Origin of the sequence: Enterobacter sp. BWH52, from assembly GCF_001037565.1 — a bacterium.
GTDB lineage: Bacteria > Pseudomonadota > Gammaproteobacteria > Enterobacterales > Enterobacteriaceae > Enterobacter > Enterobacter hormaechei_C.
This window is the reverse complement of the sequence record NZ_KQ089854.1, coordinates 3,139,756-3,196,392: the sequence shown is the minus strand read 5'-3', so window position 1 is coordinate 3,196,392 and position 56,637 is coordinate 3,139,756. Positions and strand designations below refer to the sequence as shown.

58 protein-coding genes and 1 tRNA gene (2 of these 59 cut by a window edge) are annotated in these 56,637 nt (G+C 55.7%); 42 read left to right on the top strand and 17 right to left on the bottom strand.

What is annotated here, in order from left to right; genetic code table 11:
- Positions 1 to 565 carry the end of an alanine transaminase gene (gene alaC / locus SK47_RS15085; RefSeq protein WP_023314600.1) on the top strand. 671 nt of this gene lie to the left of the window's left edge, so only the last 565 of its 1,236 coding nucleotides appear in the window; its start codon lies off the left edge, out of view; the stop codon is at positions 563 to 565.
- Between the two features lie 58 nt (positions 566 to 623).
- Here the strand turns inward: alaC and ypdK are convergent, their stop codons facing one another.
- Entirely contained in the window at positions 624 to 695 is a 72-nt protein-coding gene (gene ypdK, locus SK47_RS23990; protein ID WP_099458937.1) for a membrane protein YpdK, read from the bottom strand.
- A 359-nt stretch (positions 696 to 1,054) separates the two neighbouring features.
- A complete protein-coding gene (gene lpxP / locus SK47_RS15075; protein ID WP_086527955.1) occupies positions 1,055 to 1,975 on the bottom strand; it encodes a kdo(2)-lipid IV(A) palmitoleoyltransferase in 921 nt (306 codons plus the stop codon).
- Between the two features lie 268 nt (positions 1,976 to 2,243).
- Here lpxP and SK47_RS15070 point away from each other — a divergent pair, with 268 nt between their 5' ends.
- Positions 2,244 to 3,623 (top strand): diguanylate cyclase, encoded by a 1,380-nt coding sequence (locus SK47_RS15070; protein ID WP_003861362.1) that lies wholly within the window; start codon positions 2,244 to 2,246, stop codon positions 3,621 to 3,623.
- Positions 3,624 to 3,636: 13 nt separating this feature from the next.
- Here SK47_RS15070 and SK47_RS15065 read toward each other — a convergent pair.
- Positions 3,637 to 3,708: transfer RNA gene (locus tag SK47_RS15065), tRNA-Arg, on the bottom strand.
- A gap of 75 nt (positions 3,709 to 3,783) precedes the next feature.
- Positions 3,784 to 4,713 carry a formate/nitrite transporter family protein gene (locus SK47_RS15060; RefSeq protein WP_003861364.1) on the bottom strand — a complete coding sequence of 310 codons (930 nt, stop codon included), beginning with the start codon at positions 4,711 to 4,713 and terminating at the stop codon, positions 3,784 to 3,786.
- 314 nt (positions 4,714 to 5,027) lie between these two features.
- On the opposite strand from SK47_RS15060, the gene mlaA reads away from it, so the two are divergent.
- On the top strand, positions 5,028 to 5,780 hold the full coding sequence (mlaA, locus tag SK47_RS15055; protein WP_003861365.1) for a phospholipid-binding lipoprotein MlaA: 753 nt from the start codon (positions 5,028 to 5,030) through the stop codon (positions 5,778 to 5,780).
- 44 nt (positions 5,781 to 5,824) lie between these two features.
- On the opposite strand, the gene fadL is transcribed toward mlaA, so the two are convergent.
- Positions 5,825 to 7,108, bottom strand: a complete 1,284-nt coding sequence (gene fadL / locus SK47_RS15050; RefSeq protein ID WP_003861367.1) for a long-chain fatty acid transporter FadL — start codon at positions 7,106 to 7,108, stop codon at positions 5,825 to 5,827.
- A 372-nt stretch (positions 7,109 to 7,480) separates the two neighbouring features.
- On the opposite strand from fadL, the gene SK47_RS15045 reads away from it, so the two are divergent.
- The 4 genes from SK47_RS15045 (at position 7,481) to sixA (ending at position 12,146) form a co-directional block, all read left to right on the top strand.
- Complete coding sequence (locus SK47_RS15045; protein ID WP_003861368.1) at positions 7,481 to 7,765, top strand: YfcZ/YiiS family protein; 285 nt, start codon at positions 7,481 to 7,483, stop codon at positions 7,763 to 7,765.
- A gap of 228 nt (positions 7,766 to 7,993) precedes the next feature.
- Entirely contained in the window at positions 7,994 to 9,304 is a 1,311-nt protein-coding gene (gene fadI / locus SK47_RS15040; protein WP_032609764.1) for an acetyl-CoA C-acyltransferase FadI, read from the top strand.
- The gene (gene fadJ, locus SK47_RS15035) at positions 9,304 to 11,451 is read left to right on the top strand and encodes a fatty acid oxidation complex subunit alpha FadJ (protein ID WP_048244593.1); all 2,148 of its coding nucleotides are present in this window, start codon (positions 9,304 to 9,306) and stop codon (positions 11,449 to 11,451) included. Before fadI ends, fadJ begins: the two co-directional genes overlap by 1 nt.
- A gap of 209 nt (positions 11,452 to 11,660) precedes the next feature.
- Positions 11,661 to 12,146, top strand: coding sequence for a phosphohistidine phosphatase SixA (gene sixA, locus SK47_RS15030; protein ID WP_003861375.1), 486 nt, complete (start codon positions 11,661 to 11,663; stop codon positions 12,144 to 12,146).
- Positions 12,147 to 12,192: 46 nt separating this feature from the next.
- Here sixA and smrB read toward each other — a convergent pair whose 3' ends face one another.
- Positions 12,193 to 12,744: an endonuclease SmrB gene (smrB, locus tag SK47_RS15025; RefSeq protein WP_023314596.1), complete on the bottom strand. Its 552-nt coding sequence runs from the start codon at positions 12,742 to 12,744 to the stop codon at positions 12,193 to 12,195.
- 145 nt (positions 12,745 to 12,889) lie between these two features.
- Here smrB and prmB point away from each other — a divergent pair, with 145 nt between their 5' ends.
- From prmB to SK47_RS14995, 6 genes are read left to right on the top strand one after another with little or no spacing between them, the layout of a single operon-like run.
- On the top strand, positions 12,890 to 13,822 hold the full coding sequence (gene prmB / locus SK47_RS15020; protein ID WP_003861381.1) for a 50S ribosomal protein L3 N(5)-glutamine methyltransferase: 933 nt from the start codon (positions 12,890 to 12,892) through the stop codon (positions 13,820 to 13,822).
- 60 nt (positions 13,823 to 13,882) lie between these two features.
- On the top strand, positions 13,883 to 14,968 hold the full coding sequence (aroC, locus tag SK47_RS15015; protein WP_003861383.1) for a chorismate synthase: 1,086 nt from the start codon (positions 13,883 to 13,885) through the stop codon (positions 14,966 to 14,968).
- A gap of 2 nt (positions 14,969 to 14,970) precedes the next feature.
- Positions 14,971 to 15,795, top strand: coding sequence for a penicillin-insensitive murein endopeptidase (mepA, locus tag SK47_RS15010; protein ID WP_023325006.1), 825 nt, complete (start codon positions 14,971 to 14,973; stop codon positions 15,793 to 15,795).
- A complete protein-coding gene (locus SK47_RS15005) occupies positions 15,795 to 16,604 on the top strand; it encodes a sulfite exporter TauE/SafE family protein (protein ID WP_003861386.1) in 810 nt (269 codons plus the stop codon). Before mepA ends, SK47_RS15005 begins: the two co-directional genes overlap by 1 nt.
- Entirely contained in the window at positions 16,604 to 17,149 is a 546-nt protein-coding gene (locus SK47_RS15000) for an elongation factor P hydroxylase (protein WP_023314593.1), read from the top strand. Before SK47_RS15005 ends, SK47_RS15000 begins: the two co-directional genes overlap by 1 nt.
- Before the next feature lie 13 nt (positions 17,150 to 17,162).
- Positions 17,163 to 17,441, top strand: coding sequence for a YfcL family protein (locus SK47_RS14995; protein ID WP_003861391.1), 279 nt, complete (start codon positions 17,163 to 17,165; stop codon positions 17,439 to 17,441).
- 58 nt (positions 17,442 to 17,499) lie between these two features.
- On the opposite strand, the gene mnmC is transcribed toward SK47_RS14995, so the two are convergent.
- The gene (gene mnmC, locus SK47_RS14990; RefSeq protein ID WP_048244591.1) at positions 17,500 to 19,497 is read right to left on the bottom strand and encodes a bifunctional tRNA (5-methylaminomethyl-2-thiouridine)(34)-methyltransferase MnmC2/FAD-dependent 5-carboxymethylaminomethyl-2-thiouridine(34) oxidoreductase MnmC1; all 1,998 of its coding nucleotides are present in this window, start codon (positions 19,495 to 19,497) and stop codon (positions 17,500 to 17,502) included.
- 158 nt (positions 19,498 to 19,655) lie between these two features.
- On the opposite strand from mnmC, the gene fabB reads away from it, so the two are divergent.
- Positions 19,656 to 20,873, top strand: coding sequence for a beta-ketoacyl-ACP synthase I (gene fabB / locus SK47_RS14985; protein WP_003861395.1), 1,218 nt, complete (start codon positions 19,656 to 19,658; stop codon positions 20,871 to 20,873).
- Between the two features lie 68 nt (positions 20,874 to 20,941).
- Positions 20,942 to 22,120 carry an MFS transporter gene (locus SK47_RS14980; protein ID WP_048244589.1) on the top strand — a complete coding sequence of 393 codons (1,179 nt, stop codon included), beginning with the start codon at positions 20,942 to 20,944 and terminating at the stop codon, positions 22,118 to 22,120.
- Between the two features lie 87 nt (positions 22,121 to 22,207).
- Here SK47_RS14980 and flk read toward each other — a convergent pair whose 3' ends face one another.
- Positions 22,208 to 23,212, bottom strand: coding sequence for a flagella biosynthesis regulator Flk (gene flk / locus SK47_RS14975; RefSeq protein WP_003861399.1), 1,005 nt, complete (start codon positions 23,210 to 23,212; stop codon positions 22,208 to 22,210).
- 111 nt (positions 23,213 to 23,323) lie between these two features.
- Here flk and pdxB point away from each other — a divergent pair, with 111 nt between their 5' ends.
- From pdxB to hisP, 15 genes are all read left to right on the top strand, one after another.
- Entirely contained in the window at positions 23,324 to 24,460 is a 1,137-nt protein-coding gene (gene pdxB / locus SK47_RS14970) for a 4-phosphoerythronate dehydrogenase PdxB (protein ID WP_023314591.1), read from the top strand.
- 66 nt (positions 24,461 to 24,526) lie between these two features.
- The gene (locus SK47_RS14965; protein ID WP_003861403.1) at positions 24,527 to 25,540 is read left to right on the top strand and encodes an aspartate-semialdehyde dehydrogenase; all 1,014 of its coding nucleotides are present in this window, start codon (positions 24,527 to 24,529) and stop codon (positions 25,538 to 25,540) included.
- Entirely contained in the window at positions 25,540 to 26,352 is an 813-nt protein-coding gene (gene truA / locus SK47_RS14960; RefSeq protein ID WP_001286071.1) for a tRNA pseudouridine(38-40) synthase TruA, read from the top strand. The genes SK47_RS14965 and truA overlap by 1 nt, the downstream gene beginning before the upstream one ends.
- Before the next feature lie 28 nt (positions 26,353 to 26,380).
- A complete protein-coding gene (locus SK47_RS14955; protein WP_003861406.1) occupies positions 26,381 to 27,040 on the top strand; it encodes a DedA family protein in 660 nt (219 codons plus the stop codon).
- Between the two features lie 154 nt (positions 27,041 to 27,194).
- The gene (accD, locus tag SK47_RS14950; protein WP_003861408.1) at positions 27,195 to 28,100 is read left to right on the top strand and encodes an acetyl-CoA carboxylase, carboxyltransferase subunit beta; all 906 of its coding nucleotides are present in this window, start codon (positions 27,195 to 27,197) and stop codon (positions 28,098 to 28,100) included.
- A gap of 70 nt (positions 28,101 to 28,170) precedes the next feature.
- Entirely contained in the window at positions 28,171 to 29,439 is a 1,269-nt protein-coding gene (gene folC, locus SK47_RS14945) for a bifunctional tetrahydrofolate synthase/dihydrofolate synthase (RefSeq protein ID WP_017692992.1), read from the top strand.
- A complete protein-coding gene (gene dedD, locus SK47_RS14940; protein WP_003861412.1) occupies positions 29,429 to 30,115 on the top strand; it encodes a cell division protein DedD in 687 nt (228 codons plus the stop codon). The genes folC and dedD overlap by 11 nt, the downstream gene beginning before the upstream one ends.
- A gap of 253 nt (positions 30,116 to 30,368) precedes the next feature.
- Positions 30,369 to 30,857 carry a colicin V production protein gene (gene cvpA, locus SK47_RS14935; RefSeq protein ID WP_000262116.1) on the top strand — a complete coding sequence of 163 codons (489 nt, stop codon included), beginning with the start codon at positions 30,369 to 30,371 and terminating at the stop codon, positions 30,855 to 30,857.
- A 33-nt stretch (positions 30,858 to 30,890) separates the two neighbouring features.
- A complete protein-coding gene (gene purF, locus SK47_RS14930; protein ID WP_008502595.1) occupies positions 30,891 to 32,408 on the top strand; it encodes an amidophosphoribosyltransferase in 1,518 nt (505 codons plus the stop codon).
- An 89-nt stretch (positions 32,409 to 32,497) separates the two neighbouring features.
- Positions 32,498 to 33,067, top strand: coding sequence for a UbiX family flavin prenyltransferase (locus tag SK47_RS14925; RefSeq protein WP_023314587.1), 570 nt, complete (start codon positions 32,498 to 32,500; stop codon positions 33,065 to 33,067).
- A gap of 290 nt (positions 33,068 to 33,357) precedes the next feature.
- Positions 33,358 to 34,140, top strand: a complete 783-nt coding sequence (gene argT, locus SK47_RS14920) for a lysine/arginine/ornithine ABC transporter substrate-binding protein ArgT (protein WP_048244586.1) — start codon at positions 33,358 to 33,360, stop codon at positions 34,138 to 34,140.
- A gap of 226 nt (positions 34,141 to 34,366) precedes the next feature.
- Positions 34,367 to 35,149 carry a histidine ABC transporter substrate-binding protein HisJ gene (hisJ, locus tag SK47_RS14915; protein WP_003861421.1) on the top strand — a complete coding sequence of 261 codons (783 nt, stop codon included), beginning with the start codon at positions 34,367 to 34,369 and terminating at the stop codon, positions 35,147 to 35,149.
- Between the two features lie 88 nt (positions 35,150 to 35,237).
- On the top strand, positions 35,238 to 35,924 hold the full coding sequence (locus tag SK47_RS14910; RefSeq protein ID WP_003861422.1) for a histidine ABC transporter permease HisQ: 687 nt from the start codon (positions 35,238 to 35,240) through the stop codon (positions 35,922 to 35,924).
- Entirely contained in the window at positions 35,921 to 36,634 is a 714-nt protein-coding gene (locus tag SK47_RS14905; RefSeq protein WP_003861424.1) for an ABC transporter permease, read from the top strand. Before SK47_RS14910 ends, SK47_RS14905 begins: the two co-directional genes overlap by 4 nt.
- 9 nt (positions 36,635 to 36,643) lie before the next feature.
- A complete protein-coding gene (gene hisP, locus SK47_RS14900; RefSeq protein WP_003861426.1) occupies positions 36,644 to 37,417 on the top strand; it encodes a histidine ABC transporter ATP-binding protein HisP in 774 nt (257 codons plus the stop codon).
- 140 nt (positions 37,418 to 37,557) lie between these two features.
- On the opposite strand, the gene SK47_RS14895 is transcribed toward hisP, so the two are convergent.
- The 4 genes from SK47_RS14895 to yfcG form a co-directional block, all read right to left on the bottom strand.
- Positions 37,558 to 38,058, bottom strand: coding sequence for a GNAT family N-acetyltransferase (locus SK47_RS14895; protein ID WP_023325002.1), 501 nt, complete (start codon positions 38,056 to 38,058; stop codon positions 37,558 to 37,560).
- Between the two features lie 44 nt (positions 38,059 to 38,102).
- Entirely contained in the window at positions 38,103 to 38,996 is an 894-nt protein-coding gene (locus tag SK47_RS14890; protein ID WP_003861430.1) for a TIGR01777 family oxidoreductase, read from the bottom strand.
- A 13-nt stretch (positions 38,997 to 39,009) separates the two neighbouring features.
- Entirely contained in the window at positions 39,010 to 39,378 is a 369-nt protein-coding gene (gene folX / locus SK47_RS14885) for a dihydroneopterin triphosphate 2'-epimerase (RefSeq protein ID WP_003861432.1), read from the bottom strand.
- A 75-nt stretch (positions 39,379 to 39,453) separates the two neighbouring features.
- Positions 39,454 to 40,083 (bottom strand): GSH-dependent disulfide bond oxidoreductase, encoded by a 630-nt coding sequence (gene yfcG, locus SK47_RS14880; protein WP_003861434.1) that lies wholly within the window; start codon positions 40,081 to 40,083, stop codon positions 39,454 to 39,456.
- A gap of 140 nt (positions 40,084 to 40,223) precedes the next feature.
- On the opposite strand from yfcG, the gene yfcF reads away from it, so the two are divergent.
- Genes yfcF through yfcD form a run of 3 tightly spaced genes read left to right on the top strand, consistent with a single transcriptional unit; the run spans position 40,224 to position 42,098 of the window.
- On the top strand, positions 40,224 to 40,868 hold the full coding sequence (yfcF, locus tag SK47_RS14875; protein ID WP_003861435.1) for a glutathione transferase: 645 nt from the start codon (positions 40,224 to 40,226) through the stop codon (positions 40,866 to 40,868).
- Positions 40,869 to 40,924: 56 nt separating this feature from the next.
- On the top strand, positions 40,925 to 41,476 hold the full coding sequence (yfcE, locus tag SK47_RS14870) for a phosphodiesterase (RefSeq protein ID WP_048244584.1): 552 nt from the start codon (positions 40,925 to 40,927) through the stop codon (positions 41,474 to 41,476).
- A 55-nt stretch (positions 41,477 to 41,531) separates the two neighbouring features.
- Positions 41,532 to 42,098 carry an NUDIX hydrolase YfcD gene (gene yfcD / locus SK47_RS14865; RefSeq protein WP_003861439.1) on the top strand — a complete coding sequence of 189 codons (567 nt, stop codon included), beginning with the start codon at positions 41,532 to 41,534 and terminating at the stop codon, positions 42,096 to 42,098.
- A 3-nt stretch (positions 42,099 to 42,101) separates the two neighbouring features.
- Here the strand turns inward: yfcD and SK47_RS14860 are convergent, their stop codons facing one another.
- Positions 42,102 to 43,121, bottom strand: coding sequence for a LacI family DNA-binding transcriptional regulator (locus tag SK47_RS14860; RefSeq protein ID WP_003861441.1), 1,020 nt, complete (start codon positions 43,119 to 43,121; stop codon positions 42,102 to 42,104).
- Positions 43,122 to 43,357: 236 nt separating this feature from the next.
- On the opposite strand from SK47_RS14860, the gene SK47_RS14855 reads away from it, so the two are divergent.
- The 5 genes from SK47_RS14855 to SK47_RS14835 all read left to right on the top strand — a co-directional run bounded on the left by SK47_RS14855 (position 43,358) and on the right by SK47_RS14835 (position 47,339).
- Positions 43,358 to 43,801, top strand: coding sequence for a PTS sugar transporter subunit IIA (locus tag SK47_RS14855; protein WP_022651541.1), 444 nt, complete (start codon positions 43,358 to 43,360; stop codon positions 43,799 to 43,801).
- A gap of 79 nt (positions 43,802 to 43,880) precedes the next feature.
- Entirely contained in the window at positions 43,881 to 44,153 is a 273-nt protein-coding gene (locus SK47_RS14850) for a PTS sugar transporter subunit IIB (protein WP_003861447.1), read from the top strand.
- A 21-nt stretch (positions 44,154 to 44,174) separates the two neighbouring features.
- On the top strand, positions 44,175 to 45,566 hold the full coding sequence (locus tag SK47_RS14845) for a PTS ascorbate transporter subunit IIC (RefSeq protein ID WP_022651540.1): 1,392 nt from the start codon (positions 44,175 to 44,177) through the stop codon (positions 45,564 to 45,566).
- A complete protein-coding gene (locus SK47_RS14840; protein ID WP_048244582.1) occupies positions 45,563 to 46,393 on the top strand; it encodes a transketolase in 831 nt (276 codons plus the stop codon). Before SK47_RS14845 ends, SK47_RS14840 begins: the two co-directional genes overlap by 4 nt.
- Positions 46,386 to 47,339 carry a transketolase family protein gene (locus SK47_RS14835; RefSeq protein ID WP_003861452.1) on the top strand — a complete coding sequence of 318 codons (954 nt, stop codon included), beginning with the start codon at positions 46,386 to 46,388 and terminating at the stop codon, positions 47,337 to 47,339. The genes SK47_RS14840 and SK47_RS14835 overlap by 8 nt, the downstream gene beginning before the upstream one ends.
- A gap of 107 nt (positions 47,340 to 47,446) precedes the next feature.
- Here SK47_RS14835 and pta read toward each other — a convergent pair whose 3' ends face one another.
- On the bottom strand, positions 47,447 to 49,588 hold the full coding sequence (gene pta / locus SK47_RS14830; protein ID WP_022651538.1) for a phosphate acetyltransferase: 2,142 nt from the start codon (positions 49,586 to 49,588) through the stop codon (positions 47,447 to 47,449).
- A gap of 75 nt (positions 49,589 to 49,663) precedes the next feature.
- Positions 49,664 to 50,866: an acetate kinase gene (ackA, locus tag SK47_RS14825; protein ID WP_015572267.1), complete on the bottom strand. Its 1,203-nt coding sequence runs from the start codon at positions 50,864 to 50,866 to the stop codon at positions 49,664 to 49,666.
- A gap of 337 nt (positions 50,867 to 51,203) precedes the next feature.
- Here ackA and yfbV point away from each other — a divergent pair, with 337 nt between their 5' ends.
- The 4 genes from yfbV to SK47_RS14805 all read left to right on the top strand — a co-directional run bounded on the left by yfbV (position 51,204) and on the right by SK47_RS14805 (position 54,825).
- A complete protein-coding gene (gene yfbV, locus SK47_RS14820) occupies positions 51,204 to 51,659 on the top strand; it encodes a terminus macrodomain insulation protein YfbV (protein WP_003861459.1) in 456 nt (151 codons plus the stop codon).
- 92 nt (positions 51,660 to 51,751) lie between these two features.
- A complete protein-coding gene (locus SK47_RS14815) occupies positions 51,752 to 52,246 on the top strand; it encodes a YfbU family protein (RefSeq protein ID WP_003861461.1) in 495 nt (164 codons plus the stop codon).
- 11 nt (positions 52,247 to 52,257) lie between these two features.
- Complete coding sequence (locus SK47_RS14810; RefSeq protein ID WP_003861463.1) at positions 52,258 to 52,917, top strand: sugar phosphatase; 660 nt, start codon at positions 52,258 to 52,260, stop codon at positions 52,915 to 52,917.
- A gap of 75 nt (positions 52,918 to 52,992) precedes the next feature.
- Positions 52,993 to 54,825 (top strand): SLC13 family permease, encoded by a 1,833-nt coding sequence (locus SK47_RS14805; RefSeq protein ID WP_023314585.1) that lies wholly within the window; start codon positions 52,993 to 52,995, stop codon positions 54,823 to 54,825.
- Between the two features lie 53 nt (positions 54,826 to 54,878).
- On the opposite strand, the gene yfbR is transcribed toward SK47_RS14805, so the two are convergent.
- Both yfbR and alaA read right to left on the bottom strand, forming a co-directional pair.
- On the bottom strand, positions 54,879 to 55,478 hold the full coding sequence (gene yfbR, locus SK47_RS14800) for a 5'-deoxynucleotidase (protein ID WP_003861468.1): 600 nt from the start codon (positions 55,476 to 55,478) through the stop codon (positions 54,879 to 54,881).
- A 117-nt stretch (positions 55,479 to 55,595) separates the two neighbouring features.
- A protein-coding gene (gene alaA, locus SK47_RS14795; RefSeq protein WP_003861471.1) for an alanine transaminase AlaA crosses the window boundary here: on the bottom strand, positions 55,596 to 56,637 show its 3' portion. The gene runs 173 nt beyond the window's last position; only the last 1,042 of its 1,215 coding nucleotides appear in the window; the start codon falls outside the window, past its right edge — the gene reads right to left on this strand; its stop codon occupies positions 55,596 to 55,598.

Here is a 56,637-nt window from a genome sequence, read left to right as displayed (position 1 = left end):
GTCAATTATGCAGGTACCGGGTGCCCGTGATGTGGCGGTTGAGTTTTTCACCCTGTCGAAAAGCTACAACATGGCGGGCTGGCGAATTGGTTTTATGGTGGGAAACAAAACGCTGGTGAGTGCCCTGGCGCGTATTAAAAGCTACCATGACTATGGCACCTTTACGCCGTTACAGGTCGCGGCCATCGCGGCGCTGGAAGGGGATCAGCAGTGCGTGCTCGATATTGCCGCTCAGTATAAACGCCGCCGAGATGTGCTGGTAAAAGGGCTTCATGAAGCAGGCTGGATGGTGGAAATGCCTAAAGCCTCTATGTACGTCTGGGCGAAAATTCCTGAGCCGTATGCGGCGATGGGTTCTCTGGAATTTGCCAAAAAACTGCTTCAGGACGCGAAGGTTTGCGTCTCTCCAGGCATTGGCTTTGGTGACTACGGTGACACGCATGTGCGTTTCGCGCTGATTGAAAACAGCGACCGTATTCGTCAGGCAGTGCGGGGCATTAAAAGCATGTTCCGTGCGGATGGCCTGCTTGCAGCGAAGAGCGTTGCGGAACAACCCGAGTCGTAACAGACCCCAAAAAAAACAGGCGCCAACGGCGCCTGTTTTTTTGACTGCATTTTCTTAACTAGATCATCAGAGCAAACGTTCCGGCCCAAACTAAAACAATAACCGAAATGCCCATAAAGAAATATTTCACGTTTCATCGCTCCGCGTATCTTCCGGTACGCATTAAAAAAACAGAGTCCAACTGAGTATAGAGAGTTGAAATCATGCGAAAGGGGAAATCGGAATTATCCCGTTACGTCGCTAACTTCAGCTCTGAATTCTGTGCTTTCCTGTCGCCAGACAGCGCTAATGTACGCCTAAATTTCAGGAGTGACAAGAGGCATTTTTTTAAATAATTTCCGACACTTACGAGTGTCGTGGAACGGCGACAGTTTGATTTCGGTACGCAATAAATGCCTGTTGAGCGACGGTCGATAAAAGCCGTTACGCACTGTGATTACAGGTGTTTGAAAAGGTTAGTTTCTTAGCGAAACTAACCTTCGAAAGGGGTCAGATATAGAGTGAGGCTTCGCCCAGGGGACGGGTTTTAAAGCGGCGGTGCATCCACAGATACTGCTCAGGCGCACGCATAATCTCAAACTCAATCACCTTATTGATAAAGGTCGCGGCTTCACTCTCATCTTCAGGATAGTTCGCCATCTCTGGGGAGATATGCAGACGATAGCCTGACTTATCCGCTTTTCTGACCATGGTCACCGTCAACATCGCGGCGCCTGAGAGACGTGAAATCACAAAGGTACCGTTCGTCGTAGCGACATCTTTAACCGCAAAGAAAGGGGCAAAGCTGCTGCCTTTAGGACCGTAGTCCTGATCCGGGGCAAACCAGACTGCTTCACCTTTTTTCAGGGCGCCAACCATACCGCGCAAATTGTTACGGCTGATCATCGCCTTATTTGAACGCATGCGGCCCCGCGTTTGTACCCATTCCATCAGCGCGCTGTTATGCGGGCGATAGGTTGCCATCATCGGCTGACAAAGGCCCATAACGCGGCCACCCAGCTCAAGCGACATAAAATGCACACCCACAACCATCACGCCGCGGTTTTGCATCTGGGCACGTTTCAGGTTATCCAGACCTTCCACGTCAAACCATTTACGGACACGCTCGTCTGGCCAGAACCAGGCCATACCGGTTTCAAGCAGCGCCATACCGATAGATTTAAAGTTTTCCGCAATCAGCGTTTCGCGCTGCTGCGCATTGTAATGCGGAAAGCAAAGTTCGAGATTTTTTCGGGCAATGGACTCACGACGCTTAAGGAAGTGACGCGATGCGCTGCCGAGCTTCGAACCCAGGAAACGGATCACGGGATAAGGAAGTTGAACCAGCAGCCAAAGTACGCCAAGGCCAAACCACGTAAACCAGTAGCGCGGGTGCAGAAACGCCCGCTGAAATTTGGATTGAGACAAAATAGTGGAACCTATGTAAAGCCTGTGAAGGTAGCGCAGACTTCGCGATACCACGTGCCATTAAGACCGTAGGACGAGGTCATGGTTGCAGGCTTTACCGTTCTTTACGACGTTGCCTGGCCATTGCTGACTTGGGTGGGCGGCATAATGTAGCACCGTTATACATTATGAGCTATCACTCGTTTTTGTTTAAAAAAGCGGCAATTGCGGAGTGGTTTGATTTTGCTATTGTTAAATCTGCGTTCCCGCATGCCTCCTGAAGGTGCAGACCATGGAAACCTACCTGCAAACGGTGAAAGAAGAATGGGTGAAGCTAATTAATGAAACCGATCCCGATGTGCATCGGCTTGCGACTGAGCTTGCCAGGGACAACGCAACGCCCCTGGTCGCTGAATTCTATCGTGTTGTGCTGGCAGATCCGTCGGCAGCTGAATTCCTGACCACCGAACAGGTGGAGAGGCAGCTTCAGGAGGCGCTTCGTCGCTGGCTTATTGATGTGCTCTCATGCCGTGTGGAGCAGGTTGAAGAGCAGATGCGGGCGCAGCAGCGCGCTGCGGATGTTCATGCCCGTATTGGTATTTCGGTTGATTTAGTTGAAATGGGCTTCCGTGTTCTGAAAAAGCTGCTGTTACCTGTCATTACTACCAGCGCCCATTCGCCTGAGGTGAAGCTGCATATTTATCACTACGCGATTAACAGTATCGATCTGGCCATGGAAGTGATGTCGCGGGCCTATGTATTTAGCGAGAACAATGCGGCGAAAGAGGACGAAAATTACCGCATCTTTTCCTTAATGGAGAACGCAGAAGAGGAGAAGGAGAGACAGACCGCGGCGCTGCTGTCATGGGAAATGGTGCTTCTGTATAAGATCACGCTTAATTCCAGTATCGGCAACAGTCTGCCGCTGGGGCAGTCTGAATTTGGACTGTGGTTTAGCCATAAAGGTCGGCACTATTTCAGCGGGATCGCTGAGGCTGGTCATATCTCTCGTCTGATTCAGGAATTCGATGACCTTTTTAACGAGGTCCGTCTTTCAGGGCAGGGTCTGAGTGATAAAGCGCAGCGGGATAAATTCTTGCAGCGAATGCGTAATACGCTCTCGCAAATCATCACGCTTTTGCGCGAACTGTTTGACGAAGTGTCGCGACACGAGGTGGGGGTTGATGTCCTGACCCGCCTGTTGAATCGCCGTTTCCTGCCAACCATCTTCAAACGCGAAATCCTGCACGCCACCCGGGCGGGAACAAAGCTCTCGACGCTGCTGATTGACGTCGACAAATTTAAACAAATCAACGATACCTGGGGGCACAATACCGGGGACGAGATCCTGCGAAAAGTCTCCGGCGCGTTCTACGACAACGTGCGAACCTGTGATTACGTTTTTCGCTACGGCGGCGATGAATTTCTGATTGTGCTAACGGAAATCTCAGAGGTGGACGCGCTGCGAATCGCCGAGCGTATCCGCAGGCGGGTGGAAAAAATCAAGGTTAACTCCCCAACCGGCGATATTATCCCGCTCTCCCTCTCGATAGGCGTGGCGATGTTCAACGGGCATCCCGATTACGAGCGATTGATTCAGGCGGCGGATGAAGCCTTATACGGCGCGAAACGGCGTGGCCGAAACTGCGTGGAGCTTTGGAAGGGGGCGTAAGGAAAGACAGAAGTGTCCCCTGCAGGAATCGAACCTGCAACTAGCCCTTAGGAGGGGCTCGTTATATCCATTTAACTAAGGGGACGAAGCGGCAAGAGTATAGCGTTATTTACACTTTTCGTTAAGCGCATTGCCGCCTGACTGGTCAAAGAGTCACCGTTCACGCCGATTTTTCGGCAGTTTTATCCTTTTTTTCCTGAGCCTTAAGCTCGGCCTTACGCTTGTTGGACATGTCGTTACGGATTTGCGCATGGCTCAACAGCGCAAAGATAAAGGTCCCGCCACAAATGTTGCCTGCGAGGGTTGGCAGGGCGAACGGCCAGAAAAAGTCGCTCCAGTGGAGTGTGCCGTTAAATACCAGATAAAGGATTTCAACGGTTCCGACAACAATGTGCGTGGTATCGGCGAGTGCGATAAGCCAGGTCATCAGGATAATCACCACGATTTTCGCGCTGCCCGCTGAGGGGAACATCCACACCATAGTGGCGATGATCCAGCCGGAAATTATAGCATTAGAGAACATTTCAACCGGCGTGTTTTTCATCACATCCATGCCAATTTTCACAAATGCGTCGCGGGTCGGTTCATCAAATATTGGCATATACTCGAACGCCCAGGCGGCTATACCCGTACCGATGAGGTTCCCCAGCAGCACGACGCTCCACAGGCGCATCAGTAAACCGAAATTACCGAGGGTCGGATTTTGCATGACGGGCAGTACGGCAGTGACGGTATTCTCCGTAAAAAGCTGCTGTCTCGCCATAATGACGATAATAAAGCCGAACGTGTAGCCTAAATTTTCCAGCAAAAACCCGCCCGGTACGCCTTCCAGCTGAACGTGAAATATCCCTTTGGCGAGCAAAGAGGCGCCCATTGACAGACCGGCTGCAATGGCTGACCACAGCAGGGCCATCGCGTCGCGCTCCATCTCTTTTTCCCCGTCCTGGCGAATATGCTCATGAATAGCCATGGCGCGTGACGGCAGGCGATCTTCATCGACTTCTATCTCTTCTCCCCGGTCTTTCTCCTCACTTTCAATCTCAAGTTCTTCATTGTTCTCGCCAATTTTTTCTTCGTTAATGTCTTTCATAACAGCTCCTTCGGGGTAATTGCTCATTTAAGCGTAGCGGCTTTTAGCGCCTTGCCCGTGGGGATGCTCTTAAATTGCTGTAAATGGCAATAAAGGTGAGACATCTCTTTCAAAGCCAATATAAAATTGCCAGCGAAACGAATTCTGAAAGACAGGCTATGCTGAAATTAGCGTGATGACGCGAGCGGGTCGTCATTGTCCTCGTAGACATCGGTAAGCGTGCTGTTACAATCACTTGCACGTTTCAGGCGGAGCATCACCGGCTCCGTCACAGATGGCATTCAACGATAGCCATATTGAACAGGGAGAAATTTATGAAGCTTCGGCTGTCGGCGCTTGCGCTGGGCGTAACAATGCTTGTGGGCTGCGCCAGCTCTGGCGAGCAAACGGGACGCTCCGATCCTCTCGAAGGATTTAACCGTTCAATGTACAGCTTTAACTATAATGTGCTGGATCCGTATCTGGTTCGTCCGGTTGCCGTGGCATGGCGTGACTACGTTCCGCAGCCGGCGCGTAACGGGCTGAGCAACTTTACCAGTAACCTGGAAGAGCCAGCGGTTATGGTCAACTACTTCCTCCAGGGCGACCCGTATCAGGGGATGGTGCATTTCACCCGCTTCTTCCTGAACTCCCTGCTGGGTATGGGCGGCTTAATTGATGTCGCGGGCATGGCGAACCCGAAATTACAGCGTGAACAGCCGCACCGTTTCGGCAGCACGCTGGGGCATTATGGCGTAGGTTATGGGCCGTATGTGCACCTGCCATTCTACGGCAGCTTTACCGTGCGTGATGATGGCGGCGACATGGTGGATACGTTGTATCCGGTGCTGTCATGGCTCACCTGGCCGCTGTCGATTGGTAAATGGACCGTGGAAGGAATTGAAACACGTGCGCAACTGCTGGACTCTGACGGTCTGCTGCGTCAGTCTTCCGATCCGTACATCATGGTCCGCGAGGCCTACTTCCAGAACCATGACTTTATAGCCAACGGCGGTAAGCTGAAGCCGGAAGATAATCCGAACGCGAAAGCCATCGAGAACGAATTAAAAGATATCGATTCGGAATAAATAAAAAAGGTGAGCGATGCTCACCTTTTTTAATCGTGTTGGAATTAGAACGCGTAGTTGAAGTTGGTACCAAACAGCCAGGCTTTACCTTCAGAGGTAAACTCGTAAGGGCCTTCCTGGAAGGTCACTTTCTGTCCATGCATGTACGACACGCCCGCGTCGATAGAGGCATTCTCGTTGAACGCGTAGGTTGCCCCCGCACTCACCCAGAAACGGTCCTGATCCGGAATGGAGATAGAACGCTTATCTGCCGGTACCGGGCTGTCATCAAATGCCACGCCAGTACGGAACGTCCAGTTGTCATCCATATAATAGGTCGTACCAAGTGCGATACGGTAAGCATCGTGGAAGCTTTCGTCTTTATAGAACAGCGTCTGGCCGTTGCTGCCGGTGGCTTTCAGCTCCTGGAACTGGCTCCAGCTGGTATACGCGAGGCTATAGTGAATAGCCCACTGCGGCGCAACGCGGTTATAACCTGACACTTCCCACATTTCTGGCAGATGCAGTGACAGTGAACCCGGTACGGTTTGATTCGAGGTACCCCATGGAATGGTGGTGCCTGCGCCCGGTACCATACCGTTGACTGGGCTCAGGATGCCGCTTTTGTAATCGCCATCGAAGTCAATCTTCACTTCTGAGCGGTAGGTCAGACCCCAGCGGTTGTTTTTATCCAGTTCATACAGGATACCGGCGTTCCAGCCGTAGCCCCATTCATCGCCTTTCAGGCTGGCAATTTTATTGCTGTTTTTCGGCAGCGCAGCAGTTTGCTCCCCGGAGTAACGCTCGATTTTTGCATCGGCGTAGACAGCATCAAAGCCCAGACCAAAGCTCCAGTTATCGTTCAGACGATATGCGCCGCTCAGGTTGAGGTTCAGGGTCGTCAGGTCGGTTTTACCGCCGTATTCCCCGGCCGGATAGTTGTTATTGAACTCCGTTGCCAGGCCATAGTTAGAGGTGACAGAGGCACCCCAACCAAACTGTTCATTGATTGGCGCAACAAAGTGCAGGTTAGGCACCCACGCGGTCGGCGCAATGTTATCCGCCTTCAGATCTGCGCCGGTGAACTGAGATTTGCCAGAAATATTGACATCAGGATCGATGTAAACCGCACCGGCAGAGAAGGTAGGGCGATCAAACATCATGATCAGCGCCGGGTTACGGCTCGCGTTGCCTGCGTCATCGGCAATCGCACCTTCCCCGGAATACGCACGGCCAAGGCCAGAGGAAGAAAATTCGTTTAACTGGAAGCCCGCTGACCAGGCGGACGTTGAGACGATTGCCACTGCAACTGCTAAAGCAGTTTGTTTGAACAGGGTTTTCTGGCTCATGACCATAACCTCATTGAGTTATTTTTATTCAATAATTGTTACATACCGTAACAGGAGCGCGAAGTGTAGGGTCTGAGGTATGACTTACAAATCAGACCAGTGGCGAGAGTATAGGTCTGACCAGCTGGGATGTTGCAAGTTTGTTTATTAATATTTTCAGATATGTTTCTTGAAACGAGATCTGGTTGGCAAAATTGTGACCAGTGCGATTCCTCTGAAAAGGGGAATTTTGTTTTAGATCATTTTTTAGTGTGATATTGCTCACTTATCCGATTTTGCGCCATTAACGGCTGGAGGGGGCTCGTCCGGGGGCGTAAAATAGACGCATCGTGTTTATCTCGCGCCCTGCGCGAATACAGAGGAAATTGAGCTATGAGTAAATGCAGTGCTGATGAAACCCCGGTTTGCTGCTGTATGGATGTTGGCACCATTATGGACAACACCGATTGCACCGCCTCTTACAGCCGCGTATTCCCTAACCGTGCTGAAGCGGAAGAGACGCTGGCCGCGCTGAGCCAGCGCGCGCGTGAAGTCGAATCCGATCCGTGTGAAATCAAATCCACCTTCACGGAAGTAGAAGGCGGCGTGCAGCTGGATATCGACTTTGTGTTCGCCTGCGAAGCAGAAACGCTGATCTTCCAGTTAGGCCTGCGTTAATACTTTTTGCACGGGCCTATGATCGTGTAGGCCGGGTAAGGCAACGCCGCAACCCGGCAACAAATCTCACAAATGCCTCTGCCATGCAGGGGCATTTTCTTTTTCTTCTCTGTGCCTTAGCTCGCAATTTTTCGCTTCCCCGATTGGCTCAATGTAAAAAAATAGTTAAGACTGTTATCAGGTCAGACCACTTAATGTGCGCGCAAAATTTTTTTACAGGGGAGTGTTATGAGTCAGGCATTACCGCTTATCACCCGACACGGTGACCGCATTGCCATTATCAGCGGGTTACGTACGCCGTTTGCGCGTCAGGCAACCGCGTTTCACGGTATACCGGCTGTCGATCTGGGAAAAATGGTGGTGGGGGAGATGCTGGCTCGCAGCGAGATCCCGCCAGAGGTTATTGAGCAACTGGTTTTCGGCCAGGTGGTGCAGATGCCGGAAGCACCCAATATCGCGCGTGAAATCGTGCTGGGTACCGGCATGAATGTTCATACCGACGCCTACAGCGTCAGCCGCGCCTGCGCCACCAGTTTCCAGGCGGTGGCGAACGTGGCGGAAAGCCTGATGGCGGGGACCATTCGCGCGGGGATCGCCGGCGGCGCGGATTCCTCCTCCGTGCTGCCCATCGGCGTCAGCAAACAGCTGGCCCGCATCCTCGTGGATGCCAACAAAGCTCGCACTACCGGTGCAAAGCTTAAACTCTTCTCGCGTTTACGCCTGCGCGACCTCATGCCCGTGCCACCTGCCGTTGCTGAATACTCCACCGGCCTGCGCATGGGCGATACAGCCGAGCAGATGGCAAAAACCTACGGTATTACCCGCGAACAGCAGGATGCACTGGCGCATCGCTCGCATCAGCTCGCTGCGAAGGCCTGGTCGGAAGGCAAACTTGCCGACGAGGTTATGACGGCTTATATCCCGCCTTTCCGCGAACCGCTGGTGGAAGATAACAATATCCGTGGCACCTCGACGCTGGAGGATTACGCAAAACTGCGCCCGGCGTTTGATCGTAAACATGGCACCGTTACGGCGGCCAACAGTACGCCACTGACGGACGGTGCCGCCGCCGTGATCCTGATGACGGAATCCCGGGCGAAAGAGCTTGGCATCACACCGCTGGGCTATTTGCGTAGCTACGCCTTTACCGCCATTGATGTCTGGCAGGACATGCTGCTCGGTCCGGCCTGGTCCACGCCCCTGGCGCTGGAGCGTGCGGGGTTGACGCTGGCTGACTTAACCCTGATCGATATGCACGAAGCCTTTGCCGCACAAACCCTGGCAAACATTCAGCTGCTGGCAAGCGAGCGCTTCGCGCGCGATGTACTGGGCCGCGCCCACGCGACCGGCGAAGTGGATCAGAGTAAGTTTAACGTGCTTGGCGGATCCATCGCCTACGGCCATCCATTTGCGGCGACCGGCGCGAGAATGATAACCCAGACTTTGCACGAGCTGCGTCGCCGCGGCGGCGGTTTTGGTCTCGTTACCGCCTGTGCGGCGGGCGGCCTGGGTGCAGCAATGGTTCTGGAGGCTGAATAATGGAAACGACATCTGCATTTAACCTGGCTGTTCGCCTTGATAACGTGGCTGTTATCACCATTGATGTACCCGACGAAAAGATGAACACCCTGAAGGCCGAGTTCGGCGTTCAGGTGCGTGCGATGCTCAGACAGATCCGCGAAAACAAAGCGATACGTGGCCTGGTATTTATCTCGGCAAAGCCGGATAACTTTATTGCCGGGGCCGATATCAACATGATTGCCCGGGCGAAAAGCGCTCAGGAAGCAGAAGACCTGGCGCGTCAGGGGCAGCAGGTAATGGCGGAGATCCATGCGCTGTCGATACCCGTTGTCGCTGCGATCCACGGGGCCTGCCTGGGCGGTGGGCTTGAGCTGGCGCTGGCCTGTCACAGCCGCATTTGTACCGACGATGCGAAAACGGTACTCGGACTGCCGGAGGTACAGCTTGGATTGCTGCCCGGTTCAGGTGGCACGCAGCGCCTGCCGCGTCTGGTGGGCGTCAGTACGGCGCTGGAGATGATTTTAACCGGTAAACAGCTGCGCGCCCGTCAGGCGTTAAAAGCGGGTCTGGTTGATGAGGTCGTTCCGCACGCCATCTTGCTTGAGGCCGCCGTTGAGCGGGCGCTGAAAGGTCGTCAGGCGAAACGCCCTCTGCCGGTGCGCGAGCGTATCCTCGCCGGGCCGCTGGGGCGCACGCTGCTGTTCAATATGGTGGGTAAAAAAACCGAGCAAAAAACCAAAGGGAACTATCCGGCAGCGACGCGCATTCTGAAGGTGATTGAAACCGGTTTATCGCAGGGCAGCAGCAGCGGTTATGCTGCGGAAGCGAAAGCCTTTGGCGAGCTGGCGATGACGCCGCAGTCGCAGGCGCTGCGCGGCATTTTCTTTGCCAGCACGGAGGTTAAAAAAGATCCGGGCAGTGAAGCTGAACCGGCTCTGCTGCGCGCCGTTGGCGTTCTGGGTGGTGGGCTGATGGGCGGCGGCATCGCATTTGTCACCGCCAGCAAAGGCAAATTGCCCGTACGTATCAAAGATATCAACCCTAAGGGTATCAACCACGCGTTGCAGTACAGCTGGCAGAACCTTGATCGCAAAGTGAAACGCCGCCATATCAAGGCCAGTGAGCGCGATAAAACCCTCGCGATGATCACTGGCGCCACCGACTACAGTGGGTTTGCACACCGCGATCTGGTGATTGAAGCCGTGTTCGAAGATCTGGCCCTTAAGCAGCAGATGGTGGCGGACGTTGAACAGCACTGCGCGCCGCACACCATTTTCGCGTCAAATACCTCGTCTTTGCCGATCGGCGACATCGCGGCGAAAGCCGTGCGCCCGGAGCAGGTGATAGGGCTGCACTATTTCAGCCCTGTCGAAAAAATGCCGCTGGTGGAGGTTATCCCACATGCCACAACCAGCCCGCAAACTATTGCCACCGTGGTGAAGCTGGCGAAAAAACAGGGCAAAACCCCGATTGTGGTCGCGGACAAAGCCGGCTTCTACGTCAACCGCATTCTGGCGCCGTACATTAACGAAGCGATGCGGTTGCTGACGGAAGGGGAGAAAATTGAGCACGTCGATGACGCTCTGGTGAAGTTTGGTTTCCCCGTCGGCCCAATCCAACTTTTGGATGAGGTAGGAATTGATACGGGGACTAAAATTATCCCTGTGCTGGAAGCGGCTTATGGCGATCGTTTTGCGCCGCCTGCAAACTTTGTTTCTGCAATTTTGAAGGACGATCGCAAAGGCAGAAAAAATGAACGCGGTTTCTATCTTTACGCCGCGAAAGGGCGTAAAAGCAAGAAACAGGTCGACCCTTCGGTTTATGCGCTTATTCCTGTCACGGGTCAGGGAAAACTGTCGGCGGTTCAGTGTGCTGAGCGCTGCGTAATGATGATGCTCAATGAAGCGGCGCGCTGCTTTGGTGAGCAGGTGATCAAGAGCGCGCGCGACGGCGACATCGGTGCCGTGTTTGGTATCGGTTTTCCGCCATTCCTTGGCGGTCCGTTCCGGTATATGGATACCCTCGGGGCGGGTGAAGTGGTTGCGATCCTGCAACGTCTGGCCTCGCAATATGGTCCACGGTTTACACCTTGTGACGAATTATTGCAGATGGCGGAACGGGGTCAGACATTCTGGCCCGTAAGGGAAACTGATTGCGTAAACTGAAGTCAAAGAAGGGTAAATCCTGAGGTGATGGAACCTGTTCTGGCGAAATTGTAAACAGAGATTGACTATACTTACGCCATTGAGGTAAAAAACAGCGTTTCATTCACCGAATGGATCAGGCACAATGCCCGGCCATCGGGTTTTCTACCTCAGAGCATTAATCGCGGGTAGTCAACGCCGGTGATTCTGGTTAACAAAAGCGGTGCAATATGCAAGTTTTTATCATGCGTCACGGCGACGCGGCACTCGATGCCGCCAGTGACTCAGTACGTCCTTTAACCGTCTGTGGCTGCGACGAATCCCGTCAGATGGCGACATGGCTTAAAGGTCAAAAAGTGGACATTGAACGCGTTCTGGTGAGTCCGTTCCTGCGGGCAGAACAGACGCTGGATGTGGTAGGGGAGTGTATGAACCTGCCATCCAGTGTGGATGTGCTCCCTGAACTCACGCCGTGTGGCGATGTTGGCCTTGTCAGTGCTTACCTTCAGGCGCTGTGCAATGAAGGTGTCGCTTCCGCACTGGTCATTTCCCACCTGCCGCTGGTCGGCTATCTGGTATCTGAGCTGTGCCCGGGCGAAACGCCACCGATGTTCACTACGTCCGCCATTGCCAACGTCACCCTCGACGAAACCGGCAAAGGGGTCTTTAACTGGCAAATGAGTCCGTGCAACCTGAAGATGGCAAAAGCCATCTGACGTGACGTGCGATATGGCGGGGTGCAGCGTGCCTCCCGCCATCCTGTCAGGGCAACTCTGGCGGCTGCCACTCCTCCACTTCAATCAATACCAGCAATGCGGCATCTCCGCCGTACTCTTTGGGTGCCTGATGAAACGCCATCACGTGCGGGTGCTGAGCCAGCCACAGCGGTGTCTGTTGCTTAAGAATATGTTTGCCGTGACCGTGCATCACGCAGGCGCAAAAAACATGCTCGCGACGACATGCCGCGATCAACGCCCCCAGCTCCTGTTTCGCCTGCATCTGGGTCAACCCATGCAGATCGAGGAACAGCTCCGGCGAGTAATCTCCCCGGCGTAATTTTTTCAGTTCAAAATGGCTGACGTCTTCGCGCACGTATTTCACCGCACCCTGAGTACTGAGCAGCGGCTGAAACTCATCTGAAAAATAGTGGCTGTTATCGGCCTGCTCCTGGAGCAGACGTTTGACCGGAACCTCGCTGATTTTTTTACGCTGCGGGCGATGGACAATGGTGTCGTGCGTGATTTGACGCGTCCCGGTCATCAGCTGGCGGAAGAGAGCCTGATCCTCCTCGCTGAGCGATGTTTTCTTTTTCATTCGTCATTCTCATCTCGTATTTCCGATAGTGTACCCGACTAAACGCATTTTTTAACCTCAAGCGACACGCGTCATTGCTGATTTATCGCCGTCTTCATGGCAAACTAGCCGCCGAAAATTATGCGAGCATGCCCTGGAGGAAAGAGTGGATAAAATTTTTGTCGATGAAGCAGTAAACGAGCTGCATACCATACAGGACATGTTGCGCTGGTCGGTTAGCCGCTTCAGCGCCGCCAATATCTGGTACGGCCACGGTACGGATAACCCGTGGGATGAGGCCGTTCAGCTGGTGCTGCCGTCTCTCTATCTGCCGCTGGATATTCCGGAAGACATGCGCACCGCGCGCCTGACCTCCAGCGAAAAACACCGCATCGTTGAGCGCGTGATCCGTCGCGTGAACGAGCGCATTCCGGTGGCTTACCTGACCAACAAAGCCTGGTTCTGCGGCCATGAGTTCTATGTTGATGAACGCGTGCTGGTGCCGCGCTCGCCGATTGGCGAGCTGATCAACAACCACTTTGACGGCCTGATTAACCATCAGCCGCAGCACATTCTTGATATGTGCACCGGCAGCGGCTGCATCGCCATTGCCTGCGCGTACGCCTTCCCGGAAGCGGAAGTGGACGCCGTCGATATCTCCACCGACGCGCTGGCCGTCACCGAACACAACATTGAAGAGCACGGGCTGATTCATCACGTCACGCCTATCCGCTCTGACCTGTTCCGCGACCTGCCGACGCTGCAATACGACCTGATCGTCACTAATCCGCCGTACGTGGATGCAGAAGACATGTCCGACCTGCCGAACGAGTACCGTCACGAGCCGGAGCTGGGTCTGGCGTCCGGCTCTGACGGGCTGAAGCTGACCCGCCGCATCCTGGCCTGCGCGCCGGATTATCTGACCGACGACGGCGTTCTGATTTGTGAAGTGGGCAACAGCATGGTACATCTGATAGAGCAGTACCCGGATGTGCCGTTCACCTGGCTTGAGTTCGACAACGGCGGTGACGGCGTCTTTATGCTGACCAAGGCGCAGCTGCTTGATGCACGCGAATACTTCAGTATTTACAAAGATTAATCCAGCGGGCTTCGGCCCGTTTCACAACGCTCAAACACAAACAACAACATCGGAGCCGTGATGGCAGGAAACAGTATTGGACAGGTATTCCGTGTGACCACCTTTGGCGAGTCGCACGGTCTGGCACTGGGTTGTATCGTTGATGGCGTCCCGCCAGGCATCGAACTGACCGAAGCCGATTTACAGCATGACCTTGACCGTCGGCGTCCGGGTACCTCTCGCTACACCACGCAGCGTCGCGAGCCGGACCAGGTCAAAATTCTCTCCGGCGTATTTGAAGGCCGTACCACCGGGACCAGCATTGGTCTGCTGATTGAAAACACCGATCAGCGTTCTCAGGACTACGGCGCGATTAAAGACGTCTTCCGTCCGGGCCACGCTGATTACACCTACGAACAAAAATATGGCTTTCGCGACTATCGCGGCGGCGGACGTTCTTCCGCACGTGAAACCGCGATGCGCGTGGCGGCAGGGGCGATTGCCAAAAAATATCTCCAGCAGAAATTCGGCATCGTTATCCGCGGCTGTCTGACCCAGATGGGCGACATTCCGCTGGCAATCAAAGACTGGGATCAGGTAGAACTTAACCCGTTCTTCTGCGCCGATGCCGACAAGCTGGACGCGCTGGATGAGCTGATGCGTGGCCTGAAAAAAGAGGGCGATTCCATTGGTGCGAAAGTCACCGTGGTAGCCGACGGCGTGCCGGCTGGCTGGGGCGAGCCGGTATTTGACCGCCTTGACGCCGACATCGCCCACGCGCTGATGAGCATCAACGCGGTGAAAGGCGTTGAAATCGGCGACGGTTTTGACGTGGTTAAGCTTCGCGGCAGCCAGAACCGCGACGAAATCACGAAGGCGGGTTTCCAGAGCAACCATGCGGGCGGCATTCTGGGCGGCATCAGCAGCGGGCAGCAAATTATTGCCAATATCGCGCTGAAGCCCACGTCCAGCATTACCGTGCCGGGCCACACGATTAACCGCGCTGGCGATGAAGTTGAGATGATCACCAAAGGGCGTCACGATCCGTGCGTGGGGATCCGCGCGGTACCGATCGCAGAAGCGATGCTGGCGATCGTGCTGATGGATCACTTCCTGCGCCAGCGCGCGCAGAATGCGGATGTGACGACCACCATTCCACGCTGGTAACTATGAAAAAAACCGCAATCGCTCTGCTGGCGCTGCTGGTCAGTGGAGCAAGCCTGGCCGCTACGCCGTGGCAGAAAATCACCCATCCGGTAGCGGGGAGCGCGCAGTCCATTGGCGCTTTCTCCAACGGGTGTATCGTCGGCGCGCAGGAACTTCCGCTGCAATCGGATACCTATCAGGTGATGCGCACCGACCAGCGCCGTTATTTCGGCCATCCTGACCTGGTGCTTTTTATTCAGCGTCTTGGCAACCAGGTGCATAATCTGGGGCTGGGCACGATGCTGATTGGCGATATGGGGATGCCTGCCGGTGGCCGCTTTAACGGCGGTCACGCCAGCCACCAGACCGGACTGGATGTGGATATCTTCCTGCAATTGCCGAAAACGCGCTGGAGCTCAGCGCAACTGCTGAAACCGCAGGCGCTGGATCTGGTCTCGGCCGACGGTAAACGTGTCGTCGCCTCGCGATGGTCGCCGGAAATTTCCAGCATGATTAAGCTGGCGGCAAAGGATAACGACGTCACGCGGATCTTTGTTAATCCGGCCATCAAGCAGCAGCTTTGCCTGGATGCGGGAACGGATCGCGACTGGTTGCGTAAAGTGCGCCCGTGGTTCCAGCATCGTGCCCATATGCATGTTCGCCTGCGCTGCCCGGCGAACAGCCTGGAATGTGAAGATCAGCCGCTGCCACCGCCTGGCGATGGTTGTGGTTACGAACTGCAAAGCTGGTTTGAACCAGCCAAGCCTGGAACCTCTAAGCCTGAGAAGAAGACACCGCCTCCGTTGCCGCCTTCCTGCCAGGCGCTACTGGATGAGCATGTACTTTAATGGATAATTTCGTCGACCTGTTCATGGTGTCACCGCTGCTGCTGGCGGTGCTCTTTTTTGTTGCAATGTTAGCCGGATTTATCGATGCCCTGGCGGGCGGCGGCGGGTTGCTCACCGTTCCGGCGTTGCTGGCGGCAGGCATGAGCCCTGCCCAGGCGCTTGCCACCAACAAACTCCAGGCATGCGGCGGTTCGCTCTCCTCGTCGCTCTATTTCATTCGGCGTAAAGTTGTGAATCTCGCCGATCAGAAGCTCAATATCCTGATGACGTTTATTGGCTCAACGGCGGGCGCGCTGCTGGTCCAGCACGTACAGTCCGACATTCTGCGCCAGATCCTGCCGCTGCTGGTTATCTGTATCGGCCTCTATTTCTTACTCATGCCAAAGCTCGGGGAAGAAGATCGACAGCGTCGCCTTCACGGCCTGCCGTTTGCGCTGATCGCCGGTGGCTGCGTCGGTTTTTACGATGGCTTCTTTGGCCCGGGGGCAGGCTCGTTTTACGCGCTGGCATTCGTGACGCTGGCCGGGTTCAACCTCGCCAAATCCACCGCCCACGCCAAAGTCCTCAACGCGACCTCCAACGTTGGCGGTCTGCTGCTGTTTATCATTGGCGGCAAGGTTATCTGGGCAACCGGGTTTGTGATGATGGCAGGGCAGTTTTTGGGCGCGCGCGCAGGCTCGCGTCTGGTATTAAGCAAAGGGCAAAAGCTGATCCGCCCGATGATTGTTGTCGTCTCGGCGGTGATGAGCGCCAAACTTCTTTATGACAGCCATGGACAGGAGATCCTCACCTGGTTGGGGATGAACTAATGAACAGTACGCATAACTACGAACAGCTGATTGAGATCTTCGATAGCTGTTTTGCTGATGATTTTAATACCCGTCTGATTAAAGGCGACGACGAACCGATCTATCTTCCAGCTGATGACGAGGTTCCGTATAACCGCATCATCTTTGCCCACGGCTTTTACGCCAGCGGTTTGCACGAAATTTCGCACTGGTGTATCGCCGGGAAAGCGCGTCGCGAGCTGGTGGACTTTGGTTACTGGTACTGCCCGGACGGGCGCGACGCCGCCACCCAGGGGCAGTTTGAAGATGTGGAGGTGAAACCCCAGGCGCTGGAATGGCTGTTCTGCGTGGCGGCGGGTTTCCCGTTCAACGTGAGCTGTGACAACCTCGAAGGCGACTTCGAGCCAGACCGTATCGTCTTCCAGCGCCGCGTTCATGCGCAGGTGATGGAATATCTTGAGAAAGGCATCCCGGCACGTCCGGCACGCCTGATCGAGGCTTTACAGAATTATTACCACACGCCGGAGATCACGGCGGAACGCTTCCCGTGGCCGGAAGATCTTTAACAGAGGAAAGAAGATGATCGCAGAATTTGAATCACGCATTCTGGCGTTAATTGATGACATGGTGGAACACGCCAGTGATGATGAGCTGTTCGCCAGCGGTTATCTGCGTGGTCACCTGACGCTGGCGGTAGCCGCGCTGGAAGCCGGGGACGATCACTCTGCCGACGCCGTTCACGCGGAAGTCACTCGCAGCCTGGAAAACGCTATTCAGGCCGGGGAACTCTCTCCGCGCGACCAGTCTTTAGTGCTGGGCATGTGGGATAATTTGTTCCAGCAGGCGAAAGCGAAGTAAGTGTATCACCGCCCTCTCCCACAGGGAGAGGGCCGGGGTGAGGGCACCAGACCGCACCCTACTTGACCATTTTCCCCTTCAGCAATTTCCGCACCCACAGTCGGTTTGGATTCAGCCCCGCGAGCGTAACCCTGTCCAGCGGAACCGGCTCGTCGCTCATTTGCGCGGCTAACGCTTCAGCCAGCAGCGGCGCGGAGCACAATCCCCGCGAGCCTAAGCCACCCAGCATAAACAGCTCGGGGTGAACGGGCGCACTTACCGCCGTTTCTTTGCTGTCTGCAAGATCCTGATAGACTTCAAGCGTGGCGTCATAGTCCGGCACGTTTCCCGCCATCGGCAGGTGATCGCGGGTCGCGCAGCGTACGCCGCAGCGCGCCTGACCCTCACTGACATCAACCTCTTTCGCCCACGACGCATCCGGAAAACTGTCGACCAGGCGCTGGCGGTTTTGCTGCTGATCCGCTTCGCTGTAATGCATATCTGTTTCACCGCGATGGTAGCTGGCGCCGATGCAGTGATGGCCGTTGGAGGGATTTTGCGGCGTCAGGTAGCCGTCGTAACACAGCACCTGACGCAGTTTGCTCAGTTGGGGCGCGGTCGGGATATGGCTCACCTGGCCGCCGACTGGATAAACCGGCAATGATGCTGTCTGGGTAAACTGGCTGATATGATGTCCGTTGGCCAGCACAACGCTGGCATGCTGGGCCTCTTTACCGTCAGCGAAACGCAGTTCCCAGTGCGCAGTGCGGCTTAGCGATTGAACCTTATGGGCATAATGCACTGTCAACCCACGCGACTGCCCGAGGGCTATCGCCGCAGAAGTCAGTTCAGCCGGACATAGCCAGCCGCCGAGTGGATACTGAATTCCGCCGCAGCCGGTGTCGACACCAGCGGTCTCAGCAACCTGCTGTGCCGTCACTGCATGGGCGATGTCCTCCGGCAGCCCCAGCGACAGCATTTGGGTGATTTTCTGCTGGCTCTTCTCGTCCCAGCCGAGCTGCGTCACGCCGCACCAGTCGTGGTCGAACGCAACCGGCAGGCTGTCGTAAAGGCGGCGAGCAAACGTAAACGCCGCCGGGAAGAACTGGAACAGTGCCGGATCGTGTGCACTTAATAAGGGATAAAGCGCGCCCTGACGGTTGCCTGATGCGCCCGTCGCCGGCCCCTCGTCAGCGCAATAGAGCGTCACCTGCCAGCCACGGTGCAGCAGCGCCAGCGAAAGCAGAGCGCTGGCAATACCCCCGCCCACAATAGCGACCTCACGCGAGGTGCTGGCGCGGCGGGCAAACCAGGGGGCCTGCGCCGGGATCGCCAGATCCTGTTCCATCACCCCGACCAGCATGTCGCGTTTGCGGCCAAAGCCTTTGGTTTTCCGCATGGTAAACCCCGCCTCCTGCAACCCACGACGGACAAAGCCCGCGGAGGTGAAGGTAGCAAGCGTCGCGCCCGGGCGCGCCAGACGTGCCATGGCGCTGAACAGGTGCGGGCTCCACATGTCCGGGTTTTTAGCGGGCGCAAAACCGTCCAGGAACCAGGCGTCCACTTTCTGATTCATTGAGTCATCAAGCTTATCGGTCAGGTCGTTAATATCGCCCAGCCACAGGTCGAGGGTGACGCGTCCGTCATCCAGAATCAGACGATGACAGCCGCCGATAGCCGGTGGCCACTGGGTCTGAAGCTGTTCCGCCCAGTGGGCAAGCTCCGGCCAGCGCTGATGGGCAAGCCGCAGATCGTGCGCGGTAAGCGGAAATTTTTCGAAACTGATGAAATGTAATCTTTGTAAGGTAGCCTCGGGGTATGCAGCGCGAAAACAATCGAATGCCTGCCAGAGGGTCAGAAAATTCAGCCCGGTGCCGAAACCGCTCTCCGCCACGACGAACAGCCTGCGCGGATGTTCAGGGAAGCGGGTGCTGAGATGATTTCCTTCGAGGAAGACATAGCGCGTCTCTTCCAGTCCGTTATCATTAGAAAAGTAGACGTCATCAAAATCTCGGGAAACAGGTGTACCCTCAGCGTTGAATTCGAGGTTGGCAGGTTGTATGGCGTTTTGTTTCACGTAAGTTACTCGTCCGACAGGCAGTGGCACGATCTTAGCGATGTGAGCCCATCGGTGCAAATTTCCACAGAAAATGGCTGATCGGACTTGTTCGGCGTACAAGTGTACGCTATTGTGCGACTCGAAACTTTTTATAGTGCGACTTACAGAGGTATTGAATGAAACGTGCAGTGATTACTGGCCTGGGCATCGTTTCCAGCATCGGTAATAACCAGCAGGAAGTCCTGGCATCTCTGCGTGAAGGACGCTCCGGGATCACTTTCTCTGAAGAGTTTAAAGATTCTGGAATGCGTAGCCACGTATGGGGTAACGTTAAACTGGACACCACCGGTTTAATTGACCGTAAAGTGGTTCGTTTCATGAACGATGCCTCTATCTACGCCTATCTTTCCATGCAGGAAGCGATCAAGGATTCTGGTCTGAGCGAAGACGTTTACCAGAACAACCCACGCGTGGGCCTGATTGCAGGTTCCGGCGGTTCTTCTAAAGCTCAGGTGTTCGGTGCTGACGCCATGCGCAGCCCGCGCGGCCTGAAAGCGGTCGGTCCATATGTTGTGACCAAAGCCATGGGTTCAGCGGTTTCCGCGTGCCTGGCAACGCCGTTCAAAATCCACGGTGTGAACTACTCCATCAGCTCCGCATGTGCGACCTCCGCACACTGTATCGGTAATGCGGTTGAGCAGATCCAACTGGGCAAACAGGACATCGTATTTGCTGGCGGTGGCGAAGAGCTGGGCTGGGAAATGGCCTGTGAGTTCGACGCGATGGGCGCACTGTCCACTAAATACAACGAAACGCCAGACAAAGCGTCCCGTACTTATGATGCACACCGCGACGGTTTTGTTATCGCTGGCGGCGGCGGTATGGTTGTGGTTGAAGAGCTGGAACACGCGCTGGCGCGTGGCGCGCACATCTATGCTGAGATCGTGGGCTACGGCGCAACGTCTGACGGCGCTGACATGGTTGCTCCATCCGGTGAAGGCGCGGTGCGCTGCATGAAGATGGCGATGCACGGTGTTGATACTCCAATCGACTACCTGAACTCCCACGGCACCTCAACGCCGGTAGGCGACGTGAAAGAGCTGGGTGCGATCCGTGAAGTGTTCGGCGACAACAGCCCGGCTATCTCTGCAACCAAAGCCATGACCGGTCACTCTCTGGGCGCGGCGGGCGTGCAGGAAGCGATCTACTCTCTGCTGATGCTGGAAAACGGCTTTATCGCGCCAAGCATCAACATCGAAGAGATGGACGAGCAGGCGGCTGGCCTGAACATCGTGACTGAAACCACCGAACGTGAGCTGACGACCGTTATGTCCAACAGCTTCGGTTTCGGCGGCACCAACGCCACGCTGGTGATGCGTAAGCTGAAAGCGTAAGCGTTTGAAGGTATAGTAGAAGGGAGCCGCGCGGCTCCCTTTTTTTATGCCTGAACACGGAGTTATGCATGAAGGCTGTTACCCCTGCGAAGAGCGCTCCTTCCGGGAACCTTTCCCTTTTCCGCATCGCCTTTGCGGTGTTTCTGACCTATATGACCGTTGGCCTGCCGCTGCCGGTGATCCCCTTGTTCGTTCACCAGGAGCTGGGCTATGGCAACACCATGGTCGGCATTGCGGTGGGCATTCAGTTTTTAGCGACGGTATTAACCCGGGGCTACGCCGGTCGCCTGGCGGATCAGCACGGCGCAAAACGCTCGGCGTTGCAGGGCATGTTTGCCTGCGGGCTGGCGGGGGGAGCCTGGCTGCTGGCGGCGCTGTTGCCAATAGATGCAGCGTATAAATTCGCGCTGCTGGTGGTAGGGCGCCTGATCCTCGGCTTTGGCGAAAGCCAGCTGCTGACCGGCACCCTGACCTGGGGAATGGGGCTGGTGGGACCTGCGCGTTCCGGAAAAGTGATGTCCTGGAACGGGATGGCGATTTACGGCGCACTGGCGGCAGGCGCGCCGCTGGGGCTGCTGATCCACAGCCAGTTTGGTTTTGCGGCGCTGGCAGGCACCGCCATGGTATTGCCGCTGCTGGCGTGGGCGTTTAACGGTTCGGTGCGTAAGGTGCCCGCCCATAAAGGCGAGCGTCCTTCGCTGTGGAGCGTGGTGGGGCAAATCTGGCAGCCGGGGCTTGGGCTGGCGCTTCAGGGGGTGGGCTTCGCGGTTATTGGTACCTTTGTCTCCCTCTATTTCATGAGCCGCGGCTGGGCGATGGCGGGCTTTACGCTGACGGCCTTTGGCGGCGCGTTTGTATTGATGCGCGTGCTGTTTGGCTGGATGCCGGATCGCTTTGGCGGCGTGAAGGTGGCCGTGTCGTCACTTGTCATTGAGACCGTGGGTCTGGTACTGCTCTGGCAGGCGCCCTCTGCATCCGTTGCGCTGCTGGGTGCGGCGTTAACCGGCTGCGGCTGCTCGCTGATCTTCCCGGCGCTGGGCGTTGAAGTGGTGAAGCGCGTGGCTCCGCAGGTGCGCGGCACGGCGCTGGGCGGCTATGCGGCGTTTCAGGATATCTCATACGGCATCACCGGGCCGCTGGCGGGGCTGCTTGCAACGTCGTTTGGCTATCCTTCCGTATTTCTCGCCGGTGCGGTGTCAGCGGTGGTGGGGATTGTGGTGACGATGGTGGCGTTTCGCAAGCGGTAGTATGTTGCCGGGTGGCGGCTTCGCCTTACCCGGCCTACGGTTCGAGCCGTTGTAGACCCGGTAAGCGAAGCGCCACCGGGCAAATCCTCACGCAACCAGCCAGAAAATCGCCAGCGCAATCACCAACGCGATCAACATCAATCCCGGACGGGCAGAAAGCGTTTTGAACGTATCAACTACGGGGGCAAACAGCGGGTTGTAGATCGGCTGAATGTTTCTTACCTCCGGCACGCCGCCTTCCCGCTCGGCGCGGCGAACGAAGATCTGATTGAGCACATCCTGCACCTGGGCGGTGGTCAGCACCGTTTGCGGCGTAGCCTGCCAGCTCTGCTGAGCGTAATCCCGGATCGTATCGAACTCGTGCGGTTCCAGCGGTTGTTTCAGCGCCGCCTGTACGCTGTGCAGGGTCGGGGCGCTCTGGGTGCTGAGCGTCTGACGCGCCTGGAGCCAGGTGACCAGATGGGTAAACTGTTTTGCCGGGATCATCTCGCCCGCTTTCACACCGGAAAGTTCCAGCATGGATTGCCAGATAAGCTTTGTTGGTTCGCCGGTTGCGGCAGCCAGCTTAGTGACCATCTGCTTGAGCGTATTATGCTCCGCAGGCTGCAATGGCCGTTCTGTAGACGGGCGCTGTTGCGGCTGCGGGATAGAAAGCTGATTGCTTTGCAGCAGGGTCAACACGGTTTTCAGCTGTTCCGGCGAAAGCTGGCTCAGGGCGGTATGACCGTACTGTTGACGGATAAAATCACTCACCGCCTGGCGATTATTCCCCTGGCCCAACAGCTCGGTCAGCTGCGAGATAATCTGGCGGGTGGTATGTTGCTGCTGTGCGCTGGTAAGACGCTGGTTCAGGTTTTGTTCGGCGGCAGGGAAATGGCGCGACTGTAGCGGCGCATCGTTTCTGACGCCCAAATCGTGCTTCACGCCGGCCCACACCTCTGCGTTTTGCTGTGAGGTCAACGCAATAAGACGCGTGATCAGACGCTCCAGTACGGTGCGTTGCTGCGTGGAGAGCGGTTGTTCGCCTGGCGTGTTGGGCGTTACGGGGCCTTCACCCGGAGGGCGCGGAGGCGTACCTGAAATGGGCTGCATCGTCAAAAATCCTTAAAGTCAAACTCTGCGTAACCGGGCGGAGATATATGCCCGGCGGCGAGATTATGGCACACTTGGCAGGTTTACTTCCTCTCAAACAGGTACTCAGACGTGAAAATCCTCGTTGATGAAAATATGCCTTACGCCCGTGAGCTGTTCAGCCGCCTGGGTGAGGTTAAGGCTGTCCCTGGTCGCCCGATTCCGGTCAGCGAACTGGACGATGCAGACGCCCTGATGGTGCGCTCGGTGACTAAAGTAAATGAGGCGCTGCTCACCGGCAAAGGGGTTAAATTTGTCGGGACGGCAACGGCCGGGACCGATCATGTGGATGACCAGTGGCTTAAGCAGGCGGGGATTGGTTTTTCCGCGGCGCCAGGCTGTAACGCCATTGCCGTCGTGGAATATGTTTTCTCCTCGCTATTGATGCTGGCCGAGCGCGATGGTTTTACGCTGAAAGATCGCACCGTCGGGATTGTGGGTGTGGGCAACGTGGGCGGACGTCTGCAAAAGCGTCTGGAAGCCTGGGGAATCCGCACCCTGCTGTGCGATCCGCCGCGTAAGGATAACGGTGATGAAGGCGACTTCCGCACACTGGATGAGCTGGTCGACGAGTGCGACGTCATCACCTTCCATACGCCGCTCTTTAAAGAGGGGCCGTATAAGACCCTGCACCTGGCCGACGAAAAGCTGATCCGCCGTCTGAAGGCTGGCACTATTCTGATAAATGCCTGCCGGGGACCGGTGGTGGATAACGCGGCGCTGCTGGCATGTCTCGACGAAGGACAAGAGCTTAGCGTCGTGCTGGACGTCTGGGAGCCAGAGCCTGATCTCAACGTCGCATTGCTGGATAAGGTAGACGTGGGTACCGCACATATCGCGGGTTATACCCTTGAAGGCAAAGCGCGTGGCACAACCCAGGTGTTTGAGGCTTACAGCGCCTTTATCGGCCATCCGCAGCAGGTGGCGCTGGATACGCTGCTGCCCGCCCCGGAATTTGGCCGCATTACCCTTCATGGCCTGCTGGATGAGGCAACGCTGAAAAGACTGGTGCATTTGGTGTATGATGTGCGCCGCGATGACGCGCTGCTGCGTAAAGTGGCGGGTATTCCGGGTGAGTTTGACAAGCTACGCAAAAATTACCTTGAGCGCCGCGAGTGGTCTTCCCTGTATGTCATGTGCGATGACGCGTCAGCGGCGGGGCTGCTGCATAAACTGGGATTTAACGCCGTTCACCACCCGGCACGTTAATGTCTTCTTAATGCTCCCTGTCGGATGTTCCGGCAGGGACGCTTTTTATTTCTGGAGTAAACCACCATGTCTGAAGGCTGGAACATTGCCATTTTGGGTGCCACTGGCGCCGTGGGCGAAGCCCTGCTTGAAACCCTTGCTGAGCGTCAGTTCCCGGTGGGTGAGATTTACGCACTGGCGCGTACCGACAGCGCAGGAGAACAGCTGCGTTTCGGCGGGAAATCCTTGATGGTGCAGGACGCCGCCGCGTTTGACTGGACGCAGGCTCAGCTGGCGTTTTTTGCCGCAGGTGCGCAAGCCACGGCGTCTTACATTGAAGAAGCGACAAATTCAGGCTGTCTGGTGATCGACCTGAGCGGCCTGTTCTCCCTGGAGCCGGATGTGCCGCTGGTGGTGCCGGACGTCAACCCGTTTGTGCTGGCTGACTACCGCAACCGCAACATCATTGCAGTACCGAACAGCCTCACCAGCCAGCTGCTGACCGCGCTGAAGCCGCTGATCGACGACGGTGGCCTGTCGCGTATTTCCGTGACCAGCCTGCTGTCAGCCTCCGCTAACGGCAAAAAAGCCGTAGACGCACTGGCAGGGCAGAGCGCGAAGCTGCTGAACGGTATCCCGATCGACGAAGATGATTTCTTTGGCCGCCAGCTGGCGTTCAACATGCTGCCGCTACTGCCGGATCGTGAAGGTTCGGTGCGGGAAGAGCGTCGTATCGTCGATGAAGCACGCAAAATTTTGCAGGATGACGGGCTGATGATCTCCGCGAATGTCGTGCAGTCTCCGGTCTTTTACGGCCACGCGCAGATGGTCGGGTTTGAAGCCCTGCGTCCGCTGGCGGCTGAAGAAGCCCGCGACGCGTTTGGCCGCGGAGAGGACATTGTCCTGTCCGAAGAGAGCGAATTCCCGACGCAGGTGGGCGACGCCACCGGCAGCGCGCATCTCTCTGTGGGCTGTGTGCGTAACGATTACGGTATGCCTGAGCAGGTGCAGTTCTGGTCTGTTGCCGACAACGTGCGTTTCGGCGGCGCGCTGATGGCGGTCAAAATCGCGGAAAAACTGGTGCAGGAGTATCTGTACTGATGTCAGATGTGGAACAAAAGCCGGTCCACAGAATTGCCCTCGGCATTGAATACGATGGCAGTAAATACTATGGCTGGCAGCGGCAGAATGAGGTGCGCAGCGTCCAGGAGAAGCTGGAGAAAGCGCTCTCTCAGGTAGCGAATGAACCGATAAGCGTCTTCTGCGCGGGCCGCACCGATGCCGGCGTTCACGGCACGGGGCAGGTGGTGCATTTTGACACCACCGCCGTGCGCAAAGACGCGGCCTGGACGCTGGGTGTAAATGCGAATTTGCCTGGTGACATTGCCGTGCGTTGGGTGAAAGCTGTGCCGGATGATTTTCACGCGCGTTTCAGCGCGACGGCGCGGCGCTACCGTTATGTCATCTATAACCAGCGCCTGCGCCCGGCGGTGTTAAGCCAGGGCGTGACGCATTTTTATGAACCGCTGGATGCAGAACGTATGCAGCGTGCGGCGCAGTGTCTGATTGGAGAGAATGATTTTACGTCGTTTCGTGCGGTGCAGTGTCAGTCCCGTACGCCGTGGCGTAACGTCATGCACATTAACGTCAGTCGGTATGGCGCGTATGTGGTGGTGGATATCAAAGCCAATGCCTTTGTACATCATATGGTGCGGAATATTGTGGGCAGCCTGATGGAAGTGGGCGCCGGACACCAGCCGGAGAGCTGGATTGCAGAACTGCTTGCAGCGAAGGACAGAACGCTTGCGGCAGCAACGGCGAAAGCGGAAGGGCTGTATCTGGTTTCGGTGGATTATCCGGACCGGTTCGACCTGCCAAAACCGCCAATGGGCCCGCTGTTTTTAGCGGACTAAACAAAGGTGCAATTAGGGCTTAGACAATATGGACGTAATACGTTTTCTGATTGATTTCATCCTGCATATTGATGTTCACCTGGCGGAGCTGGTCGCGCAGTACGGCGTCTGGGTTTACGCCATTCTGTTCCTCATTCTGTTCTGTGAAACCGGCCTTGTGGTTACGCCGTTCCTGCCTGGAGATTCACTGCTGTTCGTGGCGGGCGCGTTATCCGCACTGCCAACGAATGACCTGAATGTCCATCTGATGGTCGTCCTGATGATCATCGCCGCGATTGTTGGTGATGCGGTCAACTACACCATCGGGCGGGTGTTTGGCGAGCGGTTGTTCAGTAATCCGGACTCGAAGATTTTCCGCCGCAGTTATTTAGATAAGACCCATGCGTTCTATGAGCGCCATGGCGGTAAGACCATTATCCTTGCCCGTTTTGTGCCTATTGTGCGTACATTTGCACCGTTTGTGGCGGGAATGGGTCACATGTCCTATCGTCATTTTGCCATGTACAACGTGGTGGGCGCGCTGCTGTGGGTGCTGCTGTTCACCTATGCAGGCTACCTGTTTGGCGATCTGCCGGTGGTTCAGGAAAACCTTAAGTTACTGATTGTAGCGATTATTGTGCTTTCCGTACTGCCTGGCGTCATCGAAATTATCCGTCACAAACGCGCGGCGGCAAAGCAAGCGAAGTAAATGCACGCTGGCGGTTCGACCACTTTTTTATCCAAAGTTTCGGGCTGTTATGTTTTAATGTGCAACATTCATGGTCTGTTGGAGGCAAAAATGGCATTATTCGCCTCTTACAGCAAAACTGGCATACGACCAGGTTCAGGCAGAAAGGTTATCAATGAGCTGGATTGAACGAATTAAAAGCAACATTACCCCAACGCGTAAAGCGAGCATTCCTGAAGGGGTATGGACGAAGTGTGATAGCTGCGGCCAGGTTCTGTATCGCGCAGAGCTGGAACGCAATCTTGAGGTGTGTCCGAAGTGTGACCACCATATGCGTATGTCGGCGCGCAACCGCCTGCATAGCCTGCTGGACGAAGGTTCTCTGGTAGAACTGGGCAGCGAACTGGAGCCAAAAGATGTGCTCAAGTTCCGCGACTCCAAAAAATACAAAGATCGTCTGGCCTCTGCGCAGAAAGAGACCGGCGAGAAAGACGCGCTAATCGTCATGAAAGGCACCCTGCATGAAATGCCGGTGGTTGCCGCCGCGTTTGAGTTCTCCTTTATGGGCGGCTCAATGGGCTCCGTGGTCGGCGCGCGTTTCGTGCGTGCCGTTGAGCAGGCGCTGGAAGACAACTGCCCGCTGATCTGCTTCTCCGCCTCCGGTGGCGCACGTATGCAGGAAGCGCTGATGTCCCTGATGCAGATGGCGAAAACCTCTGCGGCGCTGGCGAAAATGCAGGAGCGCGGTCTGCCGTACATTTCGGTACTGACCGACCCAACCATGGGCGGCGTTTCTGCAAGCTTCGCCATGCTGGGCGACCTGAACATCGCGGAGCCAAAAGCGCTGATCGGCTTTGCCGGTCCTCGCGTTATCGAGCAGACCGTACGTGAGAAACTGCCGCCGGGCTTCCAGCGCAGTGAGTTCCTCATTGAGAAAGGCGCTATCGATATGATCGTCCGCCGTCCGGAAATGCGCCTGAAACTGGCCAGCATTCTGGCGAAGCTGATGAATCTGCCAGCGCCTAACCCGGACGAGCCGCGCGAAGGCGTGGTGGTACCGGATCAGGAACCCGAGGCCTGATAACTGAAAAGGGCAGGGCCGAATGGCGCTGCCCTTTTGCTTTCTAAACCGTTAATGACAACCGGGCATCATGGAAAATAAAAGCATTCCTCAAGCCACGTCGCCCCTGGCCGCGTGGCTTTCTTATCTGGAAAACCTGCACAGTAAAACTATCGACATGGGCCTTGAGCGCGTAAGCCAGGTTGCCGCGCGTCTTGACGTGCTGAAACCCGCGCCTTTCGTGTTTACCGTCGCCGGCACTAACGGTAAAGGCACCACCTGCCGCACGCTGGAATCTGTCCTGATGGCGGCGGGGTACAAAGTTGGCGTTTACAGCTCGCCGCATCTGGTGCGCTATACCGAGCGCGTGCGGGTGCAAAACACCGAGCTGGCGGAATCGGCCCATACGGCGTCGTTTGCCGCTATCGAAGCGGCGCGCGGCGAAACCTCATTAACCTATTTCGAATATGGCACCCTGTCGGCGCTGTGGCTGTTTAAGCAGGCGCAGCTGGACGTGGTGATCCTGGAAGTGGGGCTGGGCGGGCGTCTGGATGCCACCAATATGGTGGATGCGGATGTCGCCGTCGTCACCAGCATCGCGCTGGATCACACCGACTGGCTGGGCCCGGACCGCGAGAGCATTGGCCGTGAGAAGGCCGGTATTTTCCGGGCCAATAAGCCTGCCGTGGTAGGCGAACCGGACATGCCACATACCATCGCTGAGGTAGCGAAAGAGAAGGGCGCTCGTCTGCTGCGTCGCGGCGTGGACTGGCAGTATGAGGTGCAGGACAACGGCTGGCGCTTCAGCGATGCGCAGGGCGTGCTGGAGAGTCTGCCCCTGCCGCAGGTGCCACAGCCTAACGCGGCGACTGCGCTGGCAGCCCTGCGCGCCAGCGGATTAGCGGTAAGCGAGCAGGCAATCCGCGATGGCATTCAGAACGCACTGTTACCAGGACGTTTTCAGATTGTGAGTGAGTCACCGCGTCTGATTCTGGATGTTGCACATAACCCGCATGCGGCGGCGTACCTCGCAGGACGTCTCAAATCGTTACCAAAAACCGGGCGCGTGCTGGCGGTTATCGGTATGCTTCATGATAAAGATATCGGCGGCACGCTGGCCTGCATGGAGAGTGTGGTCGATAGCTGGTATTGTGCTCCTCTGGAAGGGCCGCGCGGCGCGACTGCTGAGCAGTTGATGGAACATCTCGGCAAAGGCGAAATCTACAGCAGTGTGGTTTCGGCCTGGCGTGCCGCGATGGCGGAGGCTAAACCAGAAGATACCGTGCTGGTGTGTGGGTCATTCCACACGGTGGCACATGTCATGGAAGTGATGGACGCGGGGAGAACCGGTGGCGAGTAAGTTTCAGAACCGTTTAACAGGAACCATTGTGCTGGTCGCGCTCGGGGTGATTATTCTCCCGGGATTGCTCGACGGGCAGAAAAAGCATTACCAGGATGAATTTGCGGCCATTCCGCTGGTACCCAAACCGGGCGATCGCGACGAGCCCGATATGTTGCCAGCGGCAACGCAGGCGCTGCCTGCCCAGCCGCCAGAAGGCGCAGCGGAAGAGGTGCGCGCAGGTGATGCAGCCGCGCCGTCGCTCGATCCCTCGCGCCTGGCGACGAACAATAACATCGAGATTGATCCGGTGCCGGTAGAACAGCCTAAGCCTGTTGAGAAGCCGAAACCGGTGGAGAAGCCGCAGCCGAAACCGCAGCGGGATAAAGCGGCCGAGCAACTGGCAGCCGCTTCAGAAACGCCACCGCAGGCAAAACAGGACGCGGCCCCTACCGGCAAAGCCTATGTCGTTCAGCTCGGTGCGTTGAAAAATGCAGATAAGGTCAATGAGATCGTGAGTAAACTGCGCGGCGCGGGATACCGTGTTTATACTTCACCCACCACGCCGGTACAGGGTAAAATTACGCGTATCCTCGTGGGGCCGGATGCGTCGAAAGATAAGCTCAAAGGTTCGCTTGGCGAGCTGAAGCAAATCTCCGGCCTGAGCGGTGTGGTGATGAACTACAGCGCCAACTGATAGAAATTATCCCCTCACCCTGGCCCTCCCCCTAAAGGGGCGAGGGGTCGGTTTACTCCCTCTCCCTTGAGGGAGAGGGCCGAGGTGAGGGGGAGGCAGACGTTCACAGAAACGTCAAAGGTGCGGGGCGTTGAGCATTTTTTCAGCGCCTTTTTTATTTACGCGTGGGAAGGAAATCCCTACGCAAACGTTTTCTTTTTCTGTTAGAATTCGCCCCGAACTGGATGACAGGGCGTTAAATCGTGGGACACATATGGTCTGGATTGATTACGCCATCATTGCGGTGATTGGTTTTTCCTGTCTGGTTAGCCTGATCCGTGGCTTTGTTCGTGAAGCGTTATCGCTGGTAACCTGGGGTTGTGCTTTCTTTGTTGCCAGTCATTACTACACTTACCTGTCTGTCTGGTTCACGGGCTTTGAAGATGAACTGGTCCGAAACGGAATCGCCATCGCGGTGCTTTTTATCGCGACGCTGATTGTCGGCGCTATCGTCAATTACGTGATAGGTCAGCTGGTCGAGAAAACCGGTCTGTCAGGAACGGACAGGGTGCTCGGCATCTGTTTCGGCGCGTTGCGAGGCGTGCTCATTGTGGCCGCGATCCTGTTCTTCCTGGATACCTTTACCGGGTTCTCCAAAAGTGAAGACTGGCAAAAATCGCAGCTCATTCCGGAGTTCAGCTTCATCATCAGATGGTTCTTTGACTATCTGCAAAGCTCGTCGAGTTTCTTGCCCAGGGCATAAACCCTGAGATGTGGCTTAACGAGGAAAAGACGAATGTGCGGTATTGTCGGTATCGCCGGTTTCATGCCGGTAAACCAGTCGATTTATGACGCGTTAACGGTGCTTCAGCACCGTGGGCAGGATGCTGCGGGTATCATCACCATTGATGCAAACAACTGCTTCCGTTTACGCAAGGCGAACGGCCTGGTAAACGATGTATTTGAAGCCCGCCATATGCAGCGTCTGCAAGGTAATATGGGGATCGGTCACGTTCGTTATCCTACTGCTGGCAGTTCCAGCGCCTCTGAGGCTCAGCCTTTTTACGTTAACTCCCCGTATGGCATCACGCTTGCCCACAATGGCAATCTGACCAATGCCCACGAGCTGCGTAAAAAGCTGTTTGAAGAGAAACGTCGCCACATTAACACCACCTCTGATTCTGAAATCCTGCTCAATATCTTTGCCAGCGAGCTGGATAACTTCCGCCATTATCCGCTGGAAGCAGACAACATTTTTGCTGCCGTTGCCGCGACTAATCGCCAGATCCGTGGCGCGTATGCTTGCGTGGCGATGATCATCGGTCATGGCATGGTAGCCTTCCGCGATCCAAACGGCATTCGCCCGCTGGTGCTCGGCAAACGTGATCTCGGCGATGGCCGTTCCGAGTACATGGTTGCCTCCGAAAGCGTGGCGCTGGATACTCTGGGCTTCGAATTCCTGCGTGATGTCGCGCCAGGCGAAGCGGTCTACATCACTGAGAAGGGCCAGCTGTTTACCCGTCAGTGCGCCGACAATCCGGTGAGCAACCCGTGCCTGTTCGAATACGTTTACTTCGCGCGTCCGGACTCGTTCATCGACAAGATTTCCGTTTACAGCGCGCGCGTCAATATGGGGACGAAGCTGGGCGAGAAGATTGCCCGCGAGTGGGACGATCTCGACATCGACGTCGTCATCCCAATCCCTGAAACCTCCTGTGATATCGCGCTGGAGATTGCCCGTATTCTGGACAAGCCGTACCGTCAGGGCTTCGTGAAAAACCGCTACGTGGGCCGCACCTTTATCATGCCGGGCCAGCAGCTGCGTCGTAAGTCAGTACGTCGTAAGCTGAACGCTAACCGCGCCGAGTTCCGCGACAAGAACGTGCTGCTGGTGGACGACTCTATTGTGCGCGGCACGACGTCTGAGCAGATCATCGAGATGGCGCGTGAGGCCGGGGCGAAGAAAGTGTATCTTGCCTCCGCAGCGCCGGAAATTCGTTTCCCGAACGTGTATGGCATTGATATGCCAACCGCTAACGAGCTGATTGCTCACGGTCGTGAAGTAGACGAAATCCGGCAGATCATCGGTGCCGACGGTCTGATTTTCCAGGATCTGAACGATCTGATCGACGCGGTGCGCGCCGAGAACCCGGATATTCAGCAGTTCGAATGCTCGGTATTCAATGGGATCTACGTGACGAAAGACGTTGACCAGCAGTATCTCGACTATCTGGATTCTCTGCGTAACGACGATGCGAAAGCCGTCCAGCTGCAAAACGATCTCGAAAGCTTAGAGATGCACAACGAAGGTTGATGCGTATGCAGGTGAGGGCGCTCGCCCTCACTTGCAACTCCCCGTAAAATCCTGCACAGTCTGCCCTGAAATCAGCAAGGGCGAAAATCATGAAACGACTCATTGTAGGGATCAGCGGTGCCAGCGGCGCGATTTATGGCGTCCGGCTGTTACAGGTGCTGCGTGACGTTGCAGGCGTAGAAACCCATCTGGTGATGAGCCAGGCGGCGCGTCAGACCCTCTCTCTTGAAACCGATCTCTCTCTGCGCGACGTTCAGGCCCTGTCTGACGTTGTCCACGATGCCCGCGATATCGCCGCCAGCATCTCTTCGGGCTCGTTTAAAACGGCCGGCATGGTTATTTTGCCCTGTTCGATTAAAACCCTTTCCGGCATTGTAAACAGCTATACCGACACGCTGGTGACGCGTGCAGCGGATGTGGTGCTGAAAGAGCGTCGTCCTCTGGTGCTCTGCGTGCGGGAAACGCCGCTGCACCTGGGACATCTGCGTTTAATGACGCAGGCAGCCGAACTGGGTGCCGTGATTATGCCGCCGGTCCCCGCGTTCTATCATCGTCCGCAAACGCTGGACGATGTCATCAACCAGACCGTTAACCGCGTGCTGGATCAGTTCGATATCGACCTGCCGGAAGATCTCTTTACCCGCTGGCAGGGGGCGTGAAGCTGTGCACAAACAAGGTGCATGAAAAGACAATTTGCCCTGTTTCAGGGCAAAACTGCAACCGCGATCATATCCTCGACATTTAATTCGCTTTTTCCTTTTTTCTCTTTCCGGTTCGTTCGGCAGACCTGCTATCTTTCACCATTAAGGCAGTATCGCAACGTTTTATTAACATATTTAACGTCGTAGTTTTATCCCGACGACAATGTGGCATAAGACCTGCAAGAGCAGCCTGCAACACAACACACAACATAAACCATAATAAAATCACGGTTCTTGAGGGTAAATGTATGAAGAAGACGGTTCTGGCTCTGTCTTTGCTCGTGGGCTTGAGTGCGGCAACAAGTAGCTATGCAGCGCTTCCACAGACAGTTCGTATCGGTACAGACGCAACCTACGCGCCATTCTCCTCCAAGGATGCGAAAGGCGACTTCGTGGGGTTTGATATCGATCTGGGAAATGAGATGTGCAAACGCATGGAAGTGAAATGCACATGGGTGGGCAGTGACTTTGACGCGCTGATCCCGTCGCTGAAAGCCAAGAAAATTGATGCCATTATCTCTTCTCTCTCCATCACGGAAAAACGTCAGCAGGAGATTGCCTTCTCTGAGAAGCTCTACGCTGCCGACTCACGTCTGATTGCCGCGAAAGGCTCGCCAATCCAGCCGACCATCGACTCGCTGAAAGGCAAACATGTTGGCGTGCTTCAGGGCTCGACCCAGGAAGGTTTCGCCAATGCAAACTGGCGCGAGAAGGGCGTCGATGTGGTGGCTTACCAGAACCAGGATCTGATCTACTCTGACCTGGCGGCAGGCCGTCTGGATGCCGCGTTTCAGGATGAAGTCGCCGCGAGCGAAGGCTTCCTGAAACAGCCTGCGGGTAAAGAGTACGCCTTTGCCGGCCCGTCGGTAAAAGACAAAAAATACTTTGGCGACGGTACCGGTATTGGCCTGCGTAAGGATGATACCGAGCTGAAAGCCGCCTTCGACAAAGCGTTTAATGAGCTGCGTAAAGACGGTACCTACGACAAACTGGCGAAGAAATACTTCGATTTCAACGTCTACGGTGATTAATGCCTGAATGAGATGCACTGAAGTGGTGCGTCCCGGTGGGGTTATGTTCCAGTATGGTGCAACGCATGCACCATACTGGATCGCTGTGTGCATAGTTAAGCATTTATAATGCAAAAATTCCCGTTCAAAGGCATTAATCTTTGCCTGAATGAGGGGATTAATGGCACATTAACAACACCCCGTCGTCGTAAAAATCTCGTATTAAGACAGTTTGTTGAGGACAGATATGAAAAAACTGGTGTTGTCACTTTCTCTGGTACTGGCTTTTTCCAGCGCCACCGCTGCATTCGCAGCAATTCCGCAGAAAATTCGTATTGGAACTGACCCAACCTATGCACCTTTCGAATCGAAGAATGCGAAGGGGGAACTGGTTGGTTTTGACATCGATCTGGCTAACGAGCTGTGCAAACGCATTAAAGCGCAATGTACCTACGTTGAAAACCCGCTGGATGCGCTGATCCCGTCTCTGAAAGCGAAGAAAATTGACGTGATCATGTCCTCCCTGTCCATCACAGAAAAACGTCAGCAGGAGATTGCCTTCACGGACAAACTCTACGCGGCGGACTCACGTCTGGTGGTGGCGAAATCCTCTGACATTCAGCCAACCCTTGAATCTCTGAAAGGCAAACGCGTGGGCGTGTTGCAGGGTACTACGCAGGAAACCTACGGCAACGAGCACTGGGCGCCAAAGGGGATTGAAATTGTCTCTTACCAGGGCCAGGAAAACATCTACGCAGACCTGACGGCAGGCCGCATTGATGCAGCATTCCAGGATGAAGTGGCGGCAAGCGAAGGCTTCCTGAAACAGCCTGTGGGTAAAGATTACAAGTTCGGCGGTCCGTCCATTAAGGACGAAAAACTCTTTGGCGTTGGCACCGGTATGGGCCTGCGTAAAGAAGACAACGAACTGCGTGAAGCCCTGAACAAAGCGTTCGCCGAGATGCGCGCGGACGGCACCTATGACAAGCTGGCGAAAAAGTACTTCGATTTTAATGTTTACGGCGGCTAATCGCCCCGTCTGATAACGTGCGGCCCCTCCCGTTCCGGGAGGGGAAAAGACACGGTTCCACCACTCACGAGACGACAGGGCACGCGGTATGCTGTACGGATTTTCTGGCGTTATTTTACAGGGCGCGCTTGTCACCCTTGAGCTGGCTATCAGCTCCGTGGTGCTGGCGGTGCTGATAGGCCTGGCGGGCGCGGGGGCAAAATTATCCGCCAACAGACCGCTGGCGCTGATATTTGAAGGCTATACCACGCTGATTCGCGGCGTGCCAGACCTGGTGCTGATGCTGCTGATCTTTTACGGCCTGCAAATCGCACTTAACGGCGTAACGGATGCCATCGGCATGGAGCAGATCGATATCGACCCGATGGTGGCCGGTATTATTACCCTTGGTTTTATCTACGGTGCCTATTTCACTGAGACTTTCCGCGGCGCTTACATGGCCGTGCCGAAAGGGCATATTGAAGCGGCGACCGCCTACGGTTTTACCTCCTCACAAACGTTTCGCCGGATCATGTTCCCGGCCATGATGCGCTACGCGCTGCCGGGCATCGGGAACAACTGGCAGGTTATTCTCAAGGCAACGGCGCTGGTCTCCCTGCTGGGTCTGGAAGATGTGGTGAAGGCCACGCAGCTGGCAGGTAAAAGCACCTGGGAACCGTTCTATTTTGCGGTGGTTTGCGGCCTAATCTATCTGGTCTTTACGACCGTCTCCAATGGTGTGCTGCTTCTGCTTGAACGTCGCTACTCCGTGGGTGTGAAGAGGGCTGACCTGTGATTGAGATTATTCAGGAGTACTGGAAATCCCTGCTTTGGACGGATGGCTACCGCTTTACTGGCGTGGCGATCACGCTGTGGCTGCTGATCTCCTCGGTGGTAATGGGCGGCATTCTGGCGGTGTTTCTTGCCATTGGCCGCGTGTCGAACAATAAATTTATTCAGTTCCCTATCTGGCTGTTCACCTACGTGTTTCGCGGTACGCCGCTGTACGTACAGCTGCTGGTGTTCTATTCCGGGATGTACACGCTTGAGATCGTAAAAGGCACTGAAATGCTGAACGCGTTCTTCCGCAGCGGTCTGAACTGTACGGTGCTGGCGCTGACCCTCAATACCTGCGCCTATACCACCGAGATCTTCGCCGGGGCCATCCGTTCTGTGCCGCACGGTGAGATCGAGGCGGCGCGCGCGTACGGCTTCTCGTCCGTGAAGCTCTACCGCTGTATTATTCTGCCTTCGGCGCTGCGTATTGCGCTGCCGGCGTACAGCAACGAAGTGATTTTAATGCTGCATTCGACGGCACTGGCGTTTACCGCCACGGTACCGGATCTGTTAAAGATTGCCCGCGATATTAACTCTGCCACCTACCAGCCGTTTACGGCGTTTGGCATTGCAGCAGTGCTCTATTTGATCATTTCTTACGTCCTGATCAGCCTGTTCCGTAAGGCTGAAAAACGCTGGTTGCAGCATATAAAACCGTCGACGCACTGAGAATTTATGATGGCTGAGAACAAATTAAACGTAATTGATTTGCACAAGCGCTACGGCGAACATGAAGTGCTGAAAGGGGTGTCGCTGGAGGCTAACGCGGGCGACGTGATCAGTATTATCGGCTCATCAGGTTCGGGTAAAAGTACCTTCCTGCGCTGCATCAACTTCCTCGAAAAGCCGAGCGAAGGGTCGATTGTGGTGAGCGGACAGAACATCAACATGGTCCGTGATAAAGACGGCCAGCTTAAAGTGGCGGATAAAAACCAGCTGCGCCTGCTGCGTACACGCCTGACGATGGTGTTCCAGCACTTCAACCTCTGGAGCCACATGACGGTGCTGGAGAACGTGATGGAAGCGCCGGTTCAGGTGCTCGGCTTAAGCAAGCAGGAAGCCCGCGAGCGTGCGGTCAAATACCTGGCGAAAGTGGGTATCGACGAGCGGCAGCAGATCAAATATCCGGTGCACCTGTCAGGGGGACAGCAGCAGCGTGTTTCCATCGCCCGTGCGCTGGCGATGGAGCCGGAAGTGTTGCTGTTTGACGAACCGACTTCCGCGCTGGATCCTGAACTCGTTGGCGAAGTGCTGCGCATCATGCAGAAGCTGGCGGAAGAGGGCAAAACGATGGTGGTGGTGACGCACGAGATGGGCTTCGCCCGTAACGTTTCTAACCACGTTATTTTCCTGCATCAGGGCAAGATAGAAGAGCAGGGGCATCCGGACGAAGTGCTGGCGAACCCGCAAAGCCCGCGTTTGCAGCAGTTCCTGAAAGGCTCGTTGAAGTAGGTTTGGCCTTTCTCCCTCTCCCTGTGGGAGAGGGCCGGGGTGGGGGCATCAGGCCGCAGAGCCGCCCAATTGCCCGGTGGCGCTTCGCTTACCGGGCCTACAAAAACCGTAGGCCGGGCAAACGCAGTGCCGCCCGGCATTCAACACTCGAGCCGATACACCCAGTCGTCATACCGTACGCCGTTAATCTCGTACGCCTTCTCCAGCACCTGCGTGCGCACAAAACCCGCTTTCTCAAGGACCCGCACCGACCCGACGTTATCCGCCAGCACGTACGCGTTTATCGCCTTCACGCCCGTCTGGTTAAATGCATACTCACACACCGCGCGCAGCGCTTCGCTGGCAATGCCTTTTCCCTGCGCGGCAGGCACAACCGTGTAGCCAATATCCGCCTCTTCACGGTTCGCCGCACTGATTTGCAGGCCGATATCCCCGAGCGGCGTAACGTCGTTATGCAGACGGATCACAAAGACATGCTCCGCCATCAGGCGTGCGGCAAATACGCGGCGCGTCTCTTTTTCCGGTGTAATAGCGGCCATATAGCGCATGATGGCGGGGTCTTCGCGCAGAGAGCGGAAGAATGCCCAGTCAGAAGGTTCGAAAGGGGTGAGGTTAAGCCGGGTTGTGGTGATGGTTGCCATAGTTACGCCATATCATCCAGACATGGCGTATAACTCTAACATATTCACTGCACCACATCCCCCAGCGCCTCTTCCAGGTCATACCAGCGGAACGTAAACCCGGCCGCTTCCAGCCGTTTTGGCAGCGCGCGCTGCCCGCCCAGTACCAGCACCGAAGACTCACCCATCAGCAGACGAATCGCCGTCGCAGGCACGCGCAGCACCGCCGGGCGATGCAGGGCATGACCCAGGGCATGAGCAAATTGTTCATTACGTACCGGATACGGAGACACCATGTTAAACGGCCCGCGCAGGTCGTTATCCAGCAGCCAGAGAATACCGTTGACCATATCGTCGATATGGATCCACGCCAGATACTGACGACCGTTTCCGATGGGCCCGCCAAGCCCCATTTTAAACGGCGGCAACATTTTACCGAGAATACCGCCTTTCGGAGCAAGCACCACGCCGGTGCGCAGCAGGCAGACGCGGGTGTTATCGCTCTGCGCCCCGCAGGCGATACGCTCCCATTGGGCGCAGAGTTTATGGGTAAACTCGTTGTGCGGCGGCTCTTCTTCGGTCACCACCACTTCACCAAGATCGCCATAGTAGCCTGTAGCAGAGCCTGAAATCAGCACCGAGGGCGGCGTCTCGCTGTTGCGAATCAGCTCAACCAGCCTTTCGGTCATATTCCAGCGACTGCTGCATAAACGCTGTTTTTGCTCTTCGGTCCAGCGTTTATCGGCGATTGGTTCGCCTGCAAGGTTGATGACGGCGTCAAAGCCGTTCAGATCCTGCCTTTCCGCCAGGCCTTTCCAGATCTCAACGCCGGTGCCCAGCACCTGGCGCGCTTTCTCCGGGCTGCGCGTGACCACGGTAATGTCGTGATGCAACGCCTGCAAACGTGGAATGAGATGGCGACCAATCAGGCCCGTACCGCCGGTGAGCAGGATCTTCATACAACCTCCAGGTTTACGCCTGGCGCTGCCAGCTTAACGTCATGGAGACGGAGTCGGCGTAGCGCAGGGCGTGAAGTTTATCGATCTCCACTTCAGCATAAGTGACCCAGTGGTGTTCGCGTGCGATGTCGAGCACATCCTGAGTTAATTTTTCCAGTAGCGCAAAACGGTTGTTCTCAACGTACTGGATGATGCTTTTGGTGATCGTGCGATAGTTCAACGCGTCATTGATGTCTTCGCTGGCGCGCGCCTTGTCTGCCGGATAGTGGATCACTACATTCACCACGATATCCTGGCGATTCGCGATCTCCTCCTCTTTGATACCAATGAAAGTGCGTAAGCGTAAGTTTTTTATACGAATAATAGCGTCATGCTGGGACATTGCAGGTCTTCTCCGTGTCAGTATTTTCACCTCATCATACATGAGGAGAACACCTGCACCCAACGGGGCGCAGGATCAAATCTGATGGATTTTTTGCATGGCGCGTTCGGTGGCCGGGCGGGTCCGGATGCGCTCAAACCAGTTGTTCACCGCCGGATAAGTGGCCAGGTCGATCCGGTGGCGTTCATGGGTGTTGATCCACGGCCAGCAGGCGATATCTGCGATGCTGTAATGCTCACCTCCCAGCCACGGTGATTTTTCCAGCCGACGGTTCAGTACCCCGTACAGGCGCTGGGTTTCGACCTGATATCGCTCAATGGCGTAAGGGATCGTCTGCGGCGCATAGGCCGTAAAGTGGTGATTCTGCCCCAGCATCGGCCCGAGGCCGCTCGACTGCCAGAATAACCATTGCAGCGTGTGATGACGCTCGCGCAACTCACCGCTCAGGAGCTTGCCGGTTTTCTCTGCCAGATAGAGCAAAATCTCTCCGGACTCAAACAGGCTTAACGGTTTGCCGCCGTCAGAGGGCAGGTTATCAATGATGGCCGGAATTTTATTGTTGGGCGAGATGGCCAGAAAAACGGGGCGGAACTGGTCGCCTTTACTGATATCCACGCGAATGATCCGGTAGTCCACTTCGGCTTCTTCAAGAAAGAGTGTGATCTTATGGCCATTAGGGGTGGGGGCATAATAGAGATCTATCATTCTCAACTCCTGTCAGTGCGAATAGTGTTGCCATGAAAAATCAGTATAGGTGCTTGTTGTAAATCGTGAGTTTTCATCAAGTGACAGCGAGGCAAAGAGATTATATGTTGAGTGAAAACCGATCAGCCGAAGAGGATGTTATGAGCCAGCCTGTAATAACGTTGTGGTCCGATGCGAACTTTTTTTCTCCTTATGTCATGAGCGTTTATGTGGCGCTGGCAGAAAAGGGGCTTACTTTTACTCTGAAAACCGTTGACCTGGACAGCGGCGAACACCTGAAGCCTCAGTGGCAGGGCTACGCGCTCACCCGCCGAGTCCCTGTGCTGGAGATCGACGGTTTTGAGTTGAGTGAATCTTCGGCGATTGACGAGTACCTTGAGGACCGCTTTGCCCCGCCTGAGTGGGAACGCATCTATCCTCACGATCTGCAAAAGCGCGCCCGCGCCCGCCAGATCCAGGCGTGGCTGCGTAGCGACCTGGTGCCGATTCGCACAGAACGCTCCACGGACGTGGTGTTCGCTGGCGTCAAAAAGCCCGCCCTCAGTGAGGAAGGCTTATCCAGCGCCCGGAAGCTGATCGAAACTGCGTCATCGCTGCTGGCGCAGGGTAACCCCAACCTGTTTGGCGAGTGGTGTATTGCCGACACCGATCTGGCGCTGATGCTCAATCGCCTGATCCTCAACGGGGATGACGTCCCACAACTGCTGGTGGATTACGCCACATTCCAGTGGCAACGCGCGTCGGTACAGCGCTATCTGGCACTCTCTGCTAAGCGCGCGGGCTGATAAGACGGGACGCTTGAGGTATGATAGGGGCAGTCTGTATTCCCGAGGAGTAACTGATGAAACTGATGTTTGCGTCGGATATTCATGGATCGCTGCCCGCGACCGAACGCGTGCTTTCTCTGTTCGCCCAAAGCGGGGCGCAGTGGCTGGTGATCCTGGGCGATGTGTTAAACCACGGCCCACGCAATGCGTTGCCGGAAGGCTATGCTCCCGCACAGGTGGCGGAAAAACTTAATCATTTTGCCTCGCGCATTATCGCCGTTCGCGGCAACTGTGACAGTGAAGTTGACCAGATGCTGCTGCATTTTCCCATTACCGCTCCCTGGCAACATGTGTTGATGGAAAACAGCCGTTTGTTCCTGACCCACGGGCACCTGTTCGGCCCGGATAACCTGCCGTCACTCGCCGCTGGCGATGTCCTGGTTTATGGTCATACTCATATTCCGGTGGCGGAAAAGCGCGGGGCGTTTTATCACTTTAACCCCGGGTCTGTCAGCATTCCTAAAGGCGGCAACCCGGCAAGCTACGGCATGTATGAAGACGGGACATTAAGCGTTATCGCACTTAATGATCAGCAAGTTATTGCGCAGATAGCGATTAATCCGTAAGTTACACCACAACTGCAAACGCGCCGAAAGAGCGCTTAGACGAGAAGGTTTCCCGATGGTGGAGCAGAATCATTTGGCAAGTACTGAATGGGTTGACATTGTCAGCGAAGAAAATGAAGTGATCGCGCAGGCCAGCCGCGAACAAATGCGTGCGGAGCGTCTGCGTCACCGCGCGACGTACATCGTTGTTCATGACGGCATGGGCAAGATTCTGGTCCAGCGTCGCACCGACACCAAAGATTTTCTTCCTGGTATGCTGGATGCCACAGCGGGTGGCGTCGTGCAGGCCGATGAAGTGCTGCTGGATTCCGCGCGTCGTGAAGCGGAAGAAGAGTTAGGTATCGCTGGTGTGCCGTTTGCCGAGCACGGGCAGTTTTATTTCGAAGATGAGCATTGTCGCGTCTGGGGCGGGCTGTTTAGCTGCGTTTCCCATGGGCCTTTCGCCTTGCAGGAAGAGGAAGTGAGCGAAGTCAGCTGGATGACGCCGGAAGAGATCACCGCGCGTTGCGACGAATTCACTCCGGATTCCCTTAAAGCACTGGCGCTGTGGATGACCCGCAACGCCAAAAACGAATCCGCTAAACCGGAAAATAAGGCGGAAAAAGAGGAAGAGGCTGAGTAAGCCTTAACAGCTTTCCCGCAGACACAGGCTGGACGCGATGGGTTTATGGTCGCGCCAGTCTCCGTCATTAAGACGTTCCAGTAACGCTTTCCCGGCTTCAATCCCAATCTTGCGATGCGGTACTGCCATCGTCGTCAGCGGCGGCTGACAGACGCGGCTGACGTCGCTGTCGCCAAAACCTACGACCGCTAAATCGTCCGGCACCTTGATGCGCCGACGCTGGCACTCATACAGCGCGCCGCAGGCCAGTTCATCTGATACGCACACCAGCGCATCCAGCTCCGGCCACGCCAGCAGGAACTCTGGCAATTGTGCCGCGCCGGTGGAGAAGTTCGGCGGCATGGCGGCATTAATCACTCTGTTCGGCGCCAGGTGGTGGCGCAGCATCGCCTTGTACCAGCCCTGCAAATGCTGCTGAAAAATCCACTGTTCCTGGTTAGCGCACAGCAGGCCGATATTCTGGTAGCCGCGCTGAATCACCATCTCGGTAAGTTCATACATGGCGGCGACGTTATCAATCCCGATATTCATATCAATCGGATCGGCACGCATTGCACCCATTTCCATCACCGGGATAGAGGCGTTTTTTAGCCAGTGTCGCACGGTATCAGAGTGCTCGACGCTGAGCAGTATCGCCGCGGCGATGTTCGAGGCCAACAGCGTTTCAAGCAGTTTCTCTTCCTGTTCAAGACGATGCTGAGATTCCGCCAGCATGATCTGATATCCGGCTGGCTGGAGCACCTGCTGTAGCCCGGCGAACATCTCGGAACAGCCAGCTTCGGAAAGATTGGGTACAACCATCGCAATCGTCCATGACGATGCCGATGCCAGTGCGCTGGCGGCAAGATTGGGCATGTATCCCAGCTCCTGCACCGCGGCTTCAATTTTTTCACGCAGTTTATCGGAAACCTGTTCGGGCGTGCGGAGGGCACGGGAAACAGTCATCGTGCCTACGCCGGCAAGCTGCGCGACATCCGCGAGCGTTACTTTTCCGGTACTGCGCCGTTTTCGGGTTAAAGACATACATCTTCCTGCTGACAGGACGCGATTCAGTTTCATCCTTCATTTTACGTGACAGGCAGTATACGCCTTAAATCCCTTTTTTTGCTGTGATTTCGCACCATGATAGTAATTTGATAGCGCTATCACAGTTCTGCATGTTAGTTGTTGGTAGCGCTATCTTTGTGATCGCGATCGCAGTCATTAATTGATGGGTTGAATAGAGTTTGCCCATGTCTGGTCTTTAGCGGGAGTGAAAAATGCTCAAAAAGTGGATATATGATACAACCATCATCCTACAGGATAGCGTTGAAAGCTGGCCCCAGGCGCTGGAACTGTGCGCGAAACCGCTGCTGGATTTGCAGGTCATTGCGCCGGAATATGTCACGGCTATCATCGAGCAGCATCACACGTTAGGTCCCTACTATGTGCTGGCTCCAGGGCTGGCAATGCCCCATGCGCGACCGGAAGAAGGGGCGAAAGGACTTGGCCTGTCATTATTAAAACTGAAACAGGGTGTCTCTTTTGGTGCCGGTGAGTTTGACCCCGTCGATGTGATTGTGATGCTGGCGGCGCCGGACAAGCATAGCCATATCGAAATGATCTCAGCCTTAGCGGAATTATTTTCCAGCGACGAAGATATGGCTGAATTACATCGGGCGAATACGCTGGAGGAGATAAAAACCATCATCGATCGCTTCTGATTTAATTATTTAATCCGATTCATCTCAACATTACGCGTCAGCGTGATGGGGCGTACTCTACTCAAAAAAGGGGATAACAATGAAAATCATGGCTATTTGCGGCTCCGGCCTGGGCAGCAGTTTTATGGTCGAAATGAATATTAAAAAGGTGCTCAAAAAACTGGAAATTGAGGCCGAGGTTGAACACTCCGATCTCTCCTCGGCTACGCCGGGCGCGGCGGACCTGTTTGTAATGGCGAAAGACATTGCCGCAAGCGCCAGCGTGCCGGAAAGCCAGCTGGTGGTGATCAACAATATCATCGATATTAACGAACTCGAAGCGCAGTTGCGCGCCTGGTTCGAAAGACAATAATCCTGATAAGGCGAGGTGGATATGTTTATCCTTGAAACGCTGAACTTCGTTGTTGATATTTTAAAAGTCCCTTCAGTGCTGGTCGGTTTAATTGCCCTGATTGGTCTTGTGGCGCAGAAAAAAGCCTTTTCGGATGTGGTAAAAGGCACAATTAAAACCATTCTCGGCTTTATTGTACTGGGCGGCGGCGCAACCGTGCTGGTGGGCTCATTAAATCCGCTCGGCGGTATGTTTGAGCACGCCTTTAATATTCAGGGCATTATTCCCAACAATGAAGCTATTGTGTCGATTGCCCTGGAAAAATATGGCGCTTCCACCGCGCTCATTATGGCCTTCGGGATGGTGGCGAATATTATTGTTGCGCGCTTTACCCGCCTGAAATACATCTTCCTCACCGGGCATCACACCTTCTACATGGCATGCATGATTGGCGTGATCCTGACGGTTGCAGGCTTCGAGGGGGTCGGGCTGGTCTTTACCGGCTCGTTGATCCTCGGCCTGATTATGGCCTTCTTCCCGGCGATTGCGCAGCGCTATATGAAGCGTATTACCGGCAACGATGAGATCGCCTTCGGTCATTTCGGCACGCTGGGCTACGTGCTGTCCGGCTGGATTGGCAGCAAGGTCGGTAAAGGTTCGCGCTCCACCGAAGAGATGAACCTGCCGAAGAACCTTAGCTTCCTGCGTGACAGTTCAATCTCCATCTCCCTGACCATGATGATTATCTACCTGATCATGGCGGTGAGCGCCGGACGTGAGTACGTGGAGGCCACCTTCAGCGGCGGCCAGAACTACCTGGTGTACGCCATCATTATGGCCATCACCTTCGCGGCAGGCGTGTTCATCATCTTGCAGGGCGTGCGCCTGATTCTGGCGGAAATCGTCCCGGCCTTTACTGGCTTCTCGGAAAAACTGGTGCCCAATGCGCGGCCTGCGCTGGACTGTCCGGTAGTCTACCCGTATGCGCCAAACGCGGTGCTGATTGGCTTCCTGTTTAGTTTCCTCGGCGGGATTGTGGGCTTGTTCATCTGCGGTCAGTTTAGCTGGGTGTTGATCCTGCCGGGCGTCGTGCCGCATTTCTTCACCGGTGCAACGGCGGGCGTGTTTGGTAACGCCACCGGTGGACGCCGCGGGGCAATGATTGGCGCCTTTGCTAATGGCCTGCTGATCACCTTCCTCCCGGTCCTGCTGCTGCCTGTTCTGGGCGCAATTGGCTTTGCGAATACGACCTTCTCGGACGCTGATTTTGGTGCGGTCGGGATTGTGCTGGGCAACCTGGCGCGCTTCCTGTCGCCGTTTGCCATCACCGGACTGGTTGTTGTGTTGTTCGCGCTGCTGGTGGCCTACAACGTCTTCGCTAAAAACAAACCTGCCAGCGGTAACGCGCAGGAAAACCCCGGAGCCAAATCATGAATGAGAATGAAATAACCGAACTGGCGCGTCAGATTCGCCTTGAGACGCTGAAATCCCTTACGCAGCTGGGTTTTGGGCACTACGGCGGCAGCATGTCAGTCGTTGAAACGCTGGCGGTGCTGTACGGCGCGGTGATGAAAATTGACCCGGCCGATCCGGACTGGCCAGAGCGCGATTACTTTGTGCTGTCGAAAGGCCATGCGGGCCCGGCGCTGTACAGTACGCTGGCGATTAAGGGCTACTTCCCGATTGAAGAGCTGAGCACGCTGAACCAGAACGGGACGCGTCTGCCAAGTCACCCGGATCGCCTGAAAACACGCGGCGTGGATGCCACCACCGGATCACTGGGGCAGGGGATCTCCATCGCTGGCGGCATGGCGCTGTCGCACAAGCTGGCAGGAAGGCCAAACCGGGTGTTCTGCATCGTCGGTGACGGGGAGCTGAACGAAGGACAGTGCTGGGAAGCCTTCCAGTTTATTGCTCACCATCGACTGAACAACCTGACGGTATTCGTGGACTGGAACAAACAGCAGCTCGACGGCGAGCTGGACGAAATCATCAGCGCCTTCGACCTGGAAGGCAAATTCCGCGCCTTTGGTTTTGACGTGGTGACGGTGAAAGGGGATGACATTCCGGCGCTGCTGGAGGTGACCGCGCCGATCCCTGCGGCCGATGCGCATCCGCGGGTGGTGATCCTCGACAGCATCAAAGGGCAGGGGGTGCCATACCTGGAACAGCTCAGCAACTCGCATCACCTGCGATTAACTGAGGAGAGCAAAGCGGCGCTCAACGAGACGATTCGCCAACTGGAGGCTTCACATGATTAAGGTTGCACCGACAGGACAGAAAGATGCCGTTGAGATGCGTAAGGTCTACGCGGGTTTTGTGGCAAAACAGATTGAGGCCGGGAGCGAGATTATTGCGCTCGAAGCGGATCTGATGAGTTCGATGGCGATGGACGGCGTAGCGCGTGATTATCCACAGCACGTCATCAACTGCGGCATTATGGAGGCTAACGTGATTGGGACGGCCGCCGGGCTGTCGCTCACCGGACGTAAGCCGTTCGTCCATACCTTTACCGCCTTTGCCAGCCGTCGCTGCTTCGACCAGCTGTTTATGTCCCTGGACTACCAGCGCAATAACGTGAAGGTGATTGCCTCGGATGCGGGCGTGACGGCCTGCCACAACGGCGGGACGCATATGTCGTTCGAGGACATGGGCATCGTGCGCGGTCTGGCGCATTCAGTGGTGCTGGAGGTGACCGATGCGGTGATGTTCGAAGATGTGCTGCGTCAGCTTATCGACCTGGAAGGCTTCTACTGGGTGAGGACCATCCGTAAACAAGCCCCGAGCGTGTATGCCCCGGGGTCAACCTTCACCATCGGCAAGGGCAACGTGCTGCGCGAGGGAACCGATATTACCTTGATTGCTAACGGCATTATGGTGGCGGAAGCGCTGGAGGCGGCGCGCCAGCTGGAGCAGGAGGGGGTAAGCGCAGCGGTCATCGACATGTTTACCCTGAAGCCTATCGATCGGATGCTGGTGAAAAACTATGCCGAGAAAACCGGGCGTATTGTGACCTGCGAAAACCACAGCATTCACAACGGGCTGGGGTCGGCGGTGGCGGAAGTGCTGGTGGAAACCTGTCCGGTGCCCCTGCGTCGGGTGGGGGTGAAGGAACGATATGGTCAGGTGGGCACGCAGGACTTCTTGCAAAAGGAGTATGGCCTGACGGCACATGACATTGTGTCGGCGGCGCGGGAGCTGTTGTAATAAAAAAAGGCGACCGTGTGGTCGCCTTTTTGTTGCCCGGTGGCGCTGGCGCTTACCGGGCCTACGGTCCTGTAGGCCGGATAAGCGAAGCGCCATCCGGCAAAACATTACTGCTGTTGCGAAGACTGGATCGCCGTCAGCGCGATGGTGTAGACGATATCGTCAACCAGCGCACCACGGGACAGGTCGTTCACAGGTTTGCGCATGCCTTGCAGCATTGGCCCGATGGAGATCAGGTCTGCTGAACGCTGTACCGCTTTATAGGTGGTGTTACCGGTGTTCAGATCCGGGAAGATGAACACGGTAGCGCGACCTGCAACCGGCGAGTTCGGCGCTTTGGATTTCGCCACGTCAGCCATTACCGCGGCATCGTACTGGAGCGGGCCGTCGATCATCAGATCCGGACGTTTTTCCTGCGCAATGCGGGTCGCTTCACGGACTTTCTCTACGTCACTACCTGCACCAGAGGTACCGGTGGAGTAGGAGAGCATCGCGACGCGCGGTTCGATACCGAAGGCAATCGCGGAGTCCGCAGACTGGATAGCGATTTCTGCCAGCTGCTCTGCGGTTGGATCCGGGTTGATCGCGCAGTCGCCGTAAACATAAACCTGTTCAGGCAGCAGCATGAAGAACACGGAGGAGACCAGAGAGCTGCCCGGTGCGGTTTTGATCAACTGCAACGGTGGACGGATGGTGTTCGCGGTGGTGTGAACCGCACCGGAAACCAGACCGTCAACTTCGTCCTGCTCCAGCATCAGCGTACCCAGCACGACGTTGTCTTCCAGCTGCTCGCGCGCAACGGCTTCGGTCATGCCCTTGTTCTTACGCAGTTCAACCAGGCGAGCAACGTAGCTTTCGCGAACCACTTCCGGGTCAACGATCTCAATGCCAGCGCCCAGCTCAACGCCCTGAGACGCCGCAACGCGGTTGATCTCATCCGGGTTACCCAGCAGCACACAGGTCGCGATACCGCGTTCTGCACAGATGGCTGCCGCTTTAACGGTACGTGGTTCGTCGCCTTCTGGCAGAACCACGCGTTTGCCCGCTTTACGCGCCAGCTCGGTCAGCTGGTAACGGAAGGCTGGAGGAGACAGACGACGGCTGCGCTCGGAGGTCGCCGTCAGGGATTCGATCCAGTCCGCATTGATGTAGCCCGCAACGTATTCCTGAACTTTCTCGATACGCTCGTGGTCATCAACCGGCACTTCGAGGTTGAAGCTTTGCAGGCTCAGGGAGGTCTGCCAGGTGTTGGTGTTCACCATGAAGACTGGCAGGCCAGTGGCGAACGCACGTTCGCACAGCTTGCTGATACGCGCGTCCATTTCATAGCCGCCGGTCAGCAGAATTGCACCGATTTCCACGCCGTTCATCGCAGCCAGGCACGCTGCAACCAGCACGTCTGGACGGTCAGCAGAGGTCACCAGCAGGGAACCTGCGCGGAAGTGTTCCAGCATGTGTGGAATGCTACGTGCGCAGAAGGTTACGGACTTCACGCGGCGGGTGTTGATATCGCCTTCGTTGATCACGGTGGCGTTCAGGTGACGCGCCATATCGATTGCACGGGTGGCAATCAGATCGAAGCTCCATGGCACCGCGCCCAGAACAGGCAGCGGGCTGGAATCCTGCAACTTAGCCGGGTCAACTTTGATGACTTTCGCTTTGGAGGAGTCGTCAAAAATTTCGGACAGGTCAGGACGCGTACGGCCCTGCTCATCTACTGGCGCGTTCAGCTTGTTAACAATCACGCCGGTGATGCTGGTGTTTTTCGCACCGCCGAAGCTGCTGCGCGTCAGTTCGATACGCTCTTTCAGCTGCTCTGGGGTATCCGTGCCCTGAGACATCACAAAAACGATCTCTGCGTTCAGGGTTTTCGCGATTTCAAAGTTCAGAGACTGGGCAAACTGGTGTTTACGGGTCGGGACCAGGCCTTCAACCAGCACCACTTCCGCGTCCTGCGCGTTTGCGTGGTAGTTGGCAATGATCTCTTCCATCAGCACGTCTTTCTGGTTGCTGGAGAGCAGAGATTCAACGTGGCTCATCTTCAGCGGTTCAGCCGCTGGCAGATTGGAGTTCTTGCGAACGATGGTGGTGGTCTGGTCTGGCGCATCGCCACCGGCACGTGGCTGGGCGATAGGCTTAAAGACGCTCAGACGAACGCCTTTGCGTTCCATAGCGCGGATCACGCCGAGGCTGACGCTGGTCAGGCCGACGCTGGTTCCGGTAGGGATCAGCATAATAGTACGGGACACGGTTTATCCTCTTTCGTTACCGCCGCGTTGGGCGGGTTACAAAACAGCACCGCCAGCATTGCTGGCGGTGTGGAATCAGGCAGTCAGGCGGTGTGCGTCTTGCGCGATGACCAGCTCTTCGTTAGTTGGAATAACGATAGCAGGGCGGGTGCCTTCTTTGTTGATGAAGCCAGACTTGCCGAAGCGGGCAGCCAGGTTACGCTCATGATCAACTTCGAAGCCCAGAACGCCCAGTTTGCCCAGGGACAGTTCACGTACCATTGCCGCGTTCTCACCGATACCACCGGTGAAGATAACAGCATCCAGACGGCCTTCCATCAGCGCGGTGTAAGAACCGATGTACTTCGCCAGGCGGTGGCAATAAACGTCCATTGCACGTTTAGCGTCAGCTTTTTCTGCGTAGTTGTCTTCAACGTAACGGCAGTCGCTGGTGACCTCGGTCAGGCCCAGCAGGCCAGACTCTTTGGTCAGCATTTTGTTGATGTCGTCAACGCTCATGCCCAGGGTGTCGTGCAGGTGGAAGATGATCGCCGGGTCGATATCACCGGAACGGGTACCCATCACCAGACCTTCCAGCGGGGTCAGACCCATAGAGGTGTCAACACACTTACCGTTGCGGATAGCGGAAACAGAACCACCGTTGCCCAGGTGGCAGGTGATAATGTTGACTTCTTCAACCGGCTTGTTCAGCACTTTTGCGGCTTCCTGAGTCACATAGAAGTGGCTGGTACCGTGAGCGCCGTAACGACGGACGCCGTGCTCTTTGTACAGGCTGTATGGCAGGGCATAGAGGTAAGACTCTTCCGGCATGGTCTGATGGAACGCAGTATCAAACACGGCCACGTTTTTGTCTTTCAGACTCGGGAAGGATTTCAGTGCTTCAGCGATACCGATCAGGTGAGCCGGGTTATGCAGCGGTGCGAAAGACGCAGAGTCTTTGATACCCTGAATCACGGAGTCGTCGATTACCACGGAACTGGTGTATTTTTCGCCGCCGTGGACGATACGGTGACCAATTGCGGTCAGCTGAGCAGACAGTTCTGGTTTTTGTGCCAGAATAGTGTTAACGATAAAGTTCAGCGCTTCACTGTGAGCGGCGCCTGCACCTAAAGCCGCTTCTTGTTTGCTGCCGTCCATCTTCCACTTGATACGTGCTTCAGGCAGATGGAAACATTCGGCCAAACCAGAGAGGTACTCGTCACCGTTGAGCGCATCGATGATGGCGAATTTCAGTGAGGAGCTACCGCAGTTCAGAACCAGTACTAACTTACTCGACATGGAAGTACCTATTATTGATACGTGGCTAAAAAAACGTCAGTGAGTCTAAAAGCGTAACGCATGCTGACCCAGACATTTATGATTAACATCATGCCAAACGAACATTCTGGCAGGATGAAAGAAATACCTATGATTTTAAGCCATTTTGAACATTTTTCAGACAATGGCATAATATGCGATAATTTGACGAGTTAACGCTTATCGTCTACGGCCCTATCAGGCTGGCACAGGATACCCGATACGGGGTAGCGATGACAAAATATTTTGAACGTTGTCATAGCCTGTTGTGGTTTTGCACGAAAATTTTAATTTTTATATGTGAAGTTGAGGTACAGCCATGTCGACACCCGAAATCCCGTCCGTGAACTTTTTTAGTCTGTTTCGTCGGGGACAGCATTACGCAAAGACATGGCCGATGGAAAAGCGCCTCGCGCCCATGTTTATTGAAAATCGCACTATTCGCGCCACGCGCTATGCGATTCGCTTTATGCCCCCGATTGCCGTTTTTACCCTGTGCTGGCAGATAGCGTTAGGTGGGCAGCTTGGCCCTGCCGTCGCGACGGCGCTCTTTGCGTTAAGCCTGCCGATGCAGGGGCTATGGTGGTTAGGTAAACGTTCCGTCACGCCACTTCCGCCTTCTATTTTACACTGGTTTTATGAAGTGCGTGGAAAACTGGAAGAGGCTGGCCAGGCGCTGGCACCGGTTGAGGGTAAGCCGGACTATCAGGCGCTGGCGGATACCCTCAAGCGTGCGTTTAAACAGCTTGATAAAACATTCCTCGATGACTTGTGATTGATCATCGAAACGACGACCAAAAGAAGGCACAGTAACAATCAGTTACCGTGTCTTTTTTTTACAGTGCAATGCGCTACAGGAGTCGAAAGATGGAAATGACCCATGCTCAACGTCTGATTTTGTCTAACCAGTACAAGATGATGACTATGCTTGATCCCGATAACGCTGCGCGCTACAGCCGCCTGCAAACCATTGTTGAACGTGGTTTTGGCTTGCAGATGCGCGAACTGGATCGCGAATTTGGCGAACTGAAAGAGGAAACCTGCCGTATCGTTATCGACATCATGGAGATGTACCATGCGCTGCATGTGTCCTGGACCAATCTGAAGGACCAGCAGACTATTGACGAGCGCCGCGTGACGTTCCTGGGCTTTGATGCTGCGACGGAAGCGCGCTATCTGAGCTATGTACGCTTTATGGTGAATACCGAAGGGCGCTACACCCATTTTGATGCGGGTACGCACGGCTTCAACGCCCAGACCCCGATGTGGGATAAGTATCAACGTATGCTGAGCGCGTGGCACGCCTGTCCGCGTCAGTACCATTTAAGCAGCAACGAAATTCAACAAATCATTAATGCCTGACGGAGGTTCGTGTGCAGTGTAAAGGTTTTCTGTTTGATCTGGACGGTACGCTGGTGGATTCGCTGCCGGTGGTGGAGCGCTCGTGGTGCCACTGGGCCGACCGGCACGGCATTGACCATCAGGACGTACTGAATTTCATCCATGGCAAACAGGCCATTACCTCATTGCGGCACTTCCTGGCGGGACGTTCTGAGGAAGAGATTCAGGCGGAGTTCCGCTATCTTGAGCAGATTGAAGCTACCGATACCGAGGGTATCACCGCGCTGCCCGGTGCGCGCGAACTGCTTGAGCACCTGAATGAAGCGCAGATCCCGTGGGCTATCGTCACCTCCGGCTCGGTTCCCGTCGCGCATGCACGCCATAAGGCGGCAGGTTTGCCGACGCCGGACGTCTTCATTACCGCTGAGCGCGTGAAGCGCGGCAAGCCTGAACCGGATGCGTTCCTGCTCGGCGCTGAACTGCTCGGCCTTGCGCCAGCAGAGTGCGTGGTGGTGGAAGACGCGGCGGCAGGCGTGCTGGCCGGGCTGAACGCCGGCAGCCACGTCATTGCCGTTAACGTCCCGGCGGGTTCCCCCCGGCTGGAGGAGGCGGATTTCGTGCTTAACACCCTGACCGCCATCGACGTCTCGAAGGCGTCAGACGGAGTTGTAACCGTCTCGCTAAAAATGTAATCCCATGATATAGCCCCGCATTACCGGGGCTTTTTTATGGCAGAATTGCTTCTCCTCCACTGACAAGGACATGTTGTGAACGGTGAACTGATTTGGGTCCTGAGCCTGCTGTTAATCGCCATCATTCTTTTTGCCACGGGCAAGGTGCGCATGGATGCCGTCGCCCTGTTTGTGATTGTCGCATTCGTTCTGAGCGGTACCCTTTCCCTGCCGGAAGCCTTTTCCGGGTTTAGCGATCCCAACGTTATTTTGATTGCCGCTCTGTTTATTATTGGCGACGGGCTGGTACGCACCGGCGTGGCGACGATGATGGGGTCGTGGCTGGTGAAAGTGGCGGGCAGCAGCGAAACCAAAATGCTGATTTACCTGATGCTGACGGTCGCCGGGCTGGGCGCGTTTATGAGCTCTACGGGCGTCGTGGCCATCTTTATTCCGGTCGTGCTGAGCGTCTGCATGAGGATGCAGATCTCCCCGTCGCGGCTGATGATGCCGTTGAGCTTCGCCGGGCTCATCAGCGGCATGATGACGCTGGTCGCGACGCCGCCGAACCTCGTCGTGAACAGCGAACTGATCCGTGAGGGGCTTGAGGGGTTTAGCTTTTTCAGCGTTACGCCGATCGGGCTGGTGGTACTGGTGATGGGCATTATCTATATGCTATTGACCCGTTTTGCGCTGAAAGGGGAGAAGCAGGATAAAGCCAAAGAGGGCTGGAAGCGGCGCTCTTTCCGCGATCTGATTAAAGAGTATCGTCTGACCGGGCGTGCCCGACGTCTGGCTATCCGCCCGGGGTCGCCTATGGTGGGGCAGCGGCTGGATGACCTTAAGCTACGCGAACGCTATGGCGCGAACGTCATCGGGGTTGAGCGCTGGCGTCGTTTTCGTCGGGTGATCGTTAACGTGAACGGGGTGTCAGAGTTTCGCGCGCGTGACGTCCTGCTGATTGATATGTCCACCGCGGACGTGGATCTGCGGGAGTTTTGTAGCGAGCAGCTGCTGGAGCCGATGGTCCTGCGCGGCGAGTATTTCTCTGACCAGGCGCTGGATGTGGGAATGGCCGAGGTGTCGCTGATCCCGGAATCGGAGTTATTGGGCAAAACCGTGCGTGAAATCGGCTTTCGTACCCGCTATGGCCTCAACGTGGTAGGCCTGAAGCGCGATGGCGTAGCCCTTGAAGGGGCGGTGGTGGATGAGCCGATCCTGCTGGGGGATATCTTCCTCGTGGTCGGCAACTGGAAACTGATTAGTCAGCTCGGGCAGAAAGGCCGCGATTTCGTGGTGCTAAATATGCCGATTGAAGAGAGCGATGCATCACCGGCGCACAGCCAGGCGCCCCATGCGATTTTTTGCCTGGTATTGATGGTTGCCCTGATGCTGACGGACGAGATCCCTAACCCGGTGGCGGCGATAATCGCCTGTCTGTTAATGGGCAAATTCCGCTGTATCGACGCCGAAAGCGCTTACAAAGCGATTCACTGGCCGAGCATCATTCTCATCGTCGGGATGATGCCCTTCGCCCTGGCGCTACAGAAAACCGGCGGGGTGGATTTGATCGTAAAAGGCTTAATGGACGCGGGCGGGGGATATGGTCCGTACCTGATGATGGTTTGCCTGTTCGTCATGTGCGCCACCATTGGTTTGTTCATCTCCAATACCGCAACGGCGGTGCTGATGGCGCCCATTGCGCTGGCGATGGCAAAATCGATGGGCGTTTCGCCGTATCCGTTTGCGATGATGGTTGCGATGGCGGCGTCCGCGGCATTTATGACGCCGGTCTCTTCCCCGGTCAATACGCTGGTGCTGGGGCCCGGGAATTATAGGTTCAGTGATTTCGTGAAGCTGGGTGTGCCGTTCACCGTGCTGGTAATGCTGGTATGCGTGGTGTTAATTCCGGTGTTATTCCCGTTTTAGCGTGAGTGCAGAAACGTAGGCCGGGTAAGGCGGAGCCGCCACCCGGCAAAAAACTACAGCGGCGAATCCTGGCTAATCTCATCCAGTGACAAATGGAAGCTCGGCACAAACACGCGCATAAAGTAGTCCATCTCTTCGCTGCGACGAGATTCCAGCGTTTTTTCCAGACGCGTTTTTGCCAGTAAAAATTCGTTATTCCCGGCGGACAGCTCTTCCAGACACTTCAGGTAGGCGCACAGCGCATCGGCCTGCTTAACCAGGGATTTCTCCTCTTCCGTATACTGATGCTCGTCGATGAGCGGCCCGAAGATATCGCGCAGCTCTTCAGGCACCATGTCGATCAGCTTCTGCTGGGCAATCTTCTCAATAGCTTTATATTCCTGGGCAATCTGCGAGTTGAAATATTTCACCGGCGTAGGCAGATCCCCGGTCAGCACTTCCGATGCATCGTGGTACATCGCCAGCAGGGCGATACGTTCGGCATTCACCTGCCCGTTGAATTTGCGGTTTTTAATCGCGGCCAGCGCGTGCGCGACCATAGCAACCTGTAAACTGTGCTCAGACACATTTTCAGTGCGCACGTTGCGCATCAGCGGCCAGCGGTTGATGAGTTTCAGGCGGGAGAGGTGGGCAAAGAAATGACTCTGACTCATAGGTTACCTTATGTCTTCACTGCGACAGACTTCATTGTGCGGGGAGGGGAGGGAAGATGCAAATTTGCGGATGTTGCAGGCCGGGTAAGCGCAGTGCTACCCGGCGGATAGTCAGCGCTACTGATGGTACCCGGAGAGGAAGCGCCCGAAGCGGCTGATGGCCATTTCGAGATCGTCTTCGCGCGGCAGGGTGACGATACGCACGTGATCCGGCCACGGCCAGTTAAACGCCGTACCCTGAACCAGCAGCACTTTTTCCTGCAACAGGAAGTCGAGCACCATTTTCTGGTCGTCGTGAATATTAAAGCGCTTCGCGTCGATTTTCGGGAACATGTACAGCGCGCCGTTAGGCTTCACGCAGGAGACGCCCGGAATATCATTAATCAATTCCCATGCACGGTTGCGCTGTTCATACAGGCGGCCGCCTGGAACGATAAACTCGCTGATGCTTTGATAGCCGCCGAGTGCTGTCTGGATCGCATGTTGCGCCGGTACGTTGGCGCACAGACGCATGGATGCCAGCATCTCCAGCCCTTCAATGTAGCCTTTCGCATGTTTTTTCGGACCGTTCAGTACCATCCAGCCCTGACGGAAACCGGCAACGCGGTAAGTTTTAGACAGTCCGTTAAAGGTGACCGTTAGCAGATCGGGTGCTAGCGCGGCGATAGAGTGGTGCTGCGCCGCGTCGTACAGGATCTTGTCGTAAATCTCGTCGGCAAAGATGATCAGGTTGTGCTGGCGGGCGATCTCGACGATCTCCATCAGCAGCTCTTTTGAATAGACCGCGCCCGTCGGGTTATTCGGGTTAATGATCACGATACCCCGGGTGCGCGGGGTAATTTTGGCGCGAATATCATCCAGATCCGGGAACCAGTCAGAGGATTCGTCGCACAGGTAGTGCACCGCTTTACCGCTGGACAGGGACACCGCAGCCGTCCACAGCGGATAATCTGGGGCAGGAACCAGCATTTCATCGCCGCTGTTCAGGAGCGCCTGCATCGCCTGAACGATCAGTTCCGAGACACCGTTGCCAATGTAGATATCTTCAACGGTGACGTCGCGCATACCGCGAGCCTGATAGTGCTGCATGATGGCTTTACGGGCGGAGTAAAGCCCTTTTGAATCGCAGTAGCCTTGTGCAGTGGGCAGGTTACGGATC

Bases quoted from the DNA above. Each gene is read 5' to 3' on its own strand.
- folX (WP_003861432.1), bottom strand. From the start codon at position 39,378: ATGTCCCAGCATGACGCTATTATTCGTATAAAAAACTTACGCTTACGC.
- yfcD (WP_003861439.1), top strand. From the start codon at position 41,532: ATGGTGGAGCAGAATCATTTGGCAAGTACTGAATGGGTTGACATTGTC.
- purF (WP_008502595.1), top strand. From the start codon at position 30,891: ATGTGCGGTATTGTCGGTATCGCCGGTTTCATGCCGGTAAACCAGTCG.
- SK47_RS15060 (WP_003861364.1), bottom strand. From the start codon at position 4,713: ATGAAAGACATTAACGAAGAAAAAATTGGCGAGAACAATGAAGAACTT.
- mlaA (WP_003861365.1), top strand. From the start codon at position 5,028: ATGAAGCTTCGGCTGTCGGCGCTTGCGCTGGGCGTAACAATGCTTGTG.
- SK47_RS14835 (WP_003861452.1), top strand. From the start codon at position 46,386: ATGATTAAGGTTGCACCGACAGGACAGAAAGATGCCGTTGAGATGCGT.
- yfbR (WP_003861468.1), bottom strand. From the start codon at position 55,478: ATGAGTCAGAGTCATTTCTTTGCCCACCTCTCCCGCCTGAAACTCATC.
- SK47_RS14925 (WP_023314587.1), top strand. From the start codon at position 32,498: ATGAAACGACTCATTGTAGGGATCAGCGGTGCCAGCGGCGCGATTTAT.
- SK47_RS14995 (WP_003861391.1), top strand. From the start codon at position 17,163: ATGATCGCAGAATTTGAATCACGCATTCTGGCGTTAATTGATGACATG.
- accD (WP_003861408.1), top strand. From the start codon at position 27,195: ATGAGCTGGATTGAACGAATTAAAAGCAACATTACCCCAACGCGTAAA.
- flk (WP_003861399.1), bottom strand. From the start codon at position 23,212: ATGCAGCCCATTTCAGGTACGCCTCCGCGCCCTCCGGGTGAAGGCCCC.
- yfcG (WP_003861434.1), bottom strand. From the start codon at position 40,083: ATGATAGATCTCTATTATGCCCCCACCCCTAATGGCCATAAGATCACA.
- cvpA (WP_000262116.1), top strand. From the start codon at position 30,369: ATGGTCTGGATTGATTACGCCATCATTGCGGTGATTGGTTTTTCCTGT.
- smrB (WP_023314596.1), bottom strand. From the start codon at position 12,744: ATGAAAAAGAAAACATCGCTCAGCGAGGAGGATCAGGCTCTCTTCCGC.
- hisJ (WP_003861421.1), top strand. From the start codon at position 34,367: ATGAAAAAACTGGTGTTGTCACTTTCTCTGGTACTGGCTTTTTCCAGC.
- yfcF (WP_003861435.1), top strand. From the start codon at position 40,224: ATGAGCCAGCCTGTAATAACGTTGTGGTCCGATGCGAACTTTTTTTCT.
- SK47_RS14910 (WP_003861422.1), top strand. From the start codon at position 35,238: ATGCTGTACGGATTTTCTGGCGTTATTTTACAGGGCGCGCTTGTCACC.
- SK47_RS14815 (WP_003861461.1), top strand. From the start codon at position 51,752: ATGGAAATGACCCATGCTCAACGTCTGATTTTGTCTAACCAGTACAAG.
- SK47_RS14965 (WP_003861403.1), top strand. From the start codon at position 24,527: ATGTCTGAAGGCTGGAACATTGCCATTTTGGGTGCCACTGGCGCCGTG.
- folC (WP_017692992.1), top strand. From the start codon at position 28,171: ATGGAAAATAAAAGCATTCCTCAAGCCACGTCGCCCCTGGCCGCGTGG.
- SK47_RS15045 (WP_003861368.1), top strand. From the start codon at position 7,481: ATGAGTAAATGCAGTGCTGATGAAACCCCGGTTTGCTGCTGTATGGAT.
- SK47_RS15005 (WP_003861386.1), top strand. From the start codon at position 15,795: ATGGATAATTTCGTCGACCTGTTCATGGTGTCACCGCTGCTGCTGGCG.
- SK47_RS14860 (WP_003861441.1), bottom strand. From the start codon at position 43,121: ATGTCTTTAACCCGAAAACGGCGCAGTACCGGAAAAGTAACGCTCGCG.
- SK47_RS14850 (WP_003861447.1), top strand. From the start codon at position 43,881: ATGAAAATCATGGCTATTTGCGGCTCCGGCCTGGGCAGCAGTTTTATG.
- yfcE (WP_048244584.1), top strand. From the start codon at position 40,925: ATGAAACTGATGTTTGCGTCGGATATTCATGGATCGCTGCCCGCGACC.
- fabB (WP_003861395.1), top strand. From the start codon at position 19,656: ATGAAACGTGCAGTGATTACTGGCCTGGGCATCGTTTCCAGCATCGGT.
- sixA (WP_003861375.1), top strand. From the start codon at position 11,661: ATGCAAGTTTTTATCATGCGTCACGGCGACGCGGCACTCGATGCCGCC.
- ackA (WP_015572267.1), bottom strand. From the start codon at position 50,866: ATGTCGAGTAAGTTAGTACTGGTTCTGAACTGCGGTAGCTCCTCACTG.
- truA (WP_001286071.1), top strand. From the start codon at position 25,540: ATGTCAGATGTGGAACAAAAGCCGGTCCACAGAATTGCCCTCGGCATT.
- SK47_RS14895 (WP_023325002.1), bottom strand. From the start codon at position 38,058: ATGGCAACCATCACCACAACCCGGCTTAACCTCACCCCTTTCGAACCT.
- SK47_RS14855 (WP_022651541.1), top strand. From the start codon at position 43,358: ATGCTCAAAAAGTGGATATATGATACAACCATCATCCTACAGGATAGC.
- mepA (WP_023325006.1), top strand. From the start codon at position 14,971: ATGAAAAAAACCGCAATCGCTCTGCTGGCGCTGCTGGTCAGTGGAGCA.
- SK47_RS15070 (WP_003861362.1), top strand. From the start codon at position 2,244: ATGGAAACCTACCTGCAAACGGTGAAAGAAGAATGGGTGAAGCTAATT.
- aroC (WP_003861383.1), top strand. From the start codon at position 13,883: ATGGCAGGAAACAGTATTGGACAGGTATTCCGTGTGACCACCTTTGGC.
- fadJ (WP_048244593.1), top strand. From the start codon at position 9,304: ATGGAAACGACATCTGCATTTAACCTGGCTGTTCGCCTTGATAACGTG.
- SK47_RS14840 (WP_048244582.1), top strand. From the start codon at position 45,563: ATGAATGAGAATGAAATAACCGAACTGGCGCGTCAGATTCGCCTTGAG.
- SK47_RS14955 (WP_003861406.1), top strand. From the start codon at position 26,381: ATGGACGTAATACGTTTTCTGATTGATTTCATCCTGCATATTGATGTT.
- SK47_RS14845 (WP_022651540.1), top strand. From the start codon at position 44,175: ATGTTTATCCTTGAAACGCTGAACTTCGTTGTTGATATTTTAAAAGTC.
- fadI (WP_032609764.1), top strand. From the start codon at position 7,994: ATGAGTCAGGCATTACCGCTTATCACCCGACACGGTGACCGCATTGCC.
- argT (WP_048244586.1), top strand. From the start codon at position 33,358: ATGAAGAAGACGGTTCTGGCTCTGTCTTTGCTCGTGGGCTTGAGTGCG.
- SK47_RS14890 (WP_003861430.1), bottom strand. From the start codon at position 38,996: ATGAAGATCCTGCTCACCGGCGGTACGGGCCTGATTGGTCGCCATCTC.
- SK47_RS14980 (WP_048244589.1), top strand. From the start codon at position 20,942: ATGAAGGCTGTTACCCCTGCGAAGAGCGCTCCTTCCGGGAACCTTTCC.
- hisP (WP_003861426.1), top strand. From the start codon at position 36,644: ATGGCTGAGAACAAATTAAACGTAATTGATTTGCACAAGCGCTACGGC.
- fadL (WP_003861367.1), bottom strand. From the start codon at position 7,108: ATGAGCCAGAAAACCCTGTTCAAACAAACTGCTTTAGCAGTTGCAGTG.
- yfbV (WP_003861459.1), top strand. From the start codon at position 51,204: ATGTCGACACCCGAAATCCCGTCCGTGAACTTTTTTAGTCTGTTTCGT.
- SK47_RS15000 (WP_023314593.1), top strand. From the start codon at position 16,604: ATGAACAGTACGCATAACTACGAACAGCTGATTGAGATCTTCGATAGC.